The organism is Parasutterella muris (genome assembly GCF_009767915.1).
GTDB classification, from domain to species: domain Bacteria; phylum Pseudomonadota; class Gammaproteobacteria; order Burkholderiales; family Burkholderiaceae_F; genus Parasutterella; species Parasutterella muris.
Window position 1 is genome coordinate 1 of the sequence record NZ_WSRP01000028.1, and the last position, 41,182, is coordinate 41,182.

Genomic DNA, 41,182 nt, shown 5'->3' on the forward strand with positions numbered 1-41,182 from the left:
GACGTAACCAGCAGGAAATCTGACGAAGAAAACTCTTTTTACTGGGACCTAATCCCCAAGAAACTAAGAGCGACGATAGAAGCTCTGAAGATAGCCGTGCCTCCAAGATTTATCACCTAGAGGGCACGGAATTCAGGTTCTAGAAAGGCCGCCTTCAGATCAAGGGCTAAGCCTCTTCCGGGCACTCTAAATTCTGAAATATTTCGGTGGGCTTACCTAGCAAATAGGCATTAAAAAAGCTCGTTCAACGAGCTAATTTAAGAAATGGTCGGGGCGGCGGGATTCGAACTCGCGACCCCTTGCACCCCATGCAAGTGCGCTACCAGGCTGCGCTACGCCCCGACTCAAGAATTGAGAATATACACTAATTTTTTTATGTATGCAAGAAGTCCGCGATTTTTTCAAGATTTGAAATAATTTCTTCGAGCTCTCCAATATCGGCCGTTACCGCTTCTCGAGAAATCTTTAATTCGGCAGGCGCTCCCGGCTCTTGAACCGGCTTGTTATTTTTCAGCGCTTCAAGCTCCTGAGTCAGAATCTGCCGTGCGGCGGAAAGCTTATAGCCTTCCCCATGGACGAGCTCTCTGATACGCCGCGCAATCTCTATGTCTTTTTTTCTATAGGCCCGATGAGCGCCTCGCTTTAAGGGCCTAAGCTGTGAAAACTCTTTCTCCCAAAAACGCAGAACATAATCCTTTACGCCGCATAAGTCTGAGGCTTCTCGGATTGGGAAATATCGTTTATTCGGAATTTCCGGCAATGCTGCTAGTTTCTTCTTCATCGGTATAAGGCCCTTAAATTTAGGCTTAACAGTCTGTCCGTTTCATCAGACCTTTCGCCGCGCGCGGAAGAGTACGCGCAAAGCAGAGTCTTCTTTGACCGACTTTCATCAAATCGATCAAAGACGAACCTGCCGCCTGCAGAACCGCCCGCACAACACGAGCGATCCGCAGTCAGATTCATCACTGTCTCAGAACAGCGCCTTGTTCGGCAAGAACGTTCAGAATCGCCTGCACGGCCTCATCGGCTTCTGCGTCAGAAACCTGGCTGTCCATGCGCTGGAAGCGAGCACTAAAGGCAAGACTCTTCTGTCCTGCATCATCCTTCGGCTGGTAAACGTCAAAGAGTTTGAAGGAGCTCAGAATGAACAGACGAGGATCTTTCTTCGCAGCCTTTGCGACCGCGTCGGTCAGCTTCTGAAGCGCAATATCAGAAGCCATCGAAACAGAAATGTCTCTGGAAACCGGCTGGAACTTGGAAATCGGTTTATGAACCAGCAGGCCCTGTTTGAGAAGCGGCTCAGCGTCAAGCTCAAAGACAACCGGCGAGTGCGGCAGATCATACTTCTGAGCCAGAGCAGGATGAAGCTCACCGATCACACCGATGAGGTCACCATCCAAATAGACATCTGCGGAGCGGCCAGGATGCAAAGCTGGGTTCTTCGATTTCTCAAAACGCAGTTTTCTGCCTGCAGTCAGCTGTTCAACAACGCCCTTCAGGTCGAAGAAATCATAGGGACGAGCCTTCTCGCCCCACTGAGCCGGGTAAGCAGAACCGTAAACCAACGCACCCAGATGGACCGGCTGACGAACACCCTCAACCGCAAAGTCCGATCCCTTAACTGTCTTGTCTCTGAAGAATACGCGCCCGTACTCAAAGAGCGCCGCACGTTCCGTCTTGCGGTTCAGATTGTATTTGAGCGTATTTACAAGACCCGCAATCAGCTGAGTACGCATGACCGCCATCTGAGAAGCGATCGGATTCAGAACCTTAATCGGATTTTTCACCGCAGAAAAATCCGCTTCCTCTTCCTCGGCCACAAACGAGTAGCTGATCTGCTCTTGGAAGCCCAGCGCCGCCATCTTCTTTCTCAATTCATGACGATCGAGCGTGTCCTCGTTTCTCTCGAGCATGGAAACACGAGCAAGCGGCGGGATCTCTGTGAGGTTCTGATAGCCGTAGAGACGGGCAACTTCTTCAATCAGATCCTCTTCAATTTCGATATCGAAGCGGTATGTCGGCGGTTCAACCAGGAAAGCGCCGTCCTTCTTTTCGAAATTAAAGCCAAGACGTGTGAAGCATTCAGCCATCTTGTCTTCGGAAATATCCGCACCGATGATCTTACGGCAGCGTTCAATTCTCATCTTGACCGGCTTGCGCTCCGGCAGGCTTTCTACCATATCGACAACCGGTCCGATCTGTGTTTCTGCTGTACCGCAGATATCCTTGATCAGACGAGTGGTGTACTCGAGATGTTCAACGGTGGTGCCGAAATCAACGCCGCGTTCAAATCTGTAGGCCGCATCGGTGGAGAAGTTCAGCTTTCTGCAGCGTCCCTGAATAGAAACAGGCCACCAGAAAGCGGACTCAATGAAAATGTTCACGGTGTCATCGGAAACCGCCGCATGAGCGCCTCCCATGATGCCGCCGATCGCTTCGATGCCGTTATTGTCAGAAATCACGCCGAAATACGGATCGATATCGACGGTCTTTCCGTTCAGAAGCCCCGCCTTTTCGCCTTCCTTGCCCCAGCGAACCGTCAGGGTTCCGTCAAGCTTATCCAGATCAAAGATGTGAGTCGGACGACCGAGCTCAAGCAGAACGTAGTTGGAAATATCCACCAGAGCGGAAATCGATCTCTGACCGGATCTTTCTAAACGAGACTTCATCCAGTCGGGAGTCGGTGCGTTCGGATTCAGACCTTTAATCACACGGCCGGAGAAACGGCCGCAGAGATCTGGCGCTTCAATTTTGACGTTATGAACGGCGTCGCAGTTTGCTTCAACCGGAGACATATCCGGCTGAGCAAGTTCAGCGCCGGTCATCGCGCGAAGATCACGGCCGACACCGATAATGCTCAGCGCGTCACCGCGGTTCGGTGTTAATTTAATTTCAATCTTTCTGTCGTCAAGACGTTCGTAAGTACGGATATCTTCTCCGACCGGAGCGTCCGCAGGCAGAATCCAAAGTCCTGAATGATCTTCGGAGATGCCAAGCTCTCTGCTCGAGCAAAGCATGCCGTTGCTTTCAACGCCGCGCAGCTTGGCCTTCTTAATTTTGAAGTCGCCCGGGAGAACTGCGCCGATTTTCGCGCAAGGTACTTTGATTCCGGGTGCAACGTTCGGAGCGCCGCAAACGATCTGAACCGGATCCCCTTCCCCGACATCAACCGTGCATACGTGCAGTTTGTCGGCGTTAGGATGATTTTCCACTGTCAGAACCTGCGCAACAACGATTCCTGTAAAGGCGGGCGCGATCGGTTCGGATCCCTCCACTTCCAGACCGCCCATTGTCAGTGTTTCGCAAAGCGCTTCGCTTGAAAGGGGCGGATTAATGTAGTGGCGAAGCCATTCTTCTGAAAATAACATTTTTTACCTTAGCCGATTATTTGAATTGTTGAAGGAAGCGAAGATCGCCTTCGAAGAAAAGGCGCAGATCGTCAATACCGTAGCGAAGCATTGTCAGACGCTCAAGTCCGGAACCGAAAGCAAAACCGACATACTTTTCCGGATCAAGGCCGAAATTTCTGACCACATTCGGATGAACTTCGCCTGAGCCGCTGATTTCAAGCCACTTGCCTTTTCTCGGACCGCTGGTGAACATCATGTCCACTTCAGCGCTCGGTTCTGTGAACGGGAAGTAACTCGGACGGAAACGGACGATCAAATCGTCTGTTTCAAAGAAACGCTTCAGGAAATCAACATAGACGCCTTTGAGGTCGGCAAAGCTGATGTTTTCGTCAATCCACAACCCTTCAACCTGATGGAACATCGGCGAGTGAGTCGCATCAGAGTCAACTCGATAGGTTCTTCCCGGAGCAATCACCTTGATCGGCGGCTTGTGCTGGCGCGCGTAGCGCACCTGCATCGGAGAGGTATGCGGGCGAAGCGGCAGCTGTTTGCCGGTCTCATCCTTCATATCCACATAGAAGGTATCCTGCATGCTTCGAGCCGGATGATTGGGCGGATTATTCAGAGCGGTAAACGTATACCAATCGTTTTCAACTTCGGGACCGTCGGCCACATCAAAGCCGATGGTTTTGAAAATTTCTTCGACACGCATCCAGGTCTTCATCACAGGATGAATCCCGCCTGTACCGAAGTTTCTGCCGGGAAGCGTAATATCCACAGCTTCGCTCGCCAGTTTGCGGTTCAGCTCTTCGTCAGCCATCTGGCGGCGGCGCTCATTAAGCAGCGCTTCTACCTGCTGCTTGGCTTTATTAATTTGTGCACCTCTTTCACGTTTTTCTTCGTGGGAAAGCTTTGCCATCCCTTTTAAGAGTGCTGTTAAAGAGCCGCTTTTGCCAAGGTAGACGGCTTTAGCGTCTTCCAGTGCGGCCGGAGTCTGAGCCTGTGCGAAGCTTAGACGGGCAGACTCGATAATTTGACTTAGATCTTCCATTTTTGTCGACAGCGATGAAGGATAAAAAACAAAAGCCTGGCATAAAGCCAGGCTCTTGTAATATTTTATCAGTTTAAACGGTAAGGACCGCTAAAACTGTGTTGTTTCCGTATTAAGCAAGACTTGCTTTGGCCTTAGCGACAACAGCGGCAAAGCCTTCTTTGTCGAAAATAGCCATGTTGGAAAGAACTTTACGGTCGAGTTCAATACCGGCTTTCTTGAGGCCGTTCATGAACTGGCTGTAGTTCATGCCGTTGGCACGAGCACCGGCGTTGATACGAGCGATCCACAGACGGCGGAACACGCGTTTCTTGTTGCGGCGGTCACGATATGCGTACTGACCGGCACGCATAACAGCCTGCTTGGCAACACGGTAAACATTATTGCGGCGAAGGGAAAAACCCTTGGACAGCTTAAAAACTTTTTTATGACGGGCACGCGCCGTTACACCACGTTTTACTCGGGGCATCTTAAATCTCCTCTAAATTAAGCGTAAGGCAACATGCGACGGACTTCTTTAACGTCCTGTTCGCAGATGGTTAACATGCCGCGCAGCTGACGTTTATTCTTAGTCGTGCGCTTTGTGAGAATATGACGTTTTGTAGCGTGTGCACGCTTGATAGAACCGCCGGAGCGAACTTTGAAGCGCTTCGCTGCGGCTTTTTTGGTTTTCATCTTGGGCATTTTGCCTAAGTCCTTATTTTTAGATGATTGCAGGCGTTTCCAAACACTGGAAAACTTGACAGCCTGGTTTCACTTATTGCCCTGCTCGAGAGCAGGGCGTAATGATACTACAAAAAAGAGTCAACAAATTTAAGCGTTAGATTTGTTACTTCTTTTTCTTCGGAGCAAGAACCATAATCATCTGACGTCCTTCCAATTTCGGGAAAGACTCGACCTGTGCGATTTCCGCCAGATCCTCTTTGACTCGGTTCAGAAGATCGGTTCCGAATTCCTGATGGGCCATTTCACGGCCGCGGTATCTCAGAGTCACCTTGGCTTTATTGCCGTCGGTGATGAAGCGGGTCAAAGCGCGGATCTTCGTATCGTAGTCGTTCTTGTCCGTCTGAGGACGGAACTTAACTTCCTTGATCTGAATAACCTTCTGTTTGGCCTTGGCTTCCTGAGCCTTTTTTTGTTCCTGATAACGGAACTTGCCGTAATCCATCAGACGGCAGACCGGAGGTCTCGCATTCGGCGCGACCTCTACTAAATCAACATCTGCCTCTTCAGCCATGGCTAATGCCTGAGAAGTCTTGACGATGCCAATCATCTCACCGTCAAAACCGGTCAAGCGTACTTCTGGCACTCGGATCTCGCCATTGATCCGGTGTGTGCGTTCCTGAGCTATGTTTGTCTCCAGTTAATTAATCGATTTTGTTCACGTTGCGGCGTGTTTCCACGTCTTCCTGAACAAGCTTAATAAAATCTTCTACGCTCATGGTGCCAAGATCCTTGCCGCCACGAACGCGTACCGCGACCTTGCCTTCTGCCTTTTCTTTGGCGCCTACGACCAGGATGTAAGGCAGTTTTTGCAAGCTAAGTTCGCGAATCTTATATGTAATTTTGCCATTCCGCAAATCCGCTTCCGATCTGAGTCCGGCCTTTTTAAGCATTGCGACGACTTCCTGAGCATAGTCAACCTGATCGTCGGTAATGTTGGCCACACCGACCTGAACCGGAGCAAGCCAGGGCGGGAGCTGGCCGGCATAGTGCTCGATCAGCATGCCGATAAAGCGTTCCAAACTGCCGACAATCGCACGGTGCAGCATCACCGGTGTCGCACGTCCGTTCGATTCGGTCACATATTCGGCACCGAGTCGGCCCGGCATCTGGAAGTCGACCTGAATTGTTCCGCACTGCCAGCCGCGGCCGAGCGAGTCTCTCAGGTGATATTCAATCTTCGGACCGTAGAAAGCGCCTTCGCCCGGAAGGATTTCGTACTTGATGCCCGCGGAATCAAGCGCGTCCATCAAAGCCTTTTCAGCTTTATCCCATGTCGCATCGTCACCGATTCGTTTTTCGGGACGAGTGGCCACTTTGTAGGAAATGTCATAGAAGCCGAAATGGTCATAAACCTTCTGGACCAGTTTGGTGTATTCCGTGCATTCGGAAAGAATCTGATCTTCAGTACAGAAAATATGTCCGTCGTCCTGAGTGAAACCGCGGACACGCATCAGACCGTGCAGAGAGCCGGACGGTTCGTTGCGATGGCAGGCGCCGAATTCACCGTAGCGGATCGGCAGATCGCGATAAGAGCGAACGGCGCTGTTGAAAATCTGAATATGACCCGGGCAGTTCATCGGCTTGAGCGCATAGTAGCGATTCTCCGACTCTGTCGTGAACATATTCTCTTTGTATTTGGACCAGTGGCCGGATTTCTCCCACAGCGTTCTGTCAAGCAGCTGAGGAGCCTTGACTTCCATGTAGCCGTTGTCCTGATACACCTTGCGCATGTACTGCTCGACCTGCTGCCAAAGAGCCCAGCCGCGAGCATGCCAGAAAACCAGACCCGGAGCTTCTTCCTGGAAGTGGAAGAGATCGAGTTCTTTGCCGAGGCGGCGATGGTCGCGCTTTTCAGCTTCTTCAAGCATATGAAGGTACTGAGCAAGCTCGTCCTTCTTCGCAAAGGCGGTACCGTAAATGCGCTGAAGCATCTCGTTCCTGCTGTCGCCTCTCCAATAGGCGCCTGCGATCTTCATCAGCTTGTGAACTTTAAGACGTCCGGTGTTCGGCACGTGAGGACCGCGGCAGAGATCCACGTAGTCGCCCTGACGGTACAGAGAAATCGTTTCACCGGAAGGAATGGATTCAATGATCTCGGCTTTGTAGTTTTCGCCGATAGACTTGAAGAACTTGACCGCTTCATCACGGTCCATTTCTTCACGCTCGATCTTCAAATCGCGCTTGACGATCTCATCCATTTTCTTTTCGATTTTGGGCAGATCTTCAAGCGTCAGAGAATGCGGCATCGAGAAGTCATAATAGAAACCGTTTTCAATAACCGGTCCGATTGTGACCTGAGCGTCCGGGAACAGTTCCTTGACTGCCTGCGCCATCAGATGGGAGGTAGAGTGACGGATAATCTCAAGGCCTTCCGGATCCTTGTCCGTGATGATAGCTACTGTGCTGTTTTCAGTAATCGGAGTCGAAAGATCGACCAGTTTTCCATTTACCTTTCCGGCGAGGGCTGCACGGGCAAGCCCGGCGCCAATTGAGGCCGCAACATCTCCGACGGTAACCTGCGCGTCAAATTCGCGCTTGGATCCGTCAGGCAGTGTAACTTCTATCATTAACCTAATCTCCAAAAATTCTTTTCAGTTTTAATGCGGGCTTTTTGCACAAACGAACAGCGATCCCGCAGGAAACGGCATCCTAGGCAACGGCGCCGAAATCCGCAAAACATCGATTTTATCAGCTCAGAGGCGCTCTTGAGCGATTGTTTCTACCATTTAAGGCGCACGAAACGTTACTCCGATTTATTCAGCGCCTTGCCGCTCAGGAAAACACCAATCAGCGCAAGTACGGAAAGCCAGACACACTGTCGAATAAACCAGGCGGTATTCACGCTTGTGATCACATCCGTCCAAAGAAGCACTTTGAGACAGCCGTATGTCAGAAGAACCGCGACAAAGGCTCCGATAACCCATGACAGAACTATCCCGATAAAACCGCTGACGCGTTTTCGAAAGTAAAGTCCGGAAAGGATTCCGACACAAAAAGCCAATATCAATGTAAAAAATGAGATGAGCACAAAAACTCCTACAAGATTTTCTAACTTATGGCATAAGATAAAGAAATCGCAGCCTCAAATTATATAAAGGAACCCACAATGGAAACTCTTGCTCAGGACCTCAAAGCCGCCGTTCAGACACTTACTGAAGACACCCGCTTTTGTCATGCGCTTGCCTACGTCAAAGACCGCCTCCCCGAGACAATTCGCGACCAAAAGGAACTCACGCTGATTGAAGCTCCGACCGGGCATGAAGAAAAGAAAGCGCGCCGCTACATGCAGATGCTCGAGGAGGCCGGCTTAACCGATGTCGTCATGGATGAGCATTTCAATGTGTTCGGCAAAGTCACGGGAAGCGCCAACTCCGGAAAGTCTGTCTTGCTTGAAGGACACCTTGACACGGTTTTCTCCTTTGGCGATGTCAAGGAAATCCGGGAAGACGAAGAAGGACGTCTGCACTGCCCCGGCATCTGCGATGACACACGTGCGCTTGCCGCAAACCTTGCCGTGCTGCGCGCGCTGAAAGACGCCGGTCTGAAGCCCGTGCATGATATTTACTTTGCCGGCACCGTGCGCGAAGAAGGACTTGGCGGTATGCAGGGCATGGCCTGGGTACTCGATGAACTTAAAGAGAAAACCGAGCTTTTAGCCACGCTTTCCATTGACGGACCGAGCGGAGAAACTTTTTATGCAAACGCGACCGGAATCGTCGACTGGGAAGTCACATTCGAAGGGCCCGGAGGGCACGCTTGGACCGCCTGCGAGAGACCGAGCGCGATTCACGCCGCCGCTCTCGCGATCGCCGAGATGACCAAAATCAAAGTTCCGACGGATCCGAAAACCACCTTCACAGTCAGCCTGATTGAAGGCGGTCAGGCAATCCACGGGATTGCTCAGAAAGCGACCTTTAAAATCAACGCCCGCTCGAACAGTCAGGAAGAATTGAACCGACTCGATGATGAATTCATTCGTGCTTTTGAAGCGGGAGCTGAAGCGGAAAACCCAAAAGACAGCTGCAGCGGCCGCATCAGCGTCACTTACCGCAAAATCCTGGACGTGCCTGCGGGATCTCAGCCGGATAACGCGCGAATTATTCAGCTTACAAAACTGGCCACACTCGCGGTCGGCAGAGAGCCGAACTTCCTTCCGGGCGGCTGTACCAATACCAATATGGCCATCGCGAGAAACATTCCGGCTGTGACTTTGGGCCGCGGCGGCGAAGAATACGGCACCCATACGCTCAATGAATGGTTTAATCCCAAAGATGTCTTCTGCTGTGAGCAGAAGTCGCTTATCCTTCTTGGTGTCATCGCCGGGATTGAAGGTACGCTTAAACCGCTCGGCGAAACACTCTAGTTTTTAAGGAGAAAACGTGTTTGATTTATATTTTCTCTGGCTCATTGTCGCTGTCGTGCTCGCAGGCGCCGACATGTTGCTCGGCACCTTCTATCTGCTGATACTCGGGCTGTCTGCCATCGCTGCCTTTGTGATTGCAGTTGTCGGCCTGAGCTTTACGGCTCAGCTGCTCGGCTTCGCCCTTTTCGGCATTATCGGCTGCGTGCTGCTTTCTCTTAAAAAGAAAAATGACACAGGCCGTAAAACCCTGGACGCCGCTCAGATTCAGAATCTGAATGACGGCCAAATTGTCACCGTCGAGCACTGGAAAGAAGACGGCACGGCCGACGTTTTTTTCCGAGGCACGCATTGGCAGGCGGCTGCAGAAAAAGGTCAGACTTTAAAGCCAGGTCTCTGGTCGATCACGGGTATGAACGCAAACACTTTAATTATTAAATTTCACAAGGAGAAGTAATGCAGGAAATCGCATTAGGAGGCTTTAGCTTTTTTATTCTTTTACTTGCCGTCTTCGCGGTTATCTTTATCCGCGACGCCGTCAAGGTCGTTCCGCAGCAGGAAGCCTGGGTGGTCGAGCGCTTCGGTAAATTCCACAGCGTGCTCGAGCCGGGCCTTAACTTTATCGTCCCGCTGATCGATAAAGTCGCCTATAAGCAGACACTGAAGGAAATTCCGATGGACACTTCAAGTCAGATCTGCATCACAAAAGACAACACTCAGCTGCAGGTAGACGGTGTTCTGTATTTCCAGGTCACCAATCCCGAGCTTGCGAGCTACGGAACATCCGACTTTGTCATGGCCATTACTCAGCTTGCTCAGACATCGCTCAGAAGCGTGATCGGCACCATGTCGCTCGATAAAACGTTTGAAGAACGTGAGGAAATCAATGCCCGTGTTGTTCAGGCCGTTGACGAAGCGGCCCAGACATGGGGCGTAAAAGTTCTTCGCTACGAGATCAAGGATCTGACGCCGCCGAAAGAAATTCTCCGCGCGATGCAGCTTCAGATTACGGCTGAACGGGAAAAACGCGCTGTGATCGCGACATCCGAAGGTCAGAGACAGAAAGAAATCAACGTTGCCGAAGGCGAACGCGCTTCCATGATTGCTCAGTCTGAAGGTGAAATGCAGGCGGCGATTAATCGGGCCGAAGGCGAAGCCAGAGCGATCGAAGCCGTCGCAAAAGCTCAGGCTGAAGCGATCCGATTGGTCGCAGAGGCAATCGCTCAGAACAAGGGCCTTGAGGCTGTCAACCTGCAGGTTGCAGAAAAATACGTGGAAGCGTTTGGCAATATCGCTCAGAAGAGCAGCACACTGCTGCTTCCTGCCAACCTCGCCGATATCAGTTCCATGGTGGCGAGCGCGATGGCAATCGTAAAGAACACGGAAAAACCGAAAGCCTAACCACCGCAGATATAGAAAAAGCCCCGAAAATCGGGGCTTTTTTAGAATTCTGGTAGGCACGATTGGACTCGAACCAACGACCCCCACCATGTCAAGGTGATGCTCTAACCAGCTGAGCTACGTGCCTGTCGCGTTACCGCGTAATCGAATTGTGTTTCCTTGGTAGGCACGATTGGACTCGAACCAACGACCCCCACCATGTCAAGGTGATGCTCTAACCAGCTGAGCTACGTGCCTAAGGAAGACGTGACTATACAAGTATTTTTTTACTTTGACAAGTCAAAAGTAAAACTGAAGCAATTTTTTACTTTCTTCTTGCGCTGTAAACCCCGCGAACCTCCCGAATCGCGCTCAGTGTACGGGCCAGATCGTCTTTTCCGCGAATCTCAATCGTAAATGTGGTGTGCACATCACCTTTGACTTTTGCGGACTGCATCGCAACGATACTTTCCTTTTCTCTCGAGAACACTTCCGTAATGTCCTTGAGAAGACCGACACGGTCCTGACTGATCACCAAAATCTCAACCGGGAACACCGCTGTCTGATCATGCGTCCAGGAGACCTCAATCAAACGGTCGCGTCCGGATTCATCCAGCGAGCGGATATTCGGGCAGTCGGCCCGATGAACCGTCACGCCTCTGCCGCGTGTGACAAAGCCCACGATCTCGTCCGGGGGAACCGGATGACAGCAGCGGGCAAGCTGCGTGAGCAGGGAGTCCACGCCAACCACCAGCACCTTGCCTTTTTCACTGTGCCCGGGCTTCTTAACCGTCGTGAGAACATCCTCATGCTCGGGCGTCTCAGCTCTGGGCATGAGAACATTTTCAATCGCTCTCTGTCCGAGCTCATCCTTCCCGGCGGCAAGACAAAGATCATCAACCGAGGTAAAACCCAGACGTTTGGCTAAATCTTCCAGCTTGACAGCGGTTTTACCGATTCTTGCGAGATCCTTGTCAATTTTTTCGCGTCCGCTCGCCAAGGCCTGCTGCATTTCCTGCGCATTGAACCACTGACGAACTTTAGTTCTTGAACGCGGAGAAGCGGTAAAACCAAGGTCCGGATTCAGCCAGTCGCGGCTGGGCGCCCCGGTTTTGGCGGTAATAATCTCTACGGTTTGTCCGCTCTGCAGCGGCGTGTTCAGGGGCACCATCACGCCGTCGACTTTCGCACCGCGGCAGCGGTGACCGAGTTCCGTGTGCAGATGGTAGGCAAAGTCGATCGGTGTGCTGCCCGCAACCAAATCCAGAACCTTGCCCTGAGGCGTCAGAACATAGATATTCTGATCTTTGACGCTCTCTGGAGTCGGGGAGTGCTGAATGTCGCTCTTCCATGCGAGCATCTGTCGAAGCCACGCCACGCGGTCTTCTTCGTGCTCTCCGGCTTTACGCTTTGAGCCTTCCTTGTATCTCCAGTGCGCCGCTACGCCAAGTTCAGCAAATTCATGCATCGCCCGGGTTCTGATCTGAATCTCCAGAGGTTTGCCTCTGGAGCCGAGAATCACGGTGTGCAGCGACTGATATCCGTTGGGTTTAGGCTTTGCGATGTAATCGTCAAACTCTTTGGAAAGAACTTCGCTCGTACCCTGAATAAGAGACAGCGTCTCATAGCACTTTTCCACGGTGTCCACGATGATTCGCACCGCACGGACGTCAAAGAGCTGCTCGAATTTCAGATTTTTCTTTACCATCTTCTTCCAGATGGAATAGATGTGCTTTGGGCGTCCCGAAACGGAAGCCTGGATGCCGTGGGAGGCGAGAAGATTTTGAATGCCTCGGACTGCATCCTGAATCGAAGCGACACGTTCTTCGCGCGTTTCCTCAAGCGCGTTCGCAATGGAATGGAAGACTTCCGGTTCGGTAAAGCGCAGAGATAAGTCCTCAAGCTCCCACTTCATCTGCCAAATACCAAGACGGTTGGCAAGCGGTGCGTAAAGCGCAAGCGTCTCCGCCCCGTATTCTTTCGCTCCGGGCGCCTTAGAAGCGGCAAAGTAGCGAAGCGTCTGAAGACGAGAAGCCAAACGAAGCAGTACGACACGCAGGTCTTGGCAGAGAGCCAGCAGAAGACGTCTGACCGCATCGGGCTGCTCGCTGATTTTGGCGTCGCCCTCTCTTTTTCTCGCCTTCTCACTCACGTCAATCACGACTTTGAGATTCTCAACGAGCTCGCAGACTTGTTTGCCAAAGTGGCCGGTCAGCCATTCCTTCGGGTTCTTGAGCTGATTCCAAACACAGAAAAGATAGGCGGCCGCGAGCAAATCATCGTCGTCGCGAATTCCTCTGAGAATATCAACAACGACTTCGGCATGCGCTAACACAGGCTCACCCGTGTACAGAACCTGACCCTCATATAGAGGCTCGATAATACGTCGAACGTCGGCCAGGTTAATTACTTTCTTATCCTCGTCCATTCTTTCTTTCAACGATGAAACTTTGACATTCTTCCCGTCACGAGTGACGGAAATTCCGGACCACGGCGACGGCCTCAGCCGCTGCGGCAGAAGGTTCGGACGGTTTCCTGCTGACAGCGCCTTTAGCGCGCCGATTAACGGATCTCTCCGTTCATTTCACAGGCTAACCGAGCCTGTCCGGCCATCAATACATTTACTGCCTCGACCGCATCAGCGCTAAGCTGACGACAGCTGAGATTTTCCACTCTCTGCGGACGCAAACTCCGACATTCAGCAAGTATACAAGGCAATAAAAAAACAAACTAAAAAAGGCCTAAAAACCTCCGTCCCAGGGGCGGTGTTTTTAGGGCCTGTCCGATGAAAAAAGGCAGTCCTGAAACAGAATCTGCCTTCAAGATCGCAGGGGTATCATTTTACCCAATCCGTCAATAACGTCTCTTTTTTCTTTAGGTTAGTCTCGAACCACTGCTACCATTGAGATCTGCACTTTCCATGACGGATCAGGCAGAGCGGATTCGATCACCGAACGAGCCGGCGGATTCTCTGTGCTGACCCATTTCTCCCACGCAAGATTCATTTCATGGAAGTAGCCCATATTGGATAAATAAACCGTACAGCGAAGAATATGTTCCTTGTCGGAGCCGCTGCGCGCAAGCAGATCGTCAATAATCTCGAGCACATTTTGCGTCTGTTCTTCGGCGCTTCTCACGCGCTTCAAATCGACTTGGCCCGAAATATAAACAACGCCGTTGCAAACGACCGCCTCACTGAATCGATTATTTTTATCAATGCGTGTAATCATCAAATACCTTTAGTTCTTAAAGCTGTGAATCGGTGCGGGGATGCGACCGCCGCGATTAATAAAGCCGGCGGCGCTCCCCTGCTGAACCGGCATAATATCAGCCCCTCCGAGGAGGCCTCCGAATTCCGCGCGCTCTCCGACCTTCTTGCCCGGAACCGGAATCAGGCGAACCGCTGTCGTCTTCGCATTAATCATGCCGATCGCGCATTCGTCGGCGATGATTCCGGAAATCACGTCCGCGGGAGTGTCGCCCGGAATCGCGATCATGTCCAGACCGACGGAGCAGACGCAGGTCATGGCTTCCAATTTTTCAAGTGTCAGGCGTCCTGAAGCGGCTGCGGAGGCGATCGCTGCATCCTCGCTCACCGGAATGAAAGCGCCCGAAAGACCGCCGACGGAAGAAGAAGCAAACACGCCGCCTTTTTTCACCGCATCGTTCAGCATGGCTAAAACAGCTGTTGAACCGGGCGCGCCGATAGAGGAAAGTCCGACGCTCTGGAAAATTTCGCCCACGGAATCGCCAACTTCAGGAGTCGGCGCAAGAGAAAGGTCAGCCACACCGAAAGGCAGGTTCATACGCTGAGCGACTTCGGTTCCAATCAATTCACCGACGCGCGTCACTTTGAAGGCCGTGTTCTTGATAATTTCCGCAATTTCAGTGATAGAGACTTTTTCGCCTCTTCTTCTGACGGCTCGGTCAATCGCCTTTTTCACCACGCCGGGGCCGGAGACGCCGACGCTGATCACTGCATCGGCTTCGCCGACGCCGAGATAGCCGCCCGCCATAAAGGGAACGTCTTCGGGGATATTGCAGAAGATCACCAGTTTGCAGCAGCCTAATCCGTCTCTGTCAGCGGTCATGTTGGCTACATCCAAAACTCGCTGACCCATCAGCTTGACCGCATCCATGTTGATGCCGGTTCTGGTACGTCCGACGTTAATGGACGAGCAGACATGATTAGTGATATTGAGCGCTTCAGGAAGCGCGTCGATCAGATTCTTCTCTCCCGGAGTAATGCCTTTTTCCACCAAGGCACCGAAACCGCCGAGGAAATCAACACCCGCGTCTTCTGCGCATTCATCCAGCAGCTTGCAGACTTTAACCATCTGATCTCTGCTGTAGCCGGCGCAGACAGTGCCGATCGGAGAAACCGTAATGCGTTTATTGACCACCGGAATGCCGTAGCGGTCACCGACTTCGTTGCAGATCGATACCAGGTTTTTCGCATGGCGGTTGATCTTGGAACGGACTCTGTAGGCAAATGTGTCGAAATTGTCGCTGGCGCAGTCAAAAAGATTAAGGCCGAGTGTGATGGTGCGAACATCCAGATGTTCGCTTCTCAGCATATCAATAGTGGAGGTTACTTCGCGTTCTGTAAGCATTTCTAATATTCCATTCCGTATTTGATTACCCGACGATAATGCGGTGAATCGCCTCAAAAATTCTTCTGTGCTGCATGCTCATGGATAAATGACGATCATGAGCGATATCGGCAAGCGTGCGATGAAGCGCCTTGCGGTCCGCGTCAAAAGGAACCGTCACTTCAAAGACTAAAAGCACACGGGCCTTTTCAAGCGGTTTGCCATCTTCATCAGTCGGCTGCTCGATCGAGCGGAAGCTGTCAATGTTGATACGGCCCTCGTAAAAGACATGCGTGAACGCGGTCAGAATATCTTTTGAGCCTTCCTGCGGTCCGTCAACCGTGATCACAAAAGGTTCGCCCTCCGTGAGCGTCTCTTCTCCCCTGACAATATCCCGAGTCGTAACGGACATGTCAAAGCCCTTTTCGCAAAGTTCTTTCTTAACCGACTGCTGAATGTCTTCATTAGACAAATCCTCGGGCTTTTCAACAATCATCAGAGAAGAAAACTGATTGCAGAGAGTTGTCTGATTCATGTTGATAAAGTTGCAGCCGAGTTTGCTGAGCGCGCTGGCGGTCGTGTACACCACGCCGAAACTGTCAGGGCCGGTTACAGCCAGTAAAATTTGTTTCACTTCCTAGTCCTTTTTATTGATAAATATCGGCTCCGAAAGCCGTATTGATTCGGAAAAACATAGATAAATTCAACAGCTTCTCATAATCTTAATCAACCGCCCTCTGCTATTTGCCGATAACGGGCACAATTTTTCCGGTTAAGGAAAAATGCCCAGCCAACCCCTAATTTCCGCTATTGAGGCGCGGCAGCCAGTATCGCGCTGAACGCGGGAAAAACCTCAAGCGTGTTTCTCTGCGACTGCCGTGACGATTCTTCAGGACTGATAGAGCGCAGTTCTGCGGCCTCCAAGCCGTAATCAGCGATATCGGCAAGAACGCTCTGCGGATTTTCTTCCCGCTCACGGGTTCGGCTCGGCGGAATATCCGGACAGTCCGTCTCAAGCACCCAGGCATGCTCGGGGAGCGCAGCAAGCAGCGCGCGTATCCGCTTTGAGCCGTTGTACGTCATCGCGCCGCCGTATCCGATTTTGAATCCGAGCTTAATAAACTGCTCAGCCTGTGCCGCGCTTCCGTTGAAAGCGTGAATCACGCCGCAGAGCGGCTGAATGCGTCTCAAATGCTTGAGCACGATATCCATAGCGCCTCGGCCGTGCAGACTTAAAGGAAGCTTTAACCTTCGGGCGAGTTTCAGATGCTCGGAGAAAACCGCTTCCTGAATATCCCGAGGCACGGAACAGTCATCGGAAAAGTCCAGACCGCACTCGCCCACCGCCGCAAGACGCGGATCCTCTCGATTTTTTAAGAGCGCATCCTCCAAAACCTGAAGATCTGAACGCCAGCTTTCGCGCAGGTATAGCGGGTGCAGCGCGAGCGCATAGCAGGAATCCCACTCGTGAGCGCACCGGATCGCAGCTTCAAAATTATCCGTTCCTCCCGCGCATACCAAACCCGCTGCCACTCCGCAGGCGCGGGCGTCTGTCACTTCCGCCTTCTGCTGCTCGTGCGGCAGAACAAAGAGGTGATTATGAGTATCGATCCAGCGCGGCTTCATGATTTACTTCTCCGCGATCAGTCGGCCCGCTTTCAGCCGATAGATGCGGTCGCAGCGCGCGGCAAGCTCCGGGTCGTGGGTCACGATAATCAGCGTGAGTTTCTCATCTCGCGTTAAACGCACCAAATAATCAAACACTGAAACCGCGGTCTCCCGGTCAAGGTTTCCGGTAGGTTCATCGGCGAGCAGACAAACCGGAGAGCCGCACACGGCGCGCGCGATCGCGACACGCTGACGCTCTCCGCCCGAGAGCTGACTCGGAAGGTGATCCACGCGTTCTTCAAGTCCCATCGCAGCCAGCAGATGCTCCGCACGCTTTTGCGCCTCAGCGGCCGGAACCCGTCTGATCTTGAGCGGCATCGCCGTGTTTTCCAGCGATGTGAATTCCGGCAGCAGATGGTGGAACTGATACACAAAACCGAGTTTTCGGTTGCGCATCTGCGTCCGCTGCTTTTCGCTCAGATCGGCAATATTTTCTCCGTCAATTTCTACGCTGCCGGCATCAAAGGTATCGAGCGCGCCCAAGCACTGGAGCAAAGTGGACTTGCCGCTGCCCGAGGTACCCACAATCGCCACGGAGACGCCTTCTTCAACTTCTAAATCAATGCCCTTGAGCACTTCCAAAGAGTCTTTGCCTTCTTTGAAGATTTTTGTCAGGCCTTTGACTTTCAGCACAACTTTGTTATTCATATCTGAGCGCCTCCGCCGGTTCAATATTGGCGGCACGCCAGCTCGGGTATACCGTGGCGGCCAACGCAAGAACAAAAGAGAAAATCGCGATCGGAACAATGTCGGAAGCCCGAGGATCGCTTGGCATTGAAGAAATAAAGTAGATTTCTTTCGGCAGGAACTGCACTCCGAAGAGATGCTCGATAAATCCGACGATTGCGCCCACGTTGCAGGCGATTAAAAGTCCCGCTCCGACGCCGATTAAAACGCCCATGCAGCCGATAAAGGCGCCCTGCACCATGAAAATTTTCATGATGGACTGACGCGTCGCGCCCTGAGTTCTCAGAATCGCGATATCGCTGCGTTTTGCGTTAACCGTCATCACAAGGGAAGACACCAAACCAAAAGCGCCTACGAGCACAATCAGAAAAAGAATGATGCTCATCATGCGTTTTTCCACCTGCACGGCGGCAAACCATGTACGGTTCTGGCGCGACCAATCCATCGCAATCAGCCCGCTCGGCATTGTACCGTTGAGTTTGGCCGCTACAGCGGGCGCCTCCTGCATATCTTCAAGCTTGATGCGCAGGCCGTTCGGAGCGGAGGTTCTAAAAAGTTTTTCCGCGTCCTCAAGATTGATAAAGCTCATCGCGCTGTCAAATTCATAGTGGCCGGAATTAAAGACACCCGCGACGGTAAACTGCCGCATTCTCGGCATCGTTCCTGCGGGCGTAAACTGCCCCTGCGGAATCATCACTGTGATCTGATCTCCCGGGACAACGCCAAGCTGTCTGGCCAAATCCGTACCGATAACGATTTTGAATTCGCCGCTCTTCAAATCACTGAGGGAACCCGCTGTCATAGCCTGCGCGACGTCGCTGACGGATTTTTCCCGCTCCGGATCAATTCCGCTGATCTGCACGCCTTTGACATTGCGGCCACTCGAAAGCAGTCCCTGACCGCGGACAAAAGGCGCCACCCCGACGATTTCCGGATTATTCTTTTCAAGCGTTTCCGCGGTTTTCTGCCAATCCTTCATCGGCAGACCGAGGGAGACTACTTCCGCATGAGAAAGCACGGAAAGCATCTTGTCTCTGACCTCTTTTTGGAAGCCGTTCATAACAGAGAGCACGATGATGAGCGCCATCACTCCGAGCGCAATCGACGCCATGGACATGCCGGAAATAAAAGAGACAAATCCGTCTCTCTTTCCCTTACGTCTGGAAAACGTGTATCTCAAGCCGATCATCCACTCAAACGGCAGAGACGAAAGCGGTTTATTTTTCACAAATCTTATCCAATAAGTTAGTCGAATTATTTTAGCTGTCGCGCATCGACTATTAAAATGGCAAGGTTATGCCAGCCACAATATTTTTATTCCCAAATTTGGTTCTTTCGTCCGAGCAGACAAAACGGCTCGGCAAAGCCGTCGCCCCCGCCTCGCTTCGCGAGTTCTTAGCCAACTGTGACAGTTTTCGCTGCACTGACGTGTTCGCCAATCCGGCGCTTTCCGGTTTTACCGCCTCCCAATGGCTCTGGATGCTGCTGAGCCAGCGCGATACGCTTGCGCCTACCGCCCCCTACACGTGGAAAGGACTCGGCGGCCCTAAAGTCGATCAGGAATTTTGGTCTCTGAACGGCTATCGGTTTGAAGACGGGCGGCTGGAATCTTCGTCTGACACCTTTGACATTGATGACGAGTGCGATCTGAGAGATCTTTTCTCTCCGCTTGCCAGACGGTTTAATTTTGACGTACAGGTCCTTGACGGACGCTTCTTCTTTGTTCGCAAGCAGGCATGGAACACGATTTGTGTGCCGTGGGAAGCGCAAAGAGGCAAGCTCAAAACGCCCGCCGACGGCGAAAACGCATCGCAGTGGGAAGAGCTTCATCAGGAAATTGAAAGCGCGCTTGCTTCAAGTGAGCTGAACCGCAGAAGAAACCAAGAAGGCAAACCGAGACTTGACGGGTTCTGGGTAAGCGGCGGAGGTTTTGATGAACAGCTGCTGCCTTACACCCAAATTCGCTGTCTGCTCTCGGACGATCCGTATGCGAAAGGCGTGGCTGAAGCGGCAGGCATCTCAAAAAATTACATCGTCAGCCCGAAAAAAGGCTGGCCGGATTGTCCGGAAGGCGATCGGCTCTGCGTCATGACCGATTTTGAGGACCCTCGCGTTAAAGAGGACTCTGAACTGTGGACCAAGACTTGGGATCAGACCATTGAAAAACTCCGCACCTACATGGAGGGCTGCGTCGGATTTGAAAAGTATCATCCGCGTCTTGTGGCGTGCTCGGGCATGCGTGTCAGCATTGTTGAGCGAACCAAGGAGCCCGCAAAAGGTTTTTCTCTCTTCAGAAAAAAATACGACCACGCCGCTGATTGGCTTAGCGCCGGCAATCTCTAACACCGGATTGGACACATGACAAAATTCTCAACACGTCGTTTTGACCACAACACCGTACAGGCGCTGATTAACCGCGGTTATTCGGAACCGCTCGCGCGCGCCCTCTCCGCCCGCGGCGTCAAGTCTCCCGAAGACATGAACTACGATCTTCACAATATGCTTGCGCCGGATCAGCTTTTAAACTGTGAAGCCGCCGGCGCCCGTCTTGCCGACGCGATCCAAGCGCAGAAGAAGATCATGATCATCGGCGACTATGACTGCGACGGAGCGACCTCCGTTTCGCTTGCCCGCCTCGGCCTTCGCGCGCTCGGCGCTAAAAACGTCGACTATCTGATCCCGGATCGGGAAAAAGACGGCTATGGCCTTTCAACGCCCCTGGTTAAAAGAGCGGCGGAAAGAAAACCCGATTTGATCATCACGGTTGACAACGGCATTTCTTCCTACGATGCCGTTGAGTATGCGAAGTCTCTGGGCATTGATGTGATCGTCACAGACCACCATCTTCCCGGAAGCCGCGTCCCGGACACCCTAATCGTGAATCCAAATCAGCACGGCGACACGTTCCCGAGCAAGTCGCTTGCGGGTGTCGGCGTCATGTTTTACGTTTTGCTTGCTACGCGCGCAGAACTCAGAAAACGAAACGCTTTTGCGGGCGGCAAACAGCCCAACCTGCTGAATTTCATCGATCTGGTTTCTCTCGGCACCGTGGCTGACGTGGTTCCCTTGGACCGCAATAACCGCATTTTGGTCTCTAAAGGCCTTGAGCGCATGCGTGAAGGCCGCATGCAGCCCGGCATCTCGGCGCTCCTGACAAAGAGCCGTAAAAACACGCTCTTTTTAAACGCGTCGGATTTAGGCTTTTTAATCGGTCCTCGCATCAATGCCGCAGGCCGATTAGATTCGATTGAACTGGGTGTGGAGTGTCTCTGCACTTCCGATTACGGCCATGCGCTGGACATTGCCGATCAGCTGGAAAGCTTCAACAAGAAAAGACGAAGCATTGAAGATGATATGCAGGCAGAAGCGCTCATTGAAACGCAAACAATTGCGGTCGGAGAAACCAACTCCATCGCCATCAAGGGCGATAACTGGCACAGCGGAGTTGTCGGCATTGTCGCCTCCCGCATCAAGGAGAAGACCTATCGTCCGACCATTGCGTTTGCGCCTTCGGAAGAAAACGGCGTGCAGTATCTGAAGGGTTCGGGCCGCTCTATCCCCGGCATTCATCTTCGCGATGTACTGGATCTGGTTGATAAGCGCAACCCGGGGATGATTGTTAAATTCGGCGGCCACGCCATGGCGGCAGGCCTCACCATACACGCGGACAAATTCGAACTCTTTAAGGAAGCTTTTGAAGCGGCGATCACCGACACCGCGCAGCCCGGCGCCTTTGAAAAGAATGTCCTGACCGATGGCGAGCTCAGCGCGGGAGACTTTAATGCGGAATTAGTTCGGGAAATCCGTTCCAACGTGTGGGGACAGGGCTTTACCGAACCGCTTTTTGCCAACCACTTCCGCGTGCTCTCTCAAAAGATTCTCAAAGATCAGCACCTAAAGCTTGTGTTGGAAACAGACGGCCGCACGCTGAACGCGATCTGGTTCCGCAGAAGACGCGAGATTCCCGAAAACGTGCACTTGGCCTATAAGCTGGATTTGAATGAATGGGCCGGGCGAACCTCCGTACAGCTCATTGTAGAGAGCATGGAAGACGAGGTCGACGATTGGGGGGCCTAACCTCTTCTATAATTTCATTTTTTACCATCAAAAACTAAACTGCAGCAAATGGAAGTTGAACGACTAAATCTAATCGGCACGACTGCCGAAGACCTCCTTGCCCGCACGAGCGAGCTTCGGAGGTATCTTTGACTACGATCAAAAAGAACGCCAGCTTGAGGAAGTCACTCAGGCACTAGAGGATCCTGACGTTTGGCAGGATCAGGAAAGAGCACAAAAGCTCAGTAAAGAAAAGAAGCATCTCGAAAACATTGTTCTCACGCTCAAAGAGCTGACAGGCGGCCTTCAGGACGCGCTTGAACTCTTCGAGATGGCTAAAGAAGAAAACGACGACGGTACGCTTGAATCCGTTGAATCGGACGTCGCCGAATTCAGAAAGAAGGTCGAACACCTCGAATTTCAGAGGATGTTCAATCAGGAACACGACTCCGCGAACTGCTTCCTTGAAATTCAGGCCGGTGCCGGCGGTACCGAAGCCCAGGACTGGGCGAGCATGCTTGAGCGCATGTATCTGAAATTTGCGGAACGTCAGGGCTTTGATGCTGAAATCATTGAAGAGACGGAAGGCGACGTCGCAGGCATCAAAGGGTGCACTATCAAAATCAGCGGAGACTACGCTTACGGATGGCTTCGCACCGAGACCGGCATTCATCGCTTAGTCCGCAAGAGTCCGTTTGACTCCAACGCCCGCCGCCACACATCATTCGCATCCGTGTTTGTGGTCCCCGAAATCGACGATTCCTTTGAAATCGAAATCAACCCTGCGGATCTGCGTGTTGACACTTTCCGAGCCTCGGGCGCGGGCGGTCAGCACATTCAGAAAACGGATTCCGCGATTCGAATCACGCATATTCCTACCGGCATTGTCGCGACCTGCCAGACAAGCAGAAGTCAGCATCAGAACCGTGAAGAAGCGATGAACGTGCTGAAAAGCCGTCTGTATGAAGCAGAGCTTCGCAAGCGTCAGGCCTCTCAGAAGGAATTGGAAGACAATAAGAGCGACATTTCGTGGGGACATCAGATACGCTCTTATGTACTGGATCAGTCCCGCGTCAAAGATCTGAGAACCAATGTTGAAACTGGCAATACCTCTGCGGTTCTGGACGGCGCGCTTGAAAACTTTATCGAAGCAAGCCTTAAACAGGGAGTCTAAAGCGTGCGTACTTTAACGATTATTACCGGAGCCTCACGAGGTTTGGGCTTTGAGCTCGCTCGTCAGTCTCTGAAAAAAGGCGACTGTGTCGTCACGATGGAGCGCAAGCCGAACCCCGAACTCGTCAATCAGGCCAAAGAAATTGACTGCGAATTTGTGCAGTTCTCCGCCGACCTGCTTGACAGAAAAGGCGCGGTAGAACTTTTGAGCTGGTGGCTTTCGGGTGAGGAATACAAGGATTTCGAGCGCGTTAACCTCATCAACAACGCCGGAGTTCTCGGCCCTGTCGGTCCGATTGAATACCAAACACCGCAGGCCGCGGTGGACTGCATTCGCATTAATTTTGAAATTCCGGTGCTTCTTACCCAAGCGTTTCTGGCCGACACAAGGGACTGGAAAGCCGATCGGCGCGTTCTGAACATTTCTTCGGGCGCCGCACGCAAATCCGTCCCCGGCTGGGCCATGTACTGCTCAACCAAAGCGGCGCTTGACCGATTTACCGCTGTCACCGCGGAAGATCAGGCGCGTCTCGTGAACGGCGCAAAACTTGCCTCGACCGCTCCCGGTGTTGTCGATACCGATATGCAGGCGCGCATCCGCGAAAGCTCTCCGGACGCCTTCCCCGGCGTCGATCGCTTTAAAAAGCTCAAATCGGAGGGCGGCTTGGTCAGCGCGGAAGAGACCGCGCGCAAACTGCTTGAATACCTGAACAGCAGTGACTTTGGGAAAGAGCCTATTACAGATATCCGAATTATTAATGGAGGAAAAAGTGTCTAACGAAAAAGCCGAACAGCAGACAGAAGAGTCTGCCGTTCAGGAAAACCATCTGATTGCCGAACGTCTGGCAAAACTCGATAAGCTCAGAGCCGCCGGCGTCGCTTATCCGAACGACTTCGTGCAGAAGGACCGCACAGGTGACGTCCGTCGTCTTCACGGAGAAAAATCTGCTGAAGAGCTCGAAGCTTCTCCGGTTGAAGTTACTCTCGCAGGCCGTGTGATGCTGAAGCGTGTCATGGGCAAAGCAAGCTTCATGACGCTCAAAGACGGCACCGGTCACATTCAGCTTTTCCTGACTAAAACGGAAGTTGGCGAAGAAGTCTACGATTTCTTCAAAAAGATGATTGATATCGGCGACATCATCGGTGTCAGCGGCGATCTCTTCCTTACAAAGACAGGAGAACTGACCGTTCGCGTCAAGACACTTCGTCTCCTGACCAAGAACATTCGTCCCCTGCCCGACAAGTTCCACGGTCTGTCTGATCCGGAAATGCGCTACAGACAGCGTTATGTGGATCTCATCATGAATGAGGACACCCGCAGAACATTCATCATTCGTTCCAAGGCCATCGCAGAAACCCGCAAATTCATGATGGAGCACTTCTTCATGGAAGTGGAAACTCCGATGCTGCATCCGATCCCGGGCGGCGCAAACGCCAAACCGTTCATCACGCACCACAACGCGCTCGACATGGACATGTACCTCAGAATCGCTCCGGAGCTTTATCTGAAGAGACTCGTGGTCGGCGGTTTTGAACGCGTGTTCGAGCTGAACCGCTCCTTCCGAAATGAAGGTGTTGACGTCCGTCACAATCCTGAATTCACTATGATGGAGTTCTACGCCGCCTACAAGGAATACCACTGGCTGATGGACTACACGGAAGAGCTTCTGAGAACCGTCGCCGTCAACACGATCGGCACCGCGAAGATTTCCTATCAGGGCCACGAGATCGATCTGACCAAACCGTTTGATCGTCTGACCGCCAAAGACGCGGTTCTCAAATATGCGCCTCAATACACATCCGAGCAGCTTGAAGACGCGGACTTTATGCGCAAGGAACTGGTCCGTTTGGGCGAACCAGCCAAAGAAGACGCCGGCATCGGCGCGCTTCAGATGGCGATGTTCGAAGCCACGACTGAAGCCAAGCTGATTCAGCCGACATACATCATCGACTATCCGGTTGAAATCTCTCCGCTTGCCCGCGCCTCCGATACTCGCAAAGGCATTACGGAAAGATTTGAGCTCTTCATGGCCGGACGCGAAACTGCCAACGGATTCTCCGAACTGAATGATCCGCAGGATCAGGCGGCTCGATTCAAAGCTCAGGCCGATCTGAAAGCCAAAGGCGATGATGAAGCCATGTATTACGACGCCGACTATGTCCGCGCGCTCGAATACGGCCTGCCTCCGACAGGCGGCTGCGGCGTCGGTCTTGACCGCTTTGTCATGCTTCTGACAGACTCCGCGAGCATTCGTGACGTACTGCTGTTCCCGCACATGCGTCCTGAAGCCTAATCGGAGCTGCCATGGATAGAAAAACGAGAATTGCCGAATTAATCGCGCAAAAGCGCGCAGAAGCCGCGGTACCGATCCCGGACGAGCGAATCCCCTTTGTCTCTAACGGGGTTCAGGTCGGTCATCTTCTGCGTCAGGACGCTCTGTTTCTGGTTCGGCGGTTCCGTTTTTTTGAGATTCGCGAAGACGCTCTGCTTTTTAGTGCTCAGGATTCCGCACAGGCCTCACGCAGGCTTGCCGCGGTTTCTCAGATTTTTAAAGCTGAACGCAAGGTGTTCGCTTGGCGCGATGAGCTGCTGCCCGTCGTTCCGATGCACGATCTCGGCAGAGCCTGCACATTGGCCGCGATTGAACGGGCAATGTGCCGTCCGTTCGCTTTTTCCACGTTTGCCGTACACCTGAATCCGTTCACAGAGGACGGCAGACTGTGGGTCGCCCAGCGCTCCTTTAAGAAAGCGATCGGGCCGGGCTACTGGGATAACTGTGCGGCGGGCATGGTGCCTCTGAACGAGAGTTTCCCTTCGGCGATGGTTCGCGAAGCTTATGAAGAAGCCGGCATTGAGCCGGGTACTATCGCGTTTTATTTCTGTTCCCGCCATCTGATTTCGCGCCCGGTACACGAAGGCTGGATGCGGGAGAATACAATCCTTTTCAACGCTGATGTTTCGGATTCATTCCGTCCGCACAACGTTGACGGTGAAGTGGAAAAATTTGAACTCATGACACCGGACGATATTCTTGATCGGATGGAAGCGGGACTCTTCACCTTTGAGTCTTCGCTCTCAATTCTGGTCGGTTTAGCCGCCAAGGAAGGCATGCCTACAGAGCTGGATCTCTACTAAATCCGAAGCAGACAAAAAACGGCCGAAATTTTCGGCCGTTTTTTTTCTGTAAAGCGCCTGAGCTATTCGCGTTCTTCAAGCCAAGCCATCAAAATCGCTTCAAGAATCTTTTCATTGCTCGCCTGAGGATCATCCTTAAAAACCGGCAGAGAGCAGATCATCGCGTGCATCTTTTCGAAACCGAGCGTGAGTGGATCTGTATCGGGGTACGTATCCGCAAGCTCAATCGCGATGTCCTGAGTGTCTTTCCAAGTCAGCGTCATCAGCCGTTCTCTCTTGCATGGTTACGCGAGTATTTGGGAATTTCAACAGCAATATCTTCACTGCCGACCTTGGTTTGGCAGGTCAGACGGGAATTGTTCTGAAGCGCCCATGCTTCGTCCAGCAGATCTTCCTCTGCGTCTTCCGCCGGCGGTAGGCTGTCAAAGCCCTTCGTGATATAGCAGTGGCAGGTCGTGCAGGCGCAGGAGAACTCGCATGCGTGATCGATATTGACACCGTTGGCAATCAGACTGCGGGCGAGATTGGCACCTTCAGGCGCTTCAAACTCTGCGCCGTTCGGGCAGATTGTCGGATGGGGCAGAACTGTAATTTTCGGCATTATTTAAACCTCGTCAACTGTTTTTCCCTGAAGCGCTGCAAGAATAGTTCGATTCATTCTTCTTGCCGCGAAATCCTGGGTTCCGTCAGAAAGAAGCTTAATCGACAGCTTCAGGGCCTGTACATCATCTTGCGCTCTATCGGACTCAAGCCTAGCGATCATCGCGTCGATTCGAGCACGTTCCTCCTCGTTCAGAAGATCGCCGTCCTGGCTGAGCGCGGAATATACACTTTCCAACAGACGCGCCGCCTCGACCTTCTGCTCGCGAAGTTCGCGTGTCTTCATATCTTCCTGCGCATGACCGTAGGAGTCTTTCAGCATGCGTGTAATCTCGTCCTCAGAGAGTCCATAGGACGGTTTAACAGATACCGCGGCTTCTACTCCGGTTTTCTGTTCACGAGCGGTGACGGAAAGCAGACCGTCAGCGTCAACCTGGAATGTGACGCGAATACGCGCTGCGCCGGCGACATTCGGAGGAATTCCGTGCAGTGCGAATTTAGCGAGCGAGCGGCAGTCTTCGGCAAGGTCACGCTCGCCCTGCAGGACATGGAAAGACATCGCAGTCTGTCCGTCCTTAAAGGTCGTAAAGTCCTGAGCCATCGCGACCGGAATCGGCGTATTGCGCGGAATAATCTTCTCGACCAAACCGCCCATCGTTTCCAGGCCGAGCGAAAGCGGCGTCACATCAAGAAGAAGCCAATCGTCGCCGGAGCGGTTGCCCGCCAGAAGATTCGCCTGAAGCGCCGCGCCGATCGCTACGACCTCATCCGGGTCGATATTGGTCAGCGGTCCGCGCTCAAAGTAATCGGCCACAGCCTTGCGAATACAAGGCATACGAGTAGATCCGCCGACAAGCACCACGCCCTTGACTTCATCGCGCTTTAACTTCGCGTCCTTCAGTGTCCGGCGTGTCGCTTCAATGGTGCGCTCAACCAGATGATGCGTAATCGAATTGAAGACTTCGCGCGAAATCGTCAGGTTAACAATTCGGTCGCCGGACAGTTTGGCGTGAATTGTCGTTTTCGTTTCACCGGTTAGATTTTCTTTAGCGGCCTTGGACTTTGCCATCAGCATGCGGCTGTCAGCTCTTGTCAGCAGCGGATTACCCAGCTGATCAAGCACCCAGCAGTACAGGCGCTGGTCAAAATCGTCGCCGCCGAGCTGACTGTTGCCGCCGGTGGCAAGCACCTCAAAAACGCCCTTCGTCAGTCGAAGCACGGACACATCAAAGGTACCGCCGCCGAGATCGTACACGACGTAGAGACCTTCGGCGCTGTTGTCCAATCCGTACGCCAGCGCTGCGGCGGTCGGCTCGCTCAGCAGACGTAAAACGTTCAGTCCCGCAAGTTTGGCCGCGTCTTTGGTTGCCTGACGCTGAGCGTCATCAAAATACGCCGGCACCGTGACGACCGCGCCTACCAGTTCACCGCCAAGCGTCTGCTCGGCGCGGGCCTTGAGCGTCTTCAGTATGTCTGCGGAAATTTCTACCGGGCTCTTGACGCCCTGAGCGGTCTTAAGCTGAACCATCCCTTCACCGTGAACAAAGTCGTACGGCATATAGCGATGATTTTTAAGCTCTTCCGAGCCTCGCCCCATTAAGCGCTTTACGCTCGTGATCGTGTTCACCGGGTCGGTACGGGCGAATTCTTTAGCGCCCTCGCCGACCGTAATGCTTCCGTCTTCTCCGTAATGAACAACCGACGGGAGAAGTTTCCGATCACTCTCATCAAGGAGCACTTCGGCCGCACCGTTACGCACCGTCGCGACAAGAGAATTTGTGGTTCCGAGGTCAATACCAACAGCGAACCGCTCCTCGTGAGGAGCGGTTGACAAGCCCGGTTCAGCAATTTGTAAAAGGGACATTATGAAAAATCCTGAAGCTGGCGATTTAAGAACATGATTTTTTTAATTTCCTCAGCCGCCAGCGCAGCATCGGACTTATCATCAAGCGCCTCTTTGACGCGGCGGATCAGATCCTGCCTCTCGGACTCAATTTCCTTTTTAAGCCGATCCAGCTCTGCACTGTCAGCGGCCGCTTTCGCATCTGCGATCGCCTCCCGGCGCTCGAGCTGATCAAAGAGGAAAGTTCCATCAAGAGTTCCGCTTCTTTCTCCGTCCACCACGACGCCCTTCATTGAGCACAGCAGTTTGCCGCGCTCAACCGGGTCATTAAGCTTGTGGTAGGCGTCGTTGATCAGTGCCGCCCATTGCTCAGCGACACGTTTCTCGGCATCGGACGCGGAGGCGAACCGGTCGGGATGAACTTTGCGCTGAACTTCCAGATACTTCTTCTGAAGCTGATCCTCGTCCAGATCAAATTTCGGTGCAAGACCAAAAATTTCAAACGGATTCAAAGCCGCCATGCCGCCTCCAATCAGAATTAAACGTGGAAGGACTTGCCGCAGCCGCAGCTTTCCTTTTCGTTAGGATTTTTGAACTTAAAGCCGGTGTTCAAGCCCTCACGAACGAAGTCAAGTTCTGTTCCGTCAATGTAGGGAAGGCTCTTCGGATCCACGATCACTTTGATGCCGAAGCTTTCGTAAACGTTGTCTTCCGGTTCAAGCTTGTCTGCGAACTCCAGGGCGTAGGCCATGCCCGAGCATCCGCTGGTTTTCACTCCGACTCTGAGACCGAGCCCCTTACCGCGCTTAGCCAGAAATTCGGAAACGTGCTGCGCGGCTTTTTCTGTCAGCGTAACGGCCATTATTTCTGCTCCTTTTTCGCCTGTTTGCTGCGATAGTCTTCAACGGCCGCCTTGATCGCGTCTTCAGCCAAAATTGAACAGTGGATCTTCACGGGAGGCAGCTCAAGCTCTTCAGCGATCGCCGAGTTCTTCAGCTGTTCAGCCTCTTCAATGGTTTTGCCCTTAATCAGTTCTGTCACCAAAGAGCTTGAAGCGATCGCGCTTGTGCAGCCGTAGGTTTTGAACTTTGCGTCTTCAATGACGCCCTTGTCATTCACTTTGATCTGCAGGCTCAGCACATCGCCGCAGGCAGGTGCGCCGCGTGTTCCGGTACCAACATTGGGATCGTTTTTATCCATCCGGCCGACATTTCTCGGATGGTTGAAATGGTCCATGACTTTATCGCTGTATTGCATCTGAAATTCCTTTACTTTTTAGTGATCTGTCCATTTAACCTGTTTCAGGTCAACGCCTTCCTTGTACATCTCCCACAGCGGAGACATTTCTCTGAGTTCGGCGACTTTTTCCTTGATCAGTTTGACGGTGTAGTCAATCTCTTCTTCCGTTGTGAAGCGGCCGAGGCTGAAACGGATCGAGCTGTGCGCAAGCTCATCGTCAATACCGAGCGCTCTCAGAACGTAGGAAGGTTCAAGGCTTGCGGATGTGCAGGCAGAACCGGAAGAGACGGCGATATCTTTGCAACTTGCCATCAGCGCTTCACCTTCGACAAAGGCAAAACTCATATTGAGGTTAAAGCAAGCTCTGTGTTCCATGCTTCCGTTGACATGAACAGCCTCGATCTCCGAAAGGCCCTTGAGCAGTTTGTCGCGAAGCTTCTTGATACGGGCGCATTCTTCATCCATCTCAAGGCGAGCCAGACGATAAGCCTCGCCCATACCGACGATCTGATGAGTCGCGAGTGTGCCGCTGCGCATGCCTCTTTCATGGCCGCCGCCGTGAATGATGGCTTCGATACGAACACGCGGTTTACGGCGAACATAGAGCGCGCCCATGCCTTTCGGACCGTAGACTTTATGAGCGGAAAGGCTCATCAGGTCAATTTTCATCTTCTGCATGTCAAGCGGCATCTTGCCGACAGCCTGAGTGGCGTCCACGTGGAAAAGGATGCCTCTTTCGCGGCACATTTCTCCGATCTTCTCGATATCCTGAATGACGCCAATCTCATTGTTGATCGCCATAACGGAAACCAGAGTCGTGTCCGGACGCATTGCTTTGGCCAGTTCGTCCAGATCGAGAAGACCGTCTTCCTTGACGTCCATATACGTCACTTCAAAGCCTTCTCTCTCGAGTTCGCGCATGGAGTCGAGCACTGCTTTGTGTTCTGTTTTGACGGTGATCAGATGCTTGCCTTTGTCTTTGTGGAAGCGCGCGGCGCCCTTAAGCGCAAGGTTGTCGCTTTCTGTCGCACCGCTTGTCCAAACGATTTCCTTCGGATCAGCGTTGATGAGCTTAGCCACTTCGGCGCGTGCGTTTTCTACCGCTTCTTTGGCTTTCCAGCCGTACTCATGGCTGGTACTTGCGGCGTTGCCGAAGTTTTCATAGAGCCACGGAATCATCTTGTCGACAACTCTCGGATCAACCGGTGTGGTCGCAGAATAATCAAGGTAAATAGGGAACTTCATTTGTGTCTCCAAAAGGCTGAGCCTTTAATGAGGGGTTGTCTGTGATTTTTCGGTTAAATTTCTGACGATCGAAATCTTCTGGATGCCTTGGTCTTTCAGAAGTTTTTGCTCTGCAAGTCCTTTCAGCGTAATCCCGCTGAGGAAGCGTCTCATTTCCTCGTTGAGCCTGTCCCAAAGATCAAAAGTAATGCACTCGCCTTCTCCGTCGCAACAGTCTCGATCCTTCTCGCAGACTGACTTCTCAAGAGAGGCGTCCACCGCGTCGAGAATCTGCATCACCGTGATTTGATCCGCAGGCTTGGACAGGCGGTAGCCGCCCGTGGGTCCGCGGATTCCTTCAAGCAGCCCGGCCCGACGCAGTTTTCCAAAAATCTGCTCGAGATAAGCGCTTGAAAGATGACGGCGCTCGCCAATCGCCGCGATCGTCACATACTGCTCCGGGTCATGGAGCGCGATATCAAGCATCGCAGTTACGGCAAAACGTCCTTTGGTTGTAAGCTTCATACTATTTCCGATCTAATACGTCGGAAATAATACTCTTAATAATTTCCGACCGCAACTGTAGGAAATAAGAGAAAAATAAACGGAGGCCTCAGAATGAGGTCTCCGTCATCAGATTATCGAATCGACAACTAAGCGGCGGTCATTTCCGACTTAAAGGGATGAGCCGGGAACGTACATTGAAGCGCGTTTTTTGACGACTTCCAAAAGTCCTTCGCAGGCGTCCTCGCAGTAATCAAGGACGGTGTTGAACCCTTCGTTGCCTCCGTAGTACGGATCAGGCACCACCGCGGTATCGTATTCACTCGCGTATCTCATCAGCAGCGCGAGTTTGTGTTTATACATAGGCGGGCAAATCTGCTGCATCGCGGTCAGATTTTCCCAATCCATAGCGAGAATAAAATCGCATTCTCTGAAATCATCTGCGGTAATCTGGCGGGCTCTCAGCTCAGAGAGGTCGTATCCGCGCTTGCGTCCCGCGATCTGCGCACGCACGTCAGGCGCTTCGCCCACATGATAGCCGTGCGTACCGGCCGAATCCACCAATACTTTGTCAGAGAGGCCGGCCTCTTTCACCATCTTTTTAAAGACAGCTTCCGCCGTAGGAGAACGACAAATGTTCCCCATACATACAAACAATACTTTGACCATTTTTATTTCTTGATTAATTGTCGAACTTAATTTTTTTCACACATACCGCAAAGGTGCAATACGCGCTTATACAATAAGGATATAGCGCAAACCGCCCATTTGCAAAATTATAAGGGTAATCCTTAATAACGCAAACTATTTTTTGTTTCTGCCTAATTCTTTGCTCCGGATTCCTCGCCATCCACGCTCGCACCGAAAACCTGCTTCTTAATGAGGGCGATTTTGTCTCGAACCTGAGATGCCTTTTCAAACTCTAAGTTTTTAGCGTATTCAAACATTTCATTTTCGAGCCGCTTAAGTTCTTTTGCGAGCTGCTTCGGATCCATCGCCTGGTAATCATCACCATCGATTCGTGAAAAATCGTCTTCCAGGATATCTTCTTTATATACGCCGTCAATAATGTCTCGGATTTCTTTTTTCACGCTCTTTGGCGTGATGTGGTGCGCGACGTTGTACGCATGCTGTTTTTCGCGTCGGCGAGCCGTCTCGTCGATTGCCCGCCGCATAGAATCCGTGATGTGATCCGCATACAGAATCGCCTTGCCTTCCGCGTTTCTCGCCGCTCGTCCGATCGTCTGGATCAGGGAGCGTTCGCTTCTCAGGAACCCCTCTTTATCCGCGTCCAGAATGGCCACCAGCGTGACTTCCGGAATATCCAGGCCTTCACGCAGCAGGTTAATGCCCACCAGCACATCAAAAACACCCGCTCGCAGATCGCGAATAATCTCAACACGCTCGACCGTATCAATGTCCGAATGCAGATAGCGAACCTTCACATCGTTATCCTGCAGGAATTCGGTTAAATCTTCCGACATTCTTTTTGTCAGCGTGGTGATCAGGACACGCTGTCCTTTAGCCACTCGGGTTTTGATTTCTCCGAGCACGTCGTCAACCTGCGTCGCAGCAGGCCGCACCTCCACTTCCGGATCGAGCAGCCCGGTCGGGCGCACCACCTGCTCGACAATCTGGGAAGAATGATTCAGCTCATAGTCGGCGGGCGTTGCCGACACAAACACAGAGCGGCGCATTTTGCGCTCGAACTCGTCAAATCTGAGCGGGCGGTTGTCTTTAGCGCTCGGCAGACGGAATCCGTAATTCACCAGAGTCGACTTTCGCGCATTGTCTCCGCGGTACATACCGCCGATCTGCCCGAGAAGCACGTGGGATTCATCAAAAAACATCAATGAATCTTTCGGCAGATAATCGATGAGCGTCGCGGGCGGCTCGCCTTCTTTCGTTCCTTCGAGGTGGCGGCTGTAATTTTCAATACCTTTGCAGAAACCGACCTCATTGAGCATTTCCAAGTCAAAGTGCGTGCGCTCGCGGATTCTCTGGGCCTCAAGCAGCTTGCCCTCGGCAATAAACTTTGCTTCCTGCTCCTTGAGTTCCTGCTTGATCGCTTCAATCGCTCTGAGAATCTCCGCTCTCGGCGTGACGTAGTTCGATGTCGGGTAAATCGCGAATCGATCCACTTTCTGGCGCACCTTTCCGGTCAGCGGGTCAAAGAAGTACATCGCTTCGATTTCATCATCAAAAAGCTGGATTCGAAGCGCCATTTCGGAATGCTCAGCCGGGAAAACGTCGATCGTATCGCCTCTGACACGGAAAGTTCCGCGCGTGAATTCCATATCATTTCGATCGTACTGAATACGCACCAAGTGGGAGATCAGGTCTCTCTGCTCGATTTGTTCTCCGACTTTGAGGATGAGGCGCATCTCCGTATATGACTCGGGGCTGCCGATGCCGTAAATGGCCGACACGGTTGCCACAATGATGACGTCTCTTCGCTCGAGCACACTCTTTGAAGCCGAAAGTCTCATCTGTTCGATATGCTCATTGACGGCAGAATCCTTCTCAATAAAGAGGTCGCGCTGCGGCACATAGGCTTCCGGTTGGTAGTAGTCGTAGTAACTGACGAAGTATTCAACTGCATTTTTAGGGAAGAAGTCCCGCATTTCGGCGTACAGCTGAGCCGCCAAAGTTTTATTCGGAGCCATGATTAAAGTGGGCAGCCCAGTTTGGGCAATCACATTTGCCATGGTATAGGTCTTACCGCTTCCGGTTACACCGAGCAAAGTCTGAGCAGTCAGTCCGTCCTCAATCCCTTCCACCAGCTCTTTAATCGCATTGGGCTGATCGCCCGCCGCATCGAAAGGCTGATGAAGTTCAAAGGGTGAATTTGGATATTTAATAATTTTCAAGTGGAGCGCTCCGAATGAATAGTTTTATTAAAAATACTATGCAGTTTGCTACTTAAAAAATATTTTTTGCAACTATTCGCTTCTCCGAAATAGGTTTACGAAATGTTGCCATTTTGTAAGACAAAGCCTAGAATAAACCCGTGCTTGAGAAGATCAAGCACGATCATCTTTATCCATTAGGAATACTGCCATGTGTGTATTTAATATCGGCAAGTGCCTATTTAACATAGGCATGAGACGCACGCGTCATCTCACGCAGTTTTTAATGCGTGAATGCTTCTCGTTTGACAAGTTTTCCTCTTCCGGCTGCTAGTCCTTCCGTTTCTTTTTTGTTTGAAAAAGAAACGCGCTTATTTTTTCCTATCACATCTCTAAATTTGGCTGCTCGTTAATTTCGAGCATGGGGTTCTATGTCCTTAACGAATACAGGACAGGATTTTTATCGCCAAAACACAGAGATCGATTCCTAAATTTAATAACCGCTCATTATTTATAAATTAAGCGGCGAGGACTTTTATTATGCAAAAACTTAAAGTAGCAGCATCCCCGAAGATCAGAAACATCCTTGACGTTGAACGCGAAGTTCTGGATTTAAGCTCTGCAGACTTAACTGAGATTTCCGCTGTCGTCATTGATTTGGAAGACTACCGCAACGGTCGTCTTAAACGAGTAGACGCTTCTGCTTTCGGTCTTCCAATTTTCCTTATGCTGAACGCAAATGAGGAAACCCCGAAAGAGCTGATCGGCCGTATCGTCGGCGTCATTAATGACGAACCCACCAACCGCCGTCTGTACGCCCGCCAGATTGACGAAGCCGCGCTCCGTTATGAAAGCAAAGTTCTTCCCCCGTTCTTTGACTCCCTGAACAAATATGTTCGTCAAGGCAAGGCCCAGTTCGACTGTCCGGGACATCAGGGCGGTGCTTATTACCGCAGACACCCGGCTGGCCGCGCGTTCTATGATTTCTTCGGTGAAGAAATCTTCCGCTCTGACCTGTGCAACGCCGACGTTTCCATGGGTGACCTTCTGATTCACGAAGGCGCTCCGCTCGCAGCACAGAAAGCCGCAGCCAAGATTTACAACGCGGACAAAACTTACTTCGTCTTAAACGGCACATCCGCTTCCAACAAAGTCGTTCTGAACGCCGCCTTGACCCCGGGCGATCTGGTTCTTTACGACCGCAACAATCACAAGTCCGTCAACCACGGTGCTCTTTTACAGGCCGGCGCCACTCCGGTCTACCTTGAAACAAGCCGCAATCCTTACGGCTTCATCGGCGGTATTGACGAACACTGCTTTGACGAAAAATATCTGCGCGACTTAGTTCGTGAAGTCGCTCCTGAAAAAGCTGACGCAAAGCGTCCGTTCCGTCTTGCCGTTATTCAGCTCGGCACATACGACGGCACTATTTACAATGCTCGTCAGGTTGTTGACCGTATCGGTCATCTATGCGACTACATTCTGTTTGACTCCGCTTGGGTCGGATATGAACAGTTCATTCCGATGATGCGCGACTCCTCTCCGCTGCTCTTGGACCTCGGACCTGAAGACCCCGGCATTTTCGTCACACAGTCTGTACATAAACAGCAGGCCGGTTTCTCTCAGACTTCTCAGATTCACAAGAAGGACTCTCACATTAAGGGTCAGGCAAGATACATCCCGCACAAGGTTGTGAACAACGCCTTTATGATGCATGCTTCCACCAGCCCCTTCTATCCGCTCTTTGCCGCTTTGGACGTCAACGCGAAGATGCAGGAAGGCGAAGCCGGAAGAAATCTGTGGGCCGACTGCGTACGCACAACGATTGAAGCCAGAAAGCTGCTTCTTGCGACTTGCCATTACATTAAGCCCTTCATCCCGACAAGAGTCAACGGTACACCGTGGCAGGATTATCCGACCGCTCAGATCGCAACCGATCTGAACTTCTTCAAGTTTGTCCCGGGTGAAAAATGGCATGCTTTCGAAGGCTACGGCACAAATCAGTATTTCGTTGATCCGTGCAAGTTCATGCTTACCACACCGGGCATCAATACTGAAACCGGTGAGTATGAAGAATTTGGCGTACCGGCCACAATTCTTGCCAACTATCTCCGCGAAAACGGCATCATCCCCGAAAAGAATGACCTTAACTCCATTCTCTTCCTGATGACTCCTGCCGAAGACAAAGAGAAGATGGATCATCTCGTAACGCAGATCGCCAGATTCGAACGTCTGCTTGACGATGACGCTCCGCTTGAAGAAGCTCTTCCGGCTATTTATAAAGCCAATGAAGAACGCTACAAGGGTTACACGATTCGTCAGCTCTGTCAGGAAATGCACGATTTCTATAAAGACAGAAACATTAAAGAGCTGCAAAAGAGAATGTTCCGCAAGGACTATTTCCCGAAATCCGTTATCAATCCGCAGGCCGCTCACTTTGCTTTCATCAGAGGCGACGCTGAATTGATTCCGCTTGATCAGGCCGAAGGCCGTGTTGCCGCAGAAGGTGCTCTTCCCTATCCTCCAGGAGTTCTCTGCTGCTTCCCGGGCGAAGTCTGGGGCGGTCCGGTTCTGGAATACTTCCTCGCTTGGGAAGAAGCGATGACCCGCATGCCGGGCTTCGCACCTGAACTTCAGGGTGTTTACGTCAAGGATGAGAACGGTAAGAAGCGCGTCTACTGCTACGTTCTCAAAGAAGACGTTGCCAACAAACTGATGCAGTCCAAGTAAATAAAAAGATCCCAAGTCAATCTTCCTTCGGCGCCCCGGCGCCGAAGGCCTGAGAGGAAAAAAATGTCTGAAAATCGTGCAAAAATGTCTGTAACGCAGCTCACACTGCTGACTGCGATCAATATGATGGGTTCCGGTATTGTCATGCTCCCGACAAAACTCGCTGAAGTCGGAACCATTTCCATTCTGTCCTGGCTGATTACCGCGCTCGGTTCTCTGTGCTTAGCCTATGCTTTCGCGAAATGCGGTATGTTCAGTAAGCGTCCCGGCATGGGCGGCTATACCGAATACGCCTTTGGCAAGGCCGGCAACTTCATGGCCAACTACACATACGGCGTCTCGCTGCTTTTCGCCAATATCGCGATTGCGATCACCTGTGTCGGCTACGGCTCTGAATTCTTAGGCATCGAGCTTTCTCCGGTTGCTGTATGCGTTTCCACCATCGCAGTTCTCTGGGTCTGTACAGCGGCCAACTTCATGGGCGCCTCCATCACCGGCAAGTTCTCTTCCGTCGCTGTCTGGTGTGCCATTCTTCCGGTTCTCGCTCTGTCCGTTATCGGCTGGTTCTGGTTCAGCCCCACCATGTACGTTGAAGCATGGAACCCGCACAATGAACCCTTCTTCAGTGCTGTCGGCGCTTCCATCTCCATGACGCTGTGGGCCTTCCTCGGCCTGGAAAGCGCCTGTGCCAACAGTGACGCTGTCGATAATCCTGAAAAGAACGTTCCGATTGCGGTTATGGCTGCGACGATCGGCGTGGCGATCATCTACATCGTCTCCACCAATATCATCGCCGGTATTGTTCCGAACGCTGAACTGGTTAAATCCAATGCGCCTTTCGGTCTGACCTTCACCATGATGTTCAACTCCACGATCGGCAAGATCGTCATGATGCTGCTCGTTCTGTCCTGCGCCGGTTCCACACTCGGCTGGCAGTTCACGATCGCCAAAGTTTTCCAGCAGTCTGCTGTTGACGGTTTCTTCCCGAAGGTTTTCGCCAAAGTGAACAAGTGGGAAGCTCCGGTTGCCGGCATGCTGATCATCGTTGCGATCCAGACCTGCTTCTGCTTCATGACCATCAGCCCCGAACTCTTCAAACAGTTCAACACGCTGGTTGACCTTGCAGTTGTGACAAACATCATGCCGTACATCCTGTCCATGGCTGCCGTCGCAGTCATCATGAAGGCTGCCAAGGTTGAAGCTTCAAAAGCGAAGTTCTATGTGTTCATCGGATTTATCGGTGCAGTCTACAGCTTCTACGCTCTCTTCTCCACAGGCATCAATGAAGTCTTCTACGGCTCTCTGGTCACATTCTTAGGCTGGACACTTTGGGGATTCATCGCACCGCGTTTTTCAAAAGATGAAGCCTAATCAATAAAGCTGAAAGTCTCTTTTAAAGGGCTCGCTTCCGGTTATCGGAAGCGGGCCTTTTCGTTTCACCAATAGGAAAGGCCGACGGAGATTGGTTATTTGCATAACCGGCTCGCATCGGCCTTTGGTTTCGGGAGCGGTACTTCCGAGCTTTTACCCGGAATAAGCCGCCGTTTATTCCCGATTTATTTCTTGGCGACCATATAGGGCTCTTGGAAGAGTTTGCCTGTGTAGTCAACTTTGACGAGAATATGTTTATTCTCGACCTGAATTCCCCCCCCCTGCTTCACTTCCTTACGGACAAAAGCAGTTTTCTCAGCCACAAACTTTCCCTGAGCAAGGGCCTCGGGACTCCAGCGATGCACAATCTTCGCATTAGCCGCAGCGGAGGCGGCGAGAAGACACGCGGCGAGTACACAAATTCCAACTTTCATTTCTTTCTCCTTGTTGCTTCATGTTAACTCAAGGCAAGTCATTAACCGGAAGGCTCAATTGAAAAATTTTCACCTTCACCCTCCACTATAAACATCTCCAATGATTTGGAAATACGAGAAAACCCGTCAGGCACAAGTTCTGTATGAGGGTTTGGTACGAATTTCGCAATTGATAGAAAAAAACAATAAATCCTGTCACCTTTTGGATTAATCTTGAGTCATACCTTTTATCCAAACTCTCAAGAGGAAATGATGTCTGAATCTATTTTTGATGTTGTTGCGCAAGCCCCCGAAGACCCCATTCTCGGTCTGAATGAAGCCTTCAAGACTGACCCGCGCGAAAAGAAAGTCAATTTAAGTATTGGCGTGTACTGCACAGAAGAAGGAAAGGTTCCTCTGCTGAATGTTGTTGAAAAGGCCGAGCAGAAGATTCTTGAAGAGGGTGCTCCCCATACTTACCTTCCCATTTCCGGTCTGCCTTCATTCACGAGCGGCGTTCAGAAGCTCCTCTTCGGAGAGGACTCCGCTCTGATCAAAGACAAGAAAGCCGTGACAGTCCAGTCGCTTGGGGGCACCGGCGCACTGAAAGTCGGCGCAGACTTCCTCGCTCAGGTACTTCCGAATCCGGAAGCGATTGTGAGCGCTCCGACCTGGCAGAATCACGTTGCTATTTTTGAACAGGCCGGTTTCGAAGTCGGCTCCTACCCGTACTATGACAAGGCAAGCGGCGAGATTAACTTCCCCGCGATGCTTGAATCGCTGAAAGGCCTCAAAGAAAACACTGTTGTGATTCTTCACGCCTGCTGCCACAACCCGACAGGTCTTGATCTGACGCAGGAACAGTGGGCACAGGTTGTTGACGTATGCGCCGCACACAAACTGATTCCTTTCCTTGATATCGCCTATCAGGGCTTTGGCGACGGTCTTGAAGAAGACGCAGGCGCCATCCGTCAGTTTGCCGCTTCGGGCATCACATTCCTTGTTGCGAATTCCTTCTCGAAGTCCTTCTCCCTGTATGGCGAACGTATCGGTGCTCTGACTGTTGTCTGCCACAACTCGGAAGAAGCCTCCAGAGTTATGAGTGCGCTTAAAGCGGTCATCCGCGCCAACTACTCCAACCCGCCCGCCCATGGCGCCAAGATTGTCGGTCAGGTTCTTAACGATCCGGAGCTTCTTGCTCAGTGGCACGCAGACCTGAAAGAAATGCGCGAACGCATCAAAGAGATGCGCCGTGATCTCGCTGATGAACTCAAAGCGTTAGGCGCCAAGAAAGACTTCGAATTTGTGACACGTCAGAAAGGCATGTTCTCCTTCTCCGGTCTGACTCCCGAACAGGTTCAGCGCCTGAAGGACGAATTCGGCGTTTACGCGGTCAAGAGCGGACGTATCTGCGTCGCCTCTCTCAATAAAGGAAACGTCAAATACACAGCCGAGGCCATTAAAGAAGTCCTCTAAAACTTAGGCCAAAGCAAAGTTTCAGACGCCGCGCACCGCGGCGTCTTTTTTGTCTCTTTGTTTGCGTTCTGTCGATGAGTACGATCCAAGCGAAAAATTGAAAAAAATTTCTCTTTTCATTTGCACGAGTGACTTTGTTTGTGTATAGTTACGGTCTATTGATTCCCCGATAGCTCAGTCGGTAGAGCGACGGACTGTTAATCCGCAGGTCGTTGGTTCAAGTCCAACTCGGGGAGCCAATACTCAAGCCGCGCGAGCGGTTTTATTTTCGGTGCCGCAAGGCTCCGCGTGATTCCCCGATAGCTCAGTCGGTAGAGCGACGGACTGTTAATCCGCAGGTCGTTGGTTCAAGTCCAACTCGGGGAGCCATACTCAGGCCGCGAAAGCGGTTTTATTTCCGGTGCCGCAAGGCTCCGTGCGATTCCCCGATAGCTCAGTCGGTAGAGCGACGGACTGTTAATCCGCAGGTCGTTGGTTCAAGTCCAACTCGGGGAGCCAGAATTCTCGAAACGCCGTTTTTTGACGGCGTTTTTCTTTTTCCGCGGCGTTTTTGCGCACGAAGCCCTGAAATATTGCAGAATCTAGAGCCTCTAGCAGAGGCTCAGCTTTTAATCTGAAGGCATCTTCTTTAGAAGTCTGTCTCTTCTTCGTCGTCTTCGTAGACCTGCGCCTTTTCAGGCTCTGCATCAGGAACCGGAACCCCGAGGGCTTCAAATAACATCCGTCTTTTCCCTGCGATTTCACCGAAGTAGTA

The 41,182-nt window shown here is 51.9% G+C and carries 38 protein-coding genes and 6 tRNA genes; 15 read left to right on the forward strand and 29 right to left on the reverse strand.

What is annotated here, in order from left to right:
- Positions 1-265: 265 nt before the first annotated feature.
- The 9 genes from E5987_RS08970 to E5987_RS09010 form a co-directional block, all read right to left on the reverse strand.
- Positions 266-342, reverse strand: a tRNA-Pro gene (locus E5987_RS08970).
- A 31-nt stretch (positions 343-373) separates the two neighbouring features.
- Positions 374-781, reverse strand: a complete 408-nt coding sequence (locus tag E5987_RS08975) for a MerR family transcriptional regulator (protein ID WP_160335756.1) — start codon at positions 779-781, stop codon at positions 374-376.
- A gap of 181 nt (positions 782-962) precedes the next feature.
- Positions 963-3,368 (reverse strand): phenylalanine--tRNA ligase subunit beta, encoded by a 2,406-nt coding sequence (gene pheT, locus E5987_RS08980; protein ID WP_160335757.1) that lies wholly within the window; start codon positions 3,366-3,368, stop codon positions 963-965.
- A gap of 16 nt (positions 3,369-3,384) precedes the next feature.
- Positions 3,385-4,401 carry a phenylalanine--tRNA ligase subunit alpha gene (pheS, locus tag E5987_RS08985; protein WP_160335758.1) on the reverse strand — a complete coding sequence of 339 codons (1,017 nt, stop codon included), beginning with the start codon at positions 4,399-4,401 and terminating at the stop codon, positions 3,385-3,387.
- 112 nt (positions 4,402-4,513) lie between these two features.
- Entirely contained in the window at positions 4,514-4,870 is a 357-nt protein-coding gene (gene rplT / locus E5987_RS08990) for a 50S ribosomal protein L20 (RefSeq protein ID WP_160335759.1), read from the reverse strand.
- A gap of 17 nt (positions 4,871-4,887) precedes the next feature.
- On the reverse strand, positions 4,888-5,085 hold the full coding sequence (rpmI, locus tag E5987_RS08995; protein WP_160335760.1) for a 50S ribosomal protein L35: 198 nt from the start codon (positions 5,083-5,085) through the stop codon (positions 4,888-4,890).
- Between the two features lie 145 nt (positions 5,086-5,230).
- The gene (infC, locus tag E5987_RS09000) at positions 5,231-5,764 is read right to left on the reverse strand and encodes a translation initiation factor IF-3 (RefSeq protein ID WP_160335791.1); all 534 of its coding nucleotides are present in this window, start codon (positions 5,762-5,764) and stop codon (positions 5,231-5,233) included.
- 4 nt (positions 5,765-5,768) lie between these two features.
- Positions 5,769-7,694: a threonine--tRNA ligase gene (gene thrS / locus E5987_RS09005; protein WP_160335761.1), complete on the reverse strand. Its 1,926-nt coding sequence runs from the start codon at positions 7,692-7,694 to the stop codon at positions 5,769-5,771.
- Between the two features lie 176 nt (positions 7,695-7,870).
- On the reverse strand, positions 7,871-8,155 hold the full coding sequence (locus E5987_RS09010) for a hypothetical protein (protein ID WP_160335762.1): 285 nt from the start codon (positions 8,153-8,155) through the stop codon (positions 7,871-7,873).
- 78 nt (positions 8,156-8,233) lie between these two features.
- On the opposite strand from E5987_RS09010, the gene E5987_RS09015 reads away from it, so the two are divergent.
- From E5987_RS09015 to E5987_RS09025, 3 genes are read left to right on the forward strand one after another with little or no spacing between them, the layout of a single operon-like run.
- Entirely contained in the window at positions 8,234-9,490 is a 1,257-nt protein-coding gene (locus tag E5987_RS09015) for a M20/M25/M40 family metallo-hydrolase (protein ID WP_160335763.1), read from the forward strand.
- Positions 9,491-9,506: 16 nt separating this feature from the next.
- Positions 9,507-9,944 (forward strand): NfeD family protein, encoded by a 438-nt coding sequence (locus E5987_RS09020; protein ID WP_160335764.1) that lies wholly within the window; start codon positions 9,507-9,509, stop codon positions 9,942-9,944.
- Positions 9,944-10,888 (forward strand): SPFH domain-containing protein, encoded by a 945-nt coding sequence (locus tag E5987_RS09025; protein ID WP_160335765.1) that lies wholly within the window; start codon positions 9,944-9,946, stop codon positions 10,886-10,888. Before E5987_RS09020 ends, E5987_RS09025 begins: the two co-directional genes overlap by 1 nt.
- 50 nt (positions 10,889-10,938) lie before the next feature.
- Here the strand turns inward: E5987_RS09025 and E5987_RS09030 are convergent.
- The 9 genes from E5987_RS09030 to E5987_RS09070 form a co-directional block, all read right to left on the reverse strand.
- Positions 10,939-11,015 (reverse strand) — tRNA-Val (locus tag E5987_RS09030).
- A 33-nt stretch (positions 11,016-11,048) separates the two neighbouring features.
- Positions 11,049-11,125, reverse strand: a tRNA-Val gene (locus tag E5987_RS09035).
- A gap of 67 nt (positions 11,126-11,192) precedes the next feature.
- Positions 11,193-13,295 (reverse strand): RelA/SpoT family protein, encoded by a 2,103-nt coding sequence (locus E5987_RS09040; protein ID WP_160335766.1) that lies wholly within the window; start codon positions 13,293-13,295, stop codon positions 11,193-11,195.
- 451 nt (positions 13,296-13,746) lie between these two features.
- Positions 13,747-14,097, reverse strand: coding sequence for a RidA family protein (locus E5987_RS09045; protein ID WP_160335767.1), 351 nt, complete (start codon positions 14,095-14,097; stop codon positions 13,747-13,749).
- A 9-nt stretch (positions 14,098-14,106) separates the two neighbouring features.
- Positions 14,107-15,480, reverse strand: a complete 1,374-nt coding sequence (locus tag E5987_RS09050; RefSeq protein ID WP_160335768.1) for a PFL family protein — start codon at positions 15,478-15,480, stop codon at positions 14,107-14,109.
- A 25-nt stretch (positions 15,481-15,505) separates the two neighbouring features.
- Positions 15,506-16,093, reverse strand: coding sequence for an ACT domain-containing protein (locus E5987_RS09055; RefSeq protein ID WP_251570480.1), 588 nt, complete (start codon positions 16,091-16,093; stop codon positions 15,506-15,508).
- Positions 16,094-16,266: 173 nt separating this feature from the next.
- Entirely contained in the window at positions 16,267-17,085 is an 819-nt protein-coding gene (locus tag E5987_RS09060) for a TatD family hydrolase (RefSeq protein ID WP_160335769.1), read from the reverse strand.
- A gap of 3 nt (positions 17,086-17,088) precedes the next feature.
- Complete coding sequence (locus E5987_RS09065) at positions 17,089-17,775, reverse strand: ABC transporter ATP-binding protein (RefSeq protein WP_160335770.1); 687 nt, start codon at positions 17,773-17,775, stop codon at positions 17,089-17,091.
- Positions 17,768-19,003, reverse strand: a complete 1,236-nt coding sequence (locus E5987_RS09070) for a lipoprotein-releasing ABC transporter permease subunit (protein ID WP_160335793.1) — start codon at positions 19,001-19,003, stop codon at positions 17,768-17,770. Before E5987_RS09070 ends, E5987_RS09065 begins: the two co-directional genes overlap by 8 nt.
- A gap of 107 nt (positions 19,004-19,110) precedes the next feature.
- Between E5987_RS09070 and E5987_RS09075 the strand changes: the two genes are divergently transcribed.
- The 6 genes from E5987_RS09075 to E5987_RS09100 all read left to right on the forward strand — a co-directional run bounded on the left by E5987_RS09075 (position 19,111) and on the right by E5987_RS09100 (position 26,179).
- The gene (locus E5987_RS09075; protein ID WP_160335771.1) at positions 19,111-20,157 is read left to right on the forward strand and encodes a hypothetical protein; all 1,047 of its coding nucleotides are present in this window, start codon (positions 19,111-19,113) and stop codon (positions 20,155-20,157) included.
- A 15-nt stretch (positions 20,158-20,172) separates the two neighbouring features.
- Entirely contained in the window at positions 20,173-21,891 is a 1,719-nt protein-coding gene (gene recJ / locus E5987_RS09080) for a single-stranded-DNA-specific exonuclease RecJ (protein WP_160335772.1), read from the forward strand.
- A 48-nt stretch (positions 21,892-21,939) separates the two neighbouring features.
- A protein-coding gene (gene prfB / locus E5987_RS09085) for a peptide chain release factor 2 (RefSeq protein WP_160335773.1) occupies positions 21,940-23,044 on the forward strand; the annotation gives its coding sequence in 2 pieces (ribosomal slippage) (positions 21,940-22,020 and positions 22,022-23,044; 1,104 coding nt in all).
- A gap of 3 nt (positions 23,045-23,047) precedes the next feature.
- Positions 23,048-23,821 carry an SDR family NAD(P)-dependent oxidoreductase gene (locus E5987_RS09090; RefSeq protein ID WP_160335774.1) on the forward strand — a complete coding sequence of 258 codons (774 nt, stop codon included), beginning with the start codon at positions 23,048-23,050 and terminating at the stop codon, positions 23,819-23,821.
- Positions 23,802-25,337, forward strand: a complete 1,536-nt coding sequence (lysS, locus tag E5987_RS09095; RefSeq protein ID WP_160335775.1) for a lysine--tRNA ligase — start codon at positions 23,802-23,804, stop codon at positions 25,335-25,337. Before E5987_RS09090 ends, lysS begins: the two co-directional genes overlap by 20 nt.
- A gap of 11 nt (positions 25,338-25,348) precedes the next feature.
- Positions 25,349-26,179, forward strand: coding sequence for an NUDIX hydrolase (locus tag E5987_RS09100; protein ID WP_160335776.1), 831 nt, complete (start codon positions 25,349-25,351; stop codon positions 26,177-26,179).
- A 62-nt stretch (positions 26,180-26,241) separates the two neighbouring features.
- Here E5987_RS09100 and iscX read toward each other — a convergent pair whose 3' ends face one another.
- From iscX to uvrB, 10 genes are all read right to left on the reverse strand, one after another.
- Entirely contained in the window at positions 26,242-26,442 is a 201-nt protein-coding gene (gene iscX, locus E5987_RS09105; RefSeq protein ID WP_160335777.1) for a Fe-S cluster assembly protein IscX, read from the reverse strand.
- Entirely contained in the window at positions 26,442-26,780 is a 339-nt protein-coding gene (gene fdx / locus E5987_RS09110; RefSeq protein WP_160335778.1) for an ISC system 2Fe-2S type ferredoxin, read from the reverse strand. Before fdx ends, iscX begins: the two co-directional genes overlap by 1 nt.
- A 3-nt stretch (positions 26,781-26,783) precedes the next feature.
- Positions 26,784-28,643, reverse strand: coding sequence for a Fe-S protein assembly chaperone HscA (gene hscA, locus E5987_RS09115; RefSeq protein ID WP_160335779.1), 1,860 nt, complete (start codon positions 28,641-28,643; stop codon positions 26,784-26,786).
- Positions 28,643-29,143: a Fe-S protein assembly co-chaperone HscB gene (hscB, locus tag E5987_RS09120; protein ID WP_160335780.1), complete on the reverse strand. Its 501-nt coding sequence runs from the start codon at positions 29,141-29,143 to the stop codon at positions 28,643-28,645. Before hscB ends, hscA begins: the two co-directional genes overlap by 1 nt.
- A gap of 17 nt (positions 29,144-29,160) precedes the next feature.
- Entirely contained in the window at positions 29,161-29,484 is a 324-nt protein-coding gene (gene iscA, locus E5987_RS09125) for an iron-sulfur cluster assembly protein IscA (protein WP_160335781.1), read from the reverse strand.
- Positions 29,484-29,879: a Fe-S cluster assembly scaffold IscU gene (iscU, locus tag E5987_RS09130; RefSeq protein WP_160335782.1), complete on the reverse strand. Its 396-nt coding sequence runs from the start codon at positions 29,877-29,879 to the stop codon at positions 29,484-29,486. The genes iscA and iscU overlap by 1 nt, the downstream gene beginning before the upstream one ends.
- A gap of 18 nt (positions 29,880-29,897) precedes the next feature.
- On the reverse strand, positions 29,898-31,106 hold the full coding sequence (locus E5987_RS09135; RefSeq protein WP_160335783.1) for an IscS subfamily cysteine desulfurase: 1,209 nt from the start codon (positions 31,104-31,106) through the stop codon (positions 29,898-29,900).
- 24 nt (positions 31,107-31,130) lie between these two features.
- Entirely contained in the window at positions 31,131-31,610 is a 480-nt protein-coding gene (locus tag E5987_RS09140; RefSeq protein WP_160335784.1) for an Rrf2 family transcriptional regulator, read from the reverse strand.
- Between the two features lie 150 nt (positions 31,611-31,760).
- A complete protein-coding gene (locus tag E5987_RS09145) occupies positions 31,761-32,258 on the reverse strand; it encodes a low molecular weight protein-tyrosine-phosphatase (protein ID WP_160335785.1) in 498 nt (165 codons plus the stop codon).
- 152 nt (positions 32,259-32,410) lie between these two features.
- Positions 32,411-34,459 carry an excinuclease ABC subunit UvrB gene (uvrB, locus tag E5987_RS09150; protein WP_160335786.1) on the reverse strand — a complete coding sequence of 683 codons (2,049 nt, stop codon included), beginning with the start codon at positions 34,457-34,459 and terminating at the stop codon, positions 32,411-32,413.
- 519 nt (positions 34,460-34,978) lie between these two features.
- On the opposite strand from uvrB, the gene speF reads away from it, so the two are divergent.
- Positions 34,979-37,168, forward strand: coding sequence for an ornithine decarboxylase SpeF (gene speF, locus E5987_RS09155; protein ID WP_160335787.1), 2,190 nt, complete (start codon positions 34,979-34,981; stop codon positions 37,166-37,168).
- 63 nt (positions 37,169-37,231) lie between these two features.
- Positions 37,232-38,539, forward strand: coding sequence for a putrescine-ornithine antiporter (potE, locus tag E5987_RS09160; protein ID WP_160335788.1), 1,308 nt, complete (start codon positions 37,232-37,234; stop codon positions 38,537-38,539).
- Positions 38,540-38,724: 185 nt separating this feature from the next.
- Here potE and E5987_RS09165 read toward each other — a convergent pair whose 3' ends face one another.
- On the reverse strand, positions 38,725-38,973 hold the full coding sequence (locus E5987_RS09165; protein WP_160335789.1) for a hypothetical protein: 249 nt from the start codon (positions 38,971-38,973) through the stop codon (positions 38,725-38,727).
- Positions 38,974-39,225: 252 nt separating this feature from the next.
- Between E5987_RS09165 and E5987_RS09170 the strand changes: the two genes are divergently transcribed.
- The 4 genes from E5987_RS09170 (at position 39,226) to E5987_RS09185 (ending at position 40,926) form a co-directional block, all read left to right on the forward strand.
- Positions 39,226-40,428: an amino acid aminotransferase gene (locus E5987_RS09170; RefSeq protein ID WP_160335790.1), complete on the forward strand. Its 1,203-nt coding sequence runs from the start codon at positions 39,226-39,228 to the stop codon at positions 40,426-40,428.
- A 163-nt stretch (positions 40,429-40,591) separates the two neighbouring features.
- Positions 40,592-40,667 (forward strand) — tRNA-Asn (locus E5987_RS09175).
- Between the two features lie 54 nt (positions 40,668-40,721).
- A tRNA-Asn gene (locus E5987_RS09180) sits at positions 40,722-40,797 on the forward strand.
- Positions 40,798-40,850: 53 nt separating this feature from the next.
- Positions 40,851-40,926, forward strand: a tRNA-Asn gene (locus E5987_RS09185).
- The last annotated feature ends 256 nt before the right edge of the window (positions 40,927-41,182 follow it).

What these genes read in the sequence shown, in the direction of transcription:
- E5987_RS09060 (WP_160335769.1), bottom strand. Translation starts at nt 17,085, where the DNA reads ATGAAGCCGCGCTGGATCGATACTCATAATCACCTCTTTGTTCTGCCG.
- E5987_RS09170 (WP_160335790.1), top strand. Translation starts at nt 39,226, where the DNA reads ATGTCTGAATCTATTTTTGATGTTGTTGCGCAAGCCCCCGAAGACCCC.
- E5987_RS09100 (WP_160335776.1), top strand. Translation starts at nt 25,349, where the DNA reads ATGGATAGAAAAACGAGAATTGCCGAATTAATCGCGCAAAAGCGCGCA.
- speF (WP_160335787.1), top strand. Translation starts at nt 34,979, where the DNA reads ATGCAAAAACTTAAAGTAGCAGCATCCCCGAAGATCAGAAACATCCTT.
- E5987_RS08975 (WP_160335756.1), bottom strand. Translation starts at nt 781, where the DNA reads ATGAAGAAGAAACTAGCAGCATTGCCGGAAATTCCGAATAAACGATAT.
- lysS (WP_160335775.1), top strand. Translation starts at nt 23,802, where the DNA reads ATGGAGGAAAAAGTGTCTAACGAAAAAGCCGAACAGCAGACAGAAGAG.
- E5987_RS09145 (WP_160335785.1), bottom strand. Translation starts at nt 32,258, where the DNA reads ATGGTCAAAGTATTGTTTGTATGTATGGGGAACATTTGTCGTTCTCCT.
- E5987_RS09135 (WP_160335783.1), bottom strand. Translation starts at nt 31,106, where the DNA reads ATGAAGTTCCCTATTTACCTTGATTATTCTGCGACCACACCGGTTGAT.
- iscX (WP_160335777.1), bottom strand. Translation starts at nt 26,442, where the DNA reads ATGACGCTGACTTGGAAAGACACTCAGGACATCGCGATTGAGCTTGCG.
- E5987_RS09075 (WP_160335771.1), top strand. Translation starts at nt 19,111, where the DNA reads ATGCCAGCCACAATATTTTTATTCCCAAATTTGGTTCTTTCGTCCGAG.
- rplT (WP_160335759.1), bottom strand. Translation starts at nt 4,870, where the DNA reads ATGCCCCGAGTAAAACGTGGTGTAACGGCGCGTGCCCGTCATAAAAAA.
- E5987_RS09025 (WP_160335765.1), top strand. Translation starts at nt 9,944, where the DNA reads ATGCAGGAAATCGCATTAGGAGGCTTTAGCTTTTTTATTCTTTTACTT.
- fdx (WP_160335778.1), bottom strand. Translation starts at nt 26,780, where the DNA reads ATGCCGAAAATTACAGTTCTGCCCCATCCGACAATCTGCCCGAACGGC.
- potE (WP_160335788.1), top strand. Translation starts at nt 37,232, where the DNA reads ATGTCTGAAAATCGTGCAAAAATGTCTGTAACGCAGCTCACACTGCTG.
- recJ (WP_160335772.1), top strand. Translation starts at nt 20,173, where the DNA reads ATGACAAAATTCTCAACACGTCGTTTTGACCACAACACCGTACAGGCG.
- E5987_RS09050 (WP_160335768.1), bottom strand. Translation starts at nt 15,480, where the DNA reads ATGCTTACAGAACGCGAAGTAACCTCCACTATTGATATGCTGAGAAGC.
- E5987_RS09040 (WP_160335766.1), bottom strand. Translation starts at nt 13,295, where the DNA reads ATGGACGAGGATAAGAAAGTAATTAACCTGGCCGACGTTCGACGTATT.
- iscA (WP_160335781.1), bottom strand. Translation starts at nt 29,484, where the DNA reads ATGGCCGTTACGCTGACAGAAAAAGCCGCGCAGCACGTTTCCGAATTT.
- pheS (WP_160335758.1), bottom strand. Translation starts at nt 4,401, where the DNA reads ATGGAAGATCTAAGTCAAATTATCGAGTCTGCCCGTCTAAGCTTCGCA.
- E5987_RS09065 (WP_160335770.1), bottom strand. Translation starts at nt 17,775, where the DNA reads ATGAATAACAAAGTTGTGCTGAAAGTCAAAGGCCTGACAAAAATCTTC.
- E5987_RS09165 (WP_160335789.1), bottom strand. Translation starts at nt 38,973, where the DNA reads ATGAAAGTTGGAATTTGTGTACTCGCCGCGTGTCTTCTCGCCGCCTCC.
- E5987_RS09140 (WP_160335784.1), bottom strand. Translation starts at nt 31,610, where the DNA reads ATGAAGCTTACAACCAAAGGACGTTTTGCCGTAACTGCGATGCTTGAT.
- E5987_RS09070 (WP_160335793.1), bottom strand. Translation starts at nt 19,003, where the DNA reads ATGATCGGCTTGAGATACACGTTTTCCAGACGTAAGGGAAAGAGAGAC.
- E5987_RS09015 (WP_160335763.1), top strand. Translation starts at nt 8,234, where the DNA reads ATGGAAACTCTTGCTCAGGACCTCAAAGCCGCCGTTCAGACACTTACT.
- rpmI (WP_160335760.1), bottom strand. Translation starts at nt 5,085, where the DNA reads ATGCCCAAGATGAAAACCAAAAAAGCCGCAGCGAAGCGCTTCAAAGTT.
- iscU (WP_160335782.1), bottom strand. Translation starts at nt 29,879, where the DNA reads ATGCAATACAGCGATAAAGTCATGGACCATTTCAACCATCCGAGAAAT.
- E5987_RS09045 (WP_160335767.1), bottom strand. Translation starts at nt 14,097, where the DNA reads ATGATTACACGCATTGATAAAAATAATCGATTCAGTGAGGCGGTCGTT.
- hscA (WP_160335779.1), bottom strand. Translation starts at nt 28,643, where the DNA reads ATGTCCCTTTTACAAATTGCTGAACCGGGCTTGTCAACCGCTCCTCAC.
- hscB (WP_160335780.1), bottom strand. Translation starts at nt 29,143, where the DNA reads ATGGCGGCTTTGAATCCGTTTGAAATTTTTGGTCTTGCACCGAAATTT.
- pheT (WP_160335757.1), bottom strand. Translation starts at nt 3,368, where the DNA reads ATGTTATTTTCAGAAGAATGGCTTCGCCACTACATTAATCCGCCCCTT.
- thrS (WP_160335761.1), bottom strand. Translation starts at nt 7,694, where the DNA reads ATGATAGAAGTTACACTGCCTGACGGATCCAAGCGCGAATTTGACGCG.